13 protein-coding genes are annotated in these 52,132 nt (G+C 70.5%); 8 read left to right on the top strand and 5 right to left on the bottom strand.

Annotated elements, in window-relative coordinates; genetic code table 11:
- The 6 genes from HG543_RS12850 to HG543_RS12825 all read left to right on the top strand — a co-directional run.
- On the top strand, positions 1 to 1,757 hold a 1,757-nt coding region (locus HG543_RS12850), incomplete at its 5' end, for a DEAD/DEAH box helicase (protein ID WP_343073340.1).
- A 130-nt stretch (positions 1,758 to 1,887) separates the two neighbouring features.
- The gene (locus HG543_RS12845) at positions 1,888 to 14,163 is read left to right on the top strand and encodes a tetratricopeptide repeat protein (RefSeq protein ID WP_169345025.1); all 12,276 of its coding nucleotides are present in this window, start codon (positions 1,888 to 1,890) and stop codon (positions 14,161 to 14,163) included.
- Between the two features lie 134 nt (positions 14,164 to 14,297).
- A complete protein-coding gene (gene gltJ / locus HG543_RS12840) occupies positions 14,298 to 16,355 on the top strand; it encodes an adventurous gliding motility protein GltJ (RefSeq protein ID WP_169345024.1) in 2,058 nt (685 codons plus the stop codon).
- 246 nt (positions 16,356 to 16,601) lie between these two features.
- On the top strand, positions 16,602 to 17,504 hold the full coding sequence (locus HG543_RS12835) for a hypothetical protein (RefSeq protein ID WP_169345023.1): 903 nt from the start codon (positions 16,602 to 16,604) through the stop codon (positions 17,502 to 17,504).
- A gap of 198 nt (positions 17,505 to 17,702) precedes the next feature.
- Positions 17,703 to 18,200 carry a toxin-antitoxin system YwqK family antitoxin gene (locus tag HG543_RS12830; protein ID WP_169345022.1) on the top strand — a complete coding sequence of 166 codons (498 nt, stop codon included), beginning with the start codon at positions 17,703 to 17,705 and terminating at the stop codon, positions 18,198 to 18,200.
- A 136-nt stretch (positions 18,201 to 18,336) separates the two neighbouring features.
- The gene (locus HG543_RS12825) at positions 18,337 to 19,434 is read left to right on the top strand and encodes a TIGR04552 family protein (RefSeq protein ID WP_169345021.1); all 1,098 of its coding nucleotides are present in this window, start codon (positions 18,337 to 18,339) and stop codon (positions 19,432 to 19,434) included.
- A gap of 65 nt (positions 19,435 to 19,499) precedes the next feature.
- On the opposite strand, the gene HG543_RS12820 is transcribed toward HG543_RS12825, so the two are convergent.
- Together HG543_RS12820 and ffh are read right to left on the bottom strand one after the other, a co-directional pair.
- Positions 19,500 to 21,473 (bottom strand): Ig-like domain-containing protein, encoded by a 1,974-nt coding sequence (locus HG543_RS12820; RefSeq protein ID WP_169345020.1) that lies wholly within the window; start codon positions 21,471 to 21,473, stop codon positions 19,500 to 19,502.
- 452 nt (positions 21,474 to 21,925) lie between these two features.
- Positions 21,926 to 23,572, bottom strand: a complete 1,647-nt coding sequence (ffh, locus tag HG543_RS12815) for a signal recognition particle protein (RefSeq protein WP_169345019.1) — start codon at positions 23,570 to 23,572, stop codon at positions 21,926 to 21,928.
- Between the two features lie 632 nt (positions 23,573 to 24,204).
- Between ffh and HG543_RS12810 the strand changes: the two genes are divergently transcribed.
- Both HG543_RS12810 and HG543_RS12805 read left to right on the top strand, forming a co-directional pair.
- Positions 24,205 to 27,303 (top strand): hypothetical protein, encoded by a 3,099-nt coding sequence (locus tag HG543_RS12810; RefSeq protein ID WP_169345018.1) that lies wholly within the window; start codon positions 24,205 to 24,207, stop codon positions 27,301 to 27,303.
- Entirely contained in the window at positions 27,300 to 29,135 is a 1,836-nt protein-coding gene (locus HG543_RS12805) for an ABC transporter ATP-binding protein (RefSeq protein WP_169345017.1), read from the top strand. The genes HG543_RS12810 and HG543_RS12805 overlap by 4 nt, the downstream gene beginning before the upstream one ends.
- Here HG543_RS12805 and HG543_RS12800 read toward each other — a convergent pair.
- The 3 genes from HG543_RS12800 to HG543_RS12790 form a co-directional block, all read right to left on the bottom strand.
- Entirely contained in the window at positions 29,132 to 30,418 is a 1,287-nt protein-coding gene (locus HG543_RS12800; protein WP_169345016.1) for a glycosyltransferase family 87 protein, read from the bottom strand. The genes HG543_RS12805 and HG543_RS12800 overlap by 4 nt on opposite strands.
- A gap of 92 nt (positions 30,419 to 30,510) precedes the next feature.
- The gene (locus tag HG543_RS12795) at positions 30,511 to 32,109 is read right to left on the bottom strand and encodes an MBL fold metallo-hydrolase (protein WP_169345015.1); all 1,599 of its coding nucleotides are present in this window, start codon (positions 32,107 to 32,109) and stop codon (positions 30,511 to 30,513) included.
- A gap of 32 nt (positions 32,110 to 32,141) precedes the next feature.
- The coding region (locus tag HG543_RS12790) for a non-ribosomal peptide synthase/polyketide synthase (RefSeq protein WP_169345014.1) at positions 32,142 to 52,132 on the bottom strand (19,991 nt) is incomplete at its 5' end.

Here is a 52,132-nt window from a genome sequence, read left to right as displayed (position 1 = left end):
GGGGTGGGCCGGGTGGAAGAGACGGCGGCCGTGGCCGCGGCGAAGGCCGCGGTCGGAGAGACCGTGACGAAGGGCCCGTCGGCCCCGGTCAGCGCGTCATCGCCGAGTTGAGCACGCTGGAGAAGGCCCTCTCCAAGACGGACTTCGTGGCCGAAAAGGCCCCCCTGCAGGCCATCGTCCGCTCGCTGCGGCCCATGCGCCTGAAGTCCCTGGAGGACCTGGACCTCAACACGCGTGGCCGCCTCATCACCACGCTGCTGCGCGTGCAGCGCCAGCCCAAGCCGCCGGCGCCCGAGGCTCCGGCCGCTCCGGCGGAAGGCGCCGCTCCGGCGGAGGCTGCTCCGGCCGAGGCCGCCGCTCCCGCCGAGGGGGCGCCGGCCGAGGGGGCGGCTCCAGCCGAGGGTGCTGCCCCGGCCGAGGCCGCCGCGCCCGCGGCTCCCGCCGCGGATCCGGCGAAGGAGAAGTTCGACGCCTGGACGGACGTGATGTTCCTCGTGGGCCAGGCCTGGCGCGCGGCGGGTGACCGCGAGCGCGCCGAGTCGGCGTTCACCGCGAGCGGCCGCCAGCCGGGCCCGGAGACCGAGGAGCCCGCCGCTCCTCCAGTCGAGGCCCGCCGTGAGCGCGGTGAGCGTCCCGAGCGGGGCGAGCGCCGTGAGCGCGGAGAGCGGGGCCCCCGTCCCGAGCGCGGGGAGCGCCGCGAGCGTGGGGAGCGTCCCGAGCGGGGCCCGCGTCCGGAGCGCGCCGAGCGCGGTCCTCGTCCCGAACGGGGCGAGCGCCCGCTGCCCGAGCTGACGGGCACGTGGGAGGAGCAGGCGAAGCAGCTCGAGGGCATGGGCCGCACGCGTGACGCGGCCCGGCTGTACGAGCGCAACAACAACTTCGCGGAGGCCACGCGCCTGTTCGAGGCGGGCGGGGACCTCAAGAGCGCCCTGCGCAACGCCCTGGCCGCCGGCAACAATGACGCGGCGCGCCGGCTGGTGGGCACGTTGCCCCCGGACCAGCTTGCTCCCACGCTGGAGAAGGCCGGCGCCTATGAGCTCCTCATGGAGCACTACGTGGGCAAGGGCGACTTCGAGAACGTGGCCCGGCTGTACGAGCGCGCCCGCCAGTTCGACCAGGCGGCGCTCGCCTACGAGCGCGCCAACAAGCTCACCCTGGCGCGCAAGTCGTACGAGCGCGCCCGGGACATGGCCAGCGCCAACCGCATCCGCGGGCTGGAGGTGAAGAGCCTGGTGGAGCGCGGCGACCGGTTGGGCGCCGCCACCCTGCTGGTGGCGGTGGGCCAGCGCCGCGAGGCGGTGGAGGTGCTCAGCCCCCTGCCGCCGCCCAAGGCCTTCCACTTCATGCAGCGGCTGAAGCTGGACGACGAGGCGAAGGAGCTGGCCCAGCGCGAGCTGGCCCGCGCCGAGGCGGAGCAGAAGCCGGCGGGCCGTGCCCGGTGGCTGGAGCTGCTCGGTGAGACCGCCGCCGCCGCCGAGGCCTGGGAGGGCGCTGGCCGCAAGGACAAGGCGCTCCCGCTGCACGAGAAGCTCGGCAACGTGGCGCGCGCCGCCCAGCTCGCCGAAGAGCTGCAGCAGCGCGACAAGGCCATCGCCCTGTACACCCAGCTCGGCGACAACGCCGGTCTGGAGCGGGCGAAGACCCTGCCCGAGGCCCCCGCCACTCCGCCTCCCGCCGCCGACGCGGCCGAGGGTGGAGAGGGCGGCGAGGGGAGCGAGGGCGGCGAGACGCCCCCCGACGCTCCCTCGGCTGGGTAGCAAGAAAGCCAATAAATCCCGCCGTTTGGCGGGTTTTGCATGATTGCTCGGGGGCGCTGGCGACCGGTAGAGTTCCGGCCGCTGGCGCCCCTGCTGCGTTCTATTCCCATTTCAAGGCCCGCCACTCCCCATGCAACAGCCCACGCCCCCGCGTCCCACGCTGCGCGTGTCCGATGACCGGACCTTCGTCGAAGCCGAAGCCGCCCTCGAAAAGGCCGGCCGAGTGGAGGAGCTGATCCGCCTCTACGAGGGGCGCGCCCGCGACGTGCCCGCCGACGAGGCGGTGCGCGTACTGTGCCGTGCCGCGGAGCTGGCGCATGACCGCCAGCGCAACGCGCCTCGCGCCGAGGAGCTGCTCAAGCGCGCGCTGCTGGTGGGCAAGGACCCGCTGCCGGCGCTGCGCGGCCTGAAGCGGCTGCACGAGTCGCGGCAGGACGCGGCCGCCCTGGCCGACGTGCTGGAGCGGCTGGGCGCGTCCACGCAGGGCGAGGAGGGCGCGGGCCACTACCTCAAGGCGGCGGACCTCTACGAGCAGAAGCTCTTCCGCCGCGACCGGGCCGTGCTGTGCCTGCAGCGCGCGGCGCGGGCGAAGCCGGACCGGGCCCTCTTCCGGCGCGTGCGGCAGATCCTGCTGTCCGAGCAGCTCTTCCAGCCGGCCTTCGAGGCGCTGGAGCGCGAGCGCGAGGCGCTGGGCGACGCGGGCATGGCCGAGGAGTACTCGGCGCTCGCCGAGCGGCTGGTGGATGACCCCACCGAGCACGCCCTGGCGCAGAAGGTGTTGGAGGTGGCGCGCGCCATCGAGCCGCAGAACGCGCGCGTCGAGAAGGCCACGCGGGCGCTGCAGCGCTTCGAGCAGACGTGGCGCGACCGCGTGCGGATGCTGCGCAGCATGTCGCTGGAGGAGCGCGACCGGAAGAGCGCGGCCCGGCTGTCGCTGCTCGTGGCGAAGCTGTTCGCCTGGTACGACCCGGGTGCCACCGGCAAGGTGAAGGAGGCGCTGGACCGCTGCTTCCTCCTGTGGCCGGGCATGCCCGAGGGCCTGGCGCTCATCGAGAAGCTGGCCGAGCGCGCCGGCGGCGACTTCGCCCCGGCCATCGCGCAGATTGAGGCCATGGCGGGCGAGGTGAAGGACCGCGCCGCGCAGGTGGACCTGTGGCTGCGCGTGGGCACGCTGCGGCTGGGCAAGCTGAACGACGGCGACGGGGCGCTGGCCGCCTTCGAGAAGGCCGTGGCGGCGGACGCCTCGCGCGCGGACGCGGCGAGCCTCACCGCGGAGCTGCTGCTGGAGAAGGGCCGCGCCGCGGACGCGGTGGCGGTGCTGGAGCGCTACCTCGGCACGATGAAGGACAAGGCGGGGCAGGCCGCCATGCGGCTGCGCCTGGCGGAGCTGTGCCTGACGCAGCTCAAGGACGCGGCGGCGGCGCGCGCGCACCTGGAGGCGGCGCTGAAGCTGGACTCCACCCAGGCGATGGCGGCGTTCCAGCTGGCGCGGCTCCTGGCGGAGGACGATGAGCTCGAGGCGGTGGTGCCGCTGCTGGACCTGGCGCTGCTGGCCCCGCGGCCGCGCGCGGAGCGGGTGGCCTTCTGCGAGGCGCTCGCGCTGATGTTCGAGGAGAAGGACGACGCGCGCGGCGCCTTCGAGGTGCTGGCGCGGGCGCTGGAGCTGGACCCGGGCCGGCCGCTGTTGCTCGGCACGGTGGTGGAGCACGCGGAGAAGGCCCAGGCGCAGCCCGCGCTGGCCCTGGCGCTGCAGCGCGCGGCGCAGGCGGCTCCGGTGGCGGAAGTGGCGGCGACGCTGTGGCGGCAGCTCGCGCAGCTGCTCCAGGGCCCCCTGGCGGACCCCGCGCGCGCCGAGGCGGCGTGGCGCGAGGTGCTGGCGCGCGTGCCGGGTGACGCGGCGGCGACGGAGGCGGTGAAGTCGCTCCAGGCCGCGGCGGCGCTCGCGGACGACCCGAAGACCAAGGTCGAGGCGGAGCTGGCCCGGCGCGAGGCGGCGGGCGCGTCTCCCGAGGAGCTGGAGTCGCTGATGCGCCAGTGGGTGCTGCTCGCGCCGGAGGACCCGGTGGCGGTGCAGCGGCTGCAGGCGCTGTGCGTGGCGCTGTCGAAGTTCGACGAGGCGGCGGCGCTGGCCGGCCGGCTGGCGGGGCTCGCGGAGACGCAGCTCGAGCGCAACGAGTGGACGGGGCGTCAGGCCAAGCTGTACGCGGAGCGCCTGGGCCGCCAGGAGGACGCGGCGGACCTGTTCCTCGGCCTGCTGTCCGAGGGCGTCTCCACCGGCGTGGTGGTGGGCGGCCTGGAGCGGCTGGCGACGGCGGGCGTGCGCACGGTGGAGATCGCCGAGGCGCTGGCCACGCACTACGGCCGCACGGGTGACCACCAGCGCCAGGTGGCGGCGCTCCAGCAGCAGCTCGACGCCACGACGGACGCGGCCGCGCGCAAGCGCCTCTTCGCGCTGCTGGCCAGCATCCACGAGAAGCAGCTCGCCGACAGCCGCGCCGCCTTCGACGTGCGGATGCGCGCGCTGCGCGAGGACCCGAAGGACGAGGCCAGCCGCGCCGAGGCCCTGCGCCTGGCGCGCGACTTGTCCGCGCACGCCGAGCTGGGCCGCGTGCTGCGCACGCTCGCGTCCGAGCTGGAAGACCCGGCGCTGGCGGTGTCGCTGCTCACCGAGGCGGCGGGGCTGGCGGAGGAGGGCGGGCTGGCGGCGGAGGCCATCGCCTCGCTGGAGGCGGCGGTGGGCCGCGCGCCGGAGTCCAGCGCGGTGCTGCAGCGGCTCGTGAAGCTGTACGGGCGCGCGGGCCGCGCGGCGGACGCGGAGGGCCTCTTGCGCAAGCGCATCCAGGGCTCGCGCGGGCAGGAGAAGCTGGAGCTGCTGCTGCAGCTCGTGGACCTCGACACGCAGCTGGGCCGCCCGGACAAGGCCGCCGAGGCGCTGCAGTCCGCGCTGTCGCACGGCGCCGAGGAGGGCCGGCACCTGCCGCGCCTGGCGGAGCTGTACGAGAAGGCCGGCCGCACGCGCGAGCTGGGCGACACGCTGGCGCGGATGATTGCCCTGGCCGAGTCGGCCGGGGAGACGGACAAGCTGGCGCGCCTGAAGCTGCGCCGCGCGCAGCTGCTGCAGGGCTCGCAGGACGGCGGCGTGGAGGCGGTGAGCAGCTACGCGGACATCCTCACCCAGCGCCCCACGGACCCGGACGCGCTGGCCGCGCTGGAGGCCATGCTCGCCTCCGGTCCGGCGCGCGAGGCGGCGGCGCGCGTGCTGGTGCCCGCCTTCGAGCGCACCAAGGAGCACCGCAAGCTGGTGGCCACGCTGGACGTGCTGGCCGAGGTGGCGAAGGACGACGCGGCCCGGGTGCAGGCGCTGCGGCATGCGGCCCAGGTGCACCTGGCGCACCTGCGGCAGCCGGAGCTGGCCTTCGCGTCCCTGGCGCGCGCGCTGCGGCTCGCCCCCGGTGACGCGGGCCTGCGCTCCACGGCGCGGCAGGCGGCGGAGGACGCGGACGCGCTGGACAGCTACGCGGAAATCCTCGCCGAGCTGGCGGAGGAGGGCGACGTGGGCCCGGCGCGGCTGGCGCTGCTGCGCGAGCTGGCCGAGGTGCAGGAGAAGAAGCTGGACGACAAGGCCGGCGCGGTGAAGGCCCTGCGCGACCTGCTGGCCCTGGAGCCGGGCAACCTGGACAGCCTGCGCGCCCTGCAGCGTCTGCACCGCGCGGGCGAGGAGTGGGCGGCGCTGGCCGAGGTGCTGGAGAAGCTGGCCGCCGTGACGCCGGAGCCGGCCGAGCAGCTCGTCTTCCTGCGCGAGGCCGCGCTGCTGCACGAGACGCGCCTCACCGACCGCGAGAGCGCCGCCGCCGCGTGGCGCGCCATCGCCGAGCGCGACCCCGCCAACCGCGAGGCCGCCGCCGCGCTGGACCGCCTCTACACGGAGCTGGGCCGCAACGAGGACCTGGCCTGGGCGCTGGGCCTGCGCCGCAACCAGGAGGGGCAGAGCCCGCAGGGGCGCGAGGTGTCCTTCCGCCTGGCGGAGCTCAAGCGCACGGAGCTGGACGACGCGAACGCGGCGCTCGGCCTCTACAAGAAGATCCTCTCCGAGGACCCCGGCCACCCCGGCGCCCGCGCGGCGCTGGAGGAGTGGGTGAAGGCCGCCGTGCCCACGAGCGGCGCGGCGCTGGACGTGCTGGACCCGGTGCTGGCGCAGGTGGGTGACCATGCCCGCCGCGTGGCGCTGCGCGAGGCGCGGATGGAGTCCGCCCTCACCGTGGAGAAGATCCTCCTCGCGGGCGAGGTGCGCCGCATCTACGAGCGCGAGATGAACCAGGCGCCGCTCGCCTTCATGTCGGCGGTGAAGTCCTTCGCCCAGAACCTGGACCGGGACGGTGTGCGGCCGGAGCTGGAGCGGCTGGCGCGCGAGACGGGCTCGTACGAGGTGCTGGCGGAGATCTACGAGACGGCGGCGCTGGAGCTGACGTCCGGCGACCCGGCGGCGCTGGAGCTGCTGCGGCGCGCCGCGGAGCTGCGCGAGTCGCTGGACCAGCCGGAGGAGGCCGCGCGCCTCTGGAAGAACCTGCTGGCGGACGCGCCGCAGGACCGGCAGGCGCTGGAGGCCCTCTCGCGTCTGTACGAGAAGGGGCAGAACGCCAAGAGCCTGTCCGAGGTGTACACGCGCCAGGCGCAGCTCTCCACGGACCCCGTGGAGCGCGTGGGCCTGCTGCTCAAGGCGGGCGAGGCGTACGCCAACGCGGGCGAGGACGCGAAGGCCATCGAGACGTACCGCTCGGCGCTGGCGCTGCGGAAGGTGCCCGAGGGGCTGCTCGCGCTGGAGAAGCTGTACGCCAAGGCGCGGCGCTTCGTGGAGCAGGCGGACGTGCTGGACCAGCTCGCGGACGGCGCGGCGGACGACAACGCGCGCCGCGGCTGGCTGCTGAAGCGCGCGCAGCTGCTCGAGAAGGAAGTGGGCCCCGCCGAGTCGCTGCCGGTGTACCGCCGGCTGCTGGAGCTGGCGCCCGGGGACGGCCAGGTGGTGGCCGGCCTGGAGCGGCTGATGGCGCACGACGGCCCGCGCGTGGAGGCGGCGCGCCTCTTGGAGCCCGTCTACCGCGGCATCAACGACACGCGGAAGCTGGTGGAGGTGCTGGAGGTGCTGCTGCCCGGCGTGGCGCCGGAGCGGCGGCTGGAGCACCTGCAGGAAATCGCCATGCTGCGCGAGGCACTGGGGCAGACGTCGCTCGCCTTCGTCGCGCGCCTGCGCGCCTTCAACGAGTTCCCCCACGAGGCCGCCGTCCGGGACGAGCTGGAGCGGCTCGCGGCGGACTCCGGCTCCTTCGAGGAGGTGGCCGGGGCCTACGAGGATCAGCTCGAGCGCGACCCGCAGGAGCCGCTCGCGGGTGATTTGTGGCGGCGTCTGGCCGGCATCTACGACAACCGCCTCAAGCGCTACGACCTCGCGGTCCGCGCGCTGGAGGAGGTGAGCCGGAGGGATCCGAAGAACAAGACGGTGCTGGAGTCCATCGCCCGCGTGCACCGCCGCACCGGCGCGAACCGCGAGCTGGCGCTCGTCATGCGCCGGCAGGTGGCGGCGGAGGCCAACGCGTCCTCGCAGGTGAACCTGCTCTTCGAGCTGGCCCACCTCGCCGAGGAGACGCTGGCGGACAAGTCGCTGGCGGCGCAGGCGTACCGTGAAATCCTCGCGCTGCGTCCGGAGAACGGCAACGCGCTGAAGCTCCTGGGCCGCGTGCTGGCGGACACGGAGCGCTGGCCGGAGCTGGCGCAGCACATCGAGCGGGAAATCCAGCTCGCGGACGCGCGCGGCGCGCAGGAGGAGGCGTCCGACCTGCGGGTGCGCCTGGGCCGCCTCAAGGTGTCGCGCCTGGAGGACCCGCGCGGCGCGCTGGAGCTGTATCAGGCGGTGCTGGCGCGCCGGGCCGGGCACGCGGGCGCGGTGGGCGCGCTGGAGGAGATGGCGCGCTCGGACAGTCCGCTGCGCGGCGCCGCCGCCAGCGCCCTGGAGCCCATCTTCGCCTCGGTGGGCAACCACCTGAAGCAGGTGGAGATGCTGGAGTCGCGCGCCTCGGCGGAGGCGGTGCCGCAGGAGCGCGCCGCGCTGCTGCGCCGCATCGCGGAAATCTACTCCGGCCCGCTGGAGAACCCGGAGATGGGCTTCGTGTCCGCCACCCGCGCGCTGCGCGAGCTGCCGGACGACCTGCGCTCGCTGGAGATGTGCGTGGCGCTGGTGGACAAGGCCGAGGCGCCCGAGGAGCTCTCCGCGGTGCTGTCCGAGGTGGCGTCCAAGGCGGGTGACTCGTCCCGCGCCGAGCTGTACCGCGCGCTGGCCCGCATCCAGACGGACCTGGGCGAGCCGGCCGAGGCGCTGGCGTCGTGGAAGCGCGTGCTGGAGCTGCGCCCCACCGACACCGAGGCGCTGGACGGCACGGTGCGGCTGGTGGCCTCGCAGGGCAAGCCCACGGAGCTCTTGGAGGTGCTGCGCCGGCAGCTCGCCGTGGCGGAGGAGCCGGCGCGCCGCGCGGCGGTGCTCTTCCAGATGGGCACGCTGCAGGAAGAGCAGCTCAAGGACTCGTTGAGCGCGCTGGCGACGTTCCGGCGCCTGCTGGAGCTCAAGCCGGACGACGTGGCGGCGCTGGAGCGCATGGAGGCGCTCTGCCAGAAGCAGGAGCGCTGGCCCGAGCTGGCCGACGTGCTGTCGAAGCGCATCGCCCTGCTGCCGCCCGAGGAGGGCGTGGAGCTGAAGTTCCGCCTGGCCACCGTGCGCGAGTCGCGCCTGCTGGACAAGACGGGCGCGCTCGCGCTGTACGGCGAGGTGCTGGCGGTGCAGCCCAACCATGCGGGCACGGTGGGCCGGCTGGAGGCGCTCGTCACCCGCGAGCCGCAGAACCTGCTGGCGGTGGAGACGCTGCTGCGCGCCCTGCGCGCCGCGGGTGACGTGCCGCGCCTGGCGCAGGTCATCGAGACGCGCGTGGGCGTGTCCACCGACGCCTTCGAGCGCAAGGCGCTCCTGGGCGAGCTGGCCACGCTGCGCGAGGCGCAGGGCGAGGCGGAGCTGGCCTTCCTGGCCCTCTTCCGCGCCTTCAAGGAGGACCCCAACGACGGCGAGGTGCGCCGCCGGCTGGAGAACGCCACGGACGCGGCCAACAGCTACGACGAGCTGGTGTCGGCGTACGAGGAGGCGCTGCCGCGCGTGGCCGAGGCCGCGGACGCCGCGCAGGTGTGCCTCAAGCTGGGGCAGATTCTCGAGACGAAGCTGCGCGACTCCGACCGCGCCGTCACCTACTACGAGCGCGCGCGCACGCTGCACCCGGACGTGCAGGACAAGGCGCTCGTCGCGCTGGACCGGCTGTACATGCACCTGGAGGCCTGGCCGGAGCTGGCCGGCATCCTCGAGGCGCTCGTCACCGGCGCCACCGAGTCCGCGGAGAAGGTGGGCTACCTCTTCCGCCTCGGGCAGCTCTACCAGGAGCGGCTGGACAGCCCGGACCGGGCGGCCGGCGCGTACGAGGCCATCCTCAAGCTGGAGCCGGCGCACCTGGCGTCCGCGCGCCTCTTGGAGGGCATCTACGAGAGCGCCAACGCGTCCGAGAAGCTCTACGCCATCCTGAAGCTCCAGGCCGACAAGGTCTCCGGCGCCGAGCGCGACCGCGTGCTCGCGAAGATGGCGCAGGTGTCCGCCGAGGGGCTGTCGGACCTGGACCGCTCCATCGACCTGTACCGCGAGCTGCTGGCGAAGAACTCGCGCAACGAGCAGGCCTTCTCCGCGCTGGAGTCGCTGTACGAGCGCGCGAACCGTCCGGGCGACCTGCGTGAGTTGCTGGAGGGCCGGCTGGCGGTGACGCTGGACCCGCGCGAGGTGGTGCGCCTCAACGAGCGGCTGGGCCGCGTGGTGTACCGCCTGCTGAAGCAGCCGGAAGCCGCGGTGCCGTACTTCAAGGCGGCGCTGGACCGCGACCCGCGCCACCGCGGCGTGCTGGACAGCCTGCGCGACCTGTACGACGAGACCGGTCAGCGCGAGGAGCTGGTGGGCGTGCTGCGCCGGCTCATCCCGCTGCAGGAGAGCAGCGAGGGCGTGAAGGCGCTGCGCCTGCGGCTGGCGGAAGTGCTGGCCGGCATGGGCCGCCGCGAGGAGGCGCTCGACGCCGCCCGCCGCGCGCTGGAGGTGGAGCCGCACCTGGTGCCGGACCTGGAGCGCGTGTACTCGCTCTTCGAGTCCCTGCGCGCCTGGAACGACGCCGTGCGCGCGCTGGAGCTGAAGGTGCAGGTGCACCTGACGGCCGAGGAGCGCGAGCTGGCGGTGGCCACGCACTTCGCGGTGGCGGACCTGTGGGTGGGGCAGGGCGGCAAGCCCGAGCTGGCCACGGGCGCGCTGGAGAAGGTGCTGGAGCTGGACCCGTCCAACCGCACCGCCTACGAGCGCGCGTGCGCGCTGTACAAGACGCACAACGACTGGCGCGCGTACGCCACGGTGGTGGACCGCTACATGCCCCACCTCGTGACGAACGAGGAGAAGCTGGCCTCGCTGCGCGAGCTGGCCCGGGTGCAGGAGGGGCGGCTGGGGCAGAAGGACGTGGCCTTCCTCGCGCTGTGCCGCGCGCTGCAGCTGGACGCGTCGGACGACACGTTGCGCGAGGAGGTGGAGCGGCTGGCGGACGAGACGGGCAGCCACGAGGAGCTGGCCGCCGTCTACGAGGAGGTCGCCGACGAGCTGCCGCGCGGCTCGCTCGCCGAGCGCCTCTACGCCACGCTGGCCCGCGTGCACGACACGCGGCTGGATGACCCGCAGGCCGCGGAGGGCTCGTTCCGGAAGATTCTCGAGTTCGACCCGACCAACGCCACCGCGCTGGACGGCCTCGCCGCCATGTTCCAGCGGCGCGGGCGCGACAAGGACTACGTCGTCGCCCTCGAGCAGAAGCTGGAGGCCGCCGGCTCGATTGAGCAGCGCAAGGGCATCCTCCGCGAGATTGCCCGCATCTGGGACGAGAAGCTGGACGACCCGACGGAGGCCGCCAGCGCGCTGCTTCGCGCGCTGGAGCTGGAGCCGGACGCGGAGACGCTGGGCGTGCTCACCGCGCTGTACCGGCGGCAGCGCTCCTGGCCGGACGTGGCGGCCACGCTGCTGCGCGCGAGGGACCTCGCGGACACCATCGAGGAGCGGGCCCGCATCCAGGTGGAGGTGGCCGGCGTCTACGAGCGCGACCTCAACGACGACGAGTCCGCGGTGGCCGCCTACCGGCAGGCGCTGGAGCTGGACCCCGTCAACCGCACGGCGCTGGAGGCCCTGGAGCGGCTGCACACGCGGCTGGACCAGCCGGCGGACCTGCTCGCCATCTACGAGCGGATGCTGGAGCTGAGCGAGGACTGGCGCGAGAAGGTCCGCGTCCTCTTCCGCAGCGCCACCATCTGGGAGGACAAGTACCAGAACCCGGCCAACGCCGACGTCTGCGTGGAGGGCGTGCTCTCCATCGACCCGCAGAACGTCCAGGCCATCAAGTCGCTCATCCGCCTGCGGCGCATGCAGGGCCGCTGGGAGGACCTCATCTCCGCGTACGAGCGGCAGCTGTCGCTGGCCGTCAGCCCGCAGGAGCAGGCCGAGCTGTACGTGGACATCGGCAACGTCCAATACCAGCAGCTCAAGGCGCTGGACAAGGCGGTGAACAGCTACCACGCGGCGCTCGCGGCGGACCCCGCGTGCCGGCCGGCGCTGCACGCGCTGGGCAACCTCTACGAGCGCAGCGGCAACTGGCCCTTCGCGCTGGAGATGCTGGCCAAGGAGGCGGAGCTCGCCGGCCAGACGCCGGACGCGGTGGAGCTGTACTACCGCCTCGGGAAGATCAACGAGGACATGCTGATGGACTCCGGCAGCGCGCGGAGCGCCTACCAGCAGGCCCTCGCCATCGACCCGGGCCACCTGCCCAGCATCCGCGCCCTCAAGGGCATCCAGGAGCAGGAGAAGGACTGGGCGGGCTACGAGCAGACGCTCATCCAGGAGGCCGAGCAGACCGAGGACCCGGTCGCCAAGGGCCGCGCGCTGCTGGACGTGGCGCGCTACCACGCGGAGACGCGCGAGGACCGCGAGACGGCCACCGGCTACTGGGAGCAGGCCCTCAAGCACATCCCGGACAGCCTCGAGGCCGCGCGGCCCCTGTCGGACGTCTACATCGCCCGCGAGGACTGGGCGTCCGGCGAGCGGATGCTGGACATCGTCACGCGGAAGATGGCGGAGAAGGCGATGGTGGAGAAGGAGTCCGTCAGCGCCGCGGACCTCTGCCGTCAGCTGTACCGCCTGGGCTACGTGGCGGAGAAGCTGGGCCGGCGCGACAAGGCCCTCGGCTGCTACGAGAAGGCCTACGAGCTGGACGCCACCTACCTGCCCGCGCTGGAGGGCTACGGCAACCTGCTGGTGCAGACGCGCCGCTACGAGGGCGCGCTCAAGGTCTTCCAGACCATCCTCATCCACCACCGCGAGGAGCTGACCGACCTGGAGGTGGTGGAGGTCTACTGGCAGATCGGCGACATCCACGCCGCGCTCGGCCAGACGGACCGCGCGCAGAACCACTTCGAGAAGGCGCTGGCCATCGACCCCGGCCACGAGCCGACGCTGCGCGCGCTGGTGGCGCTGATGGACAAGGCCGCCCAGTACGAGAAGTCCACCGAGCTGCGCCAGCAGCTGGTGGGCGTGCTGGAGGGCGAGGCGAAGGCGAAGGTGGCGCTGGAGCTGGGCCGCATCGCGCGCGACCACCTGCACGACCCGTACATGGCCATCGACGCCTTCACCACGGCGCTCAAGGCGCAGCCTGACGCGCCCGAGGTGATGGACCAGCTCTACGTGCTGCTGCGCGAGACGCGGCAGGGCCAGAAGGCCGCGGACGTGCTGGGGCGGATGCTGGCGCTGCCCGCGCTGGCCATGGAGCCGCACAAGGCCAAGCGCGTCTGGTTCGCCCTGGGCGAGCTGCGTCGCGATGACTTGAAGGACGTGGAGGGCGCCACCCAGGCCTTCAACGCCGCACTGGATTTGGACCCGCGCTTCGTGGAGGCCTTCAGCGCGCTGGAGGCGATGCTCGGCTCGGCGCGCCAGTGGAAGGTGCTGGAGGAGAACTACACGAAGATGCTGGGCCGGCTGCCCAAGACGCCGGAGACGCACGTGGCGCGCATGGCGCTGTGGCGCGCGCTCGGCGACCTGTACCTCCAGGTGCTCAAGCACCCTGAGGGCGCGGTGGCCGCCTACGGTGTCGCCGCCAAGGGCCTGCCGGACGACGCGACGGTGCAGGAGACGTTCGCGGAAGTGGCCGGGCAGATGCCGGGCAAGGAGGAGGAGGCCATCGCCGCGCTCCGCCGCGCGCTGCCCAACACGACGGACCCGCGCAAGGTGTGCGGTCAGCTCGTGCGCCTGGCCGCGCTGCGCAAGGACTACGACGGCGCGTGGCTCGCGGCGCAGGCGTCCGCGGGCCTGCTGGGCGAGGCGGGTGAGGACGAGCAGGAAATCCTCACCAAGCTGGGGCCCTACGCGAAGAAGAAGGAAGTGGCGCAGCGGCCGCTGACGGACCAGCTGTGGCACAACCACCTCTTCCACCCGAAGGCGCGCGGCCCGCTGGCCGAGCTCCTGGGGCTGCTCTTCGAGAAGGCGGGCCACCTGTACGCGGTGCCCTTCCCGCAGTACCAGCTGGTGCCGAAGAAGCACCGCATCGACGTGGCCAGCGCGCAGGAGTACCACGTGCACCACTACCGGTACGTGGCGCGCCTGTTGGGCATGGAGGCGGTGGAGCTGTACTCGCCCTTCCTCGTGGCCACGCGCGAGCGCATGGCGAAGCGCTCCAACGAGCCGGCTCCCGAGCCGCTCGTCAACGCGGAGCTGCTGCAGACGCACCCGGCCTGCGTGCGCGTGGGCGGCAAGTACTTCGCGGAGCAGGGCCAGAAGGAGGTGTACTACCTCCTGGGCCGCACCCTGGCGCTGGCGCGTCCGGAGCTGGCCTTCAGCCAGCGCGTGGCCGTGGAGCGCCTGGAGGCCATCCTCCAGGCGGCGCTGAGCCTCGTGGTGGGCAACGTGCGCATCGCCGAGGCGCAGCACCTGGTGGAGCCGGAGCGGCGGCTGTTGGAGAAGAGCCTCAGCGAGCCGGACCGCGCGGCGCTGGCCAAGGCCGCTCGCGCCTGGCTGCCGGGCGCCACGCCCCAGGCCGTGCGCCAGTACCTGGAGGGCGCGGAGCTGACCGCCGCGCGCGCGGGCCTGTTCGCCGCGGGCGAAATGGAGCCGGTGCGCCGCCTCGTCCAGGGCGAGACGGGCTCCGCCTTCCGCGTCCCCGTGCGCAACAAGCTCCGGGAGTTGCTCGTGTTCGCCACCTCCGAGGACCTGCACGCCCTGCGCGTCGCCGTGGGCACCCACGTGGAGGTACAGGTGCGCAAGTAGCGACAGACCCCGGTAACGGGGTCATGCGTTGATGAGTAGCCGGGCGGGCGTGGTTCGCGTCCTTGACCCCTCCGGATGTCACTTCTACGATTCGGGCGGGATTTCTCCCGTCATTTCCGAGGCTTACGGAAAAGATGCGTTTCGTCTGTGAGAGCTGCCGCGCGCAGTACATGATCAGCGACGACAAGGTTGGCCCCAAGGGGGTCAAGGTTCGCTGCAAGAAGTGCGGCCACACCATCACCGTGCGCCCCGCGGGCGCGCCGGCCGCGAAGGAGTCGGCGCCGGAAGCCGCTCCCGCGTCCTCCGCCGCGGATTCGTCCGCCGCGTCCATGCCGGCGTCGCTCGGCACTCCGCCCGAGGGCGGCCTCTTCACGGACGTGGAAGAGGACGAGATTGGCGCGGTCTTCGACCAGGTCCTCAGCTCCGGCACGCACAAGGTTCCGGCGGGCGAGGCGGCCGAGGCCGCGGCGCGTGAGGCCAGCGCGGAGAACGTGCGCAAGCTGGCCGAGGCCGAGGCCGAGCCCGCGAAGGAGGACGCGAAGTCCAACGCCGCCGCGCACGAGTGGTACGTGGCCATCGACGAGAAGCAGGTGGGCCCGTTCACCGTGGAGAAGGTGAAGGACCTGTGGGACCGCGGTGAGGTGGGCCCGGACAGCCTCTGCTGGCGCTCGGGCTTCAGCGACTGGATTCCGCTGTCGGAGACCGCGGAGCTGGCCTCGGTGCTGGCGCCGCGGCCGTCCAAGCCCGTCATCGTCGCGCCCGAGCCGGTGTCCACCTCGACGCCGACGGTGCAGGCCGGTCCGGTGCAGTCCGCGTTCAGCGCGGGCAAGGGCGCTCGGGGTGACAGCGCGCCGGCCTCCTCCTCCGAGGAGCCGATGGGCTGGAAGCCGTCCGCCGCCAGCGTGCTGGCCTCGCTGGTGAAGGAGGAGAACGACGCGCTCTCCAAGCCGCCGCCGACGCCCGCGCCCGCGCTGGGCCGCGAGCCCGTCTCGCAGTCGCGCCTCCTGGACGTGCCCATGCCGCCGCCGGAGCCGGTGTCCTCGCCGTCCCTGCCCGGTGCGGGTCCGATGATGGGCGCGCCCATGGCGCCCGCGGCGCAGATGCCCTATGGCGCGCAGCCCGGCGCGCCGTACCCGACGCCGCCCGTGCAGCAGGCGCCGTACGTGGCGCCCCCGCAGCAGTACGCGCAGCCCATGGCGGCGCCGTACCCGCAGCCGGGCTATCCGCCCGCGTACCCGCCCCCGGGCGGCGCGCAGGGTGGGGGCAAGAGCAAGACGGGCATGCTGGTGGGCGCGGCCGCGGCGTTCCTCTTCGTCGCGGGTGGCGCGGTGGTGTTCTTCGTCAGTGGCAACAACAACCGCTCCGACACGCCCGCGGTGACTCCGCCGGCGGCGGCCCAGCCGGCCGCCACGAACATGCCGCCCATGCCTCCGCCGCCGTCCGGTGTGGCGCAGAACACGCAGCCGGCGGCCCCCGCGGCGGCTCCCGGGACTCCGGCGACGGCGCCCGCGGCGGCCCCTGGGACGGCTCCGGGCGCGGCGGTGGCCGCGGCGCCGGGGACGACTCCGGCGGCGGCTCCGGGGACGGCTCCCGCGGCTCCGGCGACGCCTCCGGCCGCGGTGGCCGCGGCGCCCACGACGCCCCCGGCGACGGCGCCCGCGAAGCCGGCGGAGCCTCCGGCGGTGGCGAAGGTGGACCGCTCCGGGACGACGCGTCGTCCCGCGTCGGGGTCCTCGCGTCGCGAGGAGCCCGAGGAGCGTCCGCAGGTGGCGCGCGCGGAGCGTCCGTCCTCGAGCGACGGCGACGACTTCGACGAGCTGTTCGGCACGAAGAAGCCGAAGCAGGAGACGAAGCAGCCGGAGGCGCGGCCCACCGCGTACGTCCCGCCGGAGCCCGGCGGCGCCACGCCCGAGCGGCTGCAGCAGTCGGACATCATGGCGGTGGTGCTGGCCAACAAGCCGGCCATCGTGAAGTGCGTGAACGAGCAGAAGAAGAAGGACCCGGCGCTCAGCGGCAAGCTGGTGATGCGGTGGACCATCCAGACGAGCGGGAAGACCACGGCCGTCTCGTGCCGCACGGATGAGTTCCGCACCACCTACATGGCCACCTGCATCAGCGGGCTCATCAAGAGCTGGTCCTTCCCGAAGCACAAGAAGCAGGGCGAGCCCATCGACTTCCCGTTCACCTTCTGAGCGGGTGTGGGTGGTGTGTGGAGGGCAGGCGTGACGTGCGAGTCATGCCTGCCTTTTTTGCGTCAATTGTCTGCTTCTGTGAGCGCTGAATTTCCTCCGAAGCGGGGACGTCGAGTGGGGCGTCGACACTCGTTGACACGTCCGGACGAGCAGGACTAAAGCCGTGCCCGCTTCCAAGGACGTCGGGGTCTATGTGTAGAGGCCGGAGATCCCGCGCGACGTTCCCACTCAGGAGGAAGATTCCAAATGCAGCTTCGCAAGATGATGCTGGTGCTCACGGCGCTGGGCGCGATGAGCGGTTTCATGGCTGGTTGCGGCGACGACAACGAGGGCGGCGCCACCTGCACCACCAACGACGATTGCAACACCGAGACGGAGATCTGTCACCCCACTGCGGGCGTGTGCGTGCAGACGTGTACTGACGTCTCCGAGTGCCCGGAGTCCGCGCGCGGGTCGTGCGCCGCGGTGGGTGGCACGGGCCCCGATGCGGCCACGCGCGTCTGCAAGTGCTCCACGGATGAGCTCTGCAACGGTGGCTCGGACGCGGAGACCTCCGACCTGGTCTGCTCCGACCTCGATACCGTGTGCGTGCCGAAGTGCGGCTCCGACGCTGACTGCGGCAGCGGCCGCGTGTGCGACGTGGCCAGCGGCCAGTGCGAGGAGGAGGACACCGGCCCGGCGACCTGCTCCGGCGAGGCCCAGTCCACCTGCGCCTACGGCGAGTTCTGCAGCTCTGGCTCCTGCGCCGAGGTTCCGGCTCCGACTTGCCCGAACCTGTCGGGCAAGCCGGCCGCCAACTTTGACCCGGCCACCGGTACCGGCAACATCATCTACAACGTGACGAAGGAGATCTTCGGTGGCGCCTGCGGCTCGGACACGACCGCCCAGACCGTCAAGGCCCGCGTCTCGTTCTACTCGAAGAGCGGCACCCTGCCGACCACCAAGGAGGGCCTCAACGGCTTCTTCTACGTGCGCACCAACGGTAGCGAGCTGAACGGCGTGCCGCTCAGCAACGGCTACCAGCGCTCGTCGGATGGTCGCAGCGCGTCCCTCTCCGTCAATCTCTGCACGAGCGCCTCCGACAGCCAGATCGTCCTCGGCTTCTACTTCACGGGTGGCAACGGCTACTGCGCCACCCTGACGAAGTAACCGAGCAGGCGTGCGGCCCCCTGGGGCCGTTTCAGGCCCCACTCCCAGTTATTGGGCGTGGGGCCTCGTCATTTGGCCCGCCCCGGGCCGGAGGCCTCCGGTAGGGGTGTCCTGAGCAGCATTGAATTAAATTGGGCTCCTGGCGTTCGTATGCTTGGCGTATCGAGGCGCCGTTGAGTTCCTGAAGGAAGGAAGACCATGTTCAAGAACGTGTCGTTCCACGTCGTTGCTCTCTCTCTCGCGCTTGGCATTCCGGCCGTTGGGGCCGCCGCAGACCAGAACGGGGAGATCCAGCTTTCCTGCCCGGCGGGAACCAAGCAGTTCGGCGGCCGAGCGACCATGACGGACCGGGGCGTCTTCTGCGTGAAGCAGAAGACCGAGCAGCACCTGCCCGTCGCCCACGGCCCCTACGTCAGCTACCACGCCAACGGCCAGAAGAAGGCCGTCGGCCAGCACGCCAACGGCGCGCAGTCCGGCGTGTGGTCCTTCTTCGACGAGAACGGGGTGAAGACCGAGGAGATCGAGTTCTCGGGTGGCAATTACCACGGTCGCCGGACGCAGTTCTTCGTCACTGGCCAGAAGAAGCTCGTGGATCAGTGGGTCAGCGGCAAGCGTGAGGGCACTGCGGTGGCCTTCGCCGAGAACGGCCAGAAGGTGAGCGAGGTCACCTACAAGGCGGGTCACCCCGTCAAGTAGCACGACGGGTCCCAGGCGACCGGGTCATCCCCTGGCCGCTCGGCAGTACAGAAGGCCCTCTCCCCAACGTGGGGTGAGGGCCTTCGTACGTTCCGGGGCCTTTCCCCTGGAGTTGGGCTCGGCTAGGAAGCCCAGTGTGAAGGCGCCTTCCCTCACTCCCGTCCTGCCCGACATCCCCATCCCCACGGTGGAGAGGATGGGGCTGCGCGAACTGGAGCGCATCCGGCTCATCCTCCGCGGCGGCTCGGTCATCGACTGGCGCCGGATGCACTTCCAGAAGCGCGACGAGGTGGACAACTTCCTGCGCCTCTACGGTCTCGACGTCTCCCGGCCCTACGACGAGGCCTGGGCGCGCGGAGTGCTGGCCGAGGCGGTGGAGTACCTGCGCAAGACGTTCAACTACCGTGTCGCGGACGCGGTGGCGCAGCCGGAGGAGATTCACGACCTGTTCCTCTTCGCCTCGGGCGCGAAGGGCTCTCCGCGCCACCGCCGCATCGCCTGCGTCGTGCTGAAGGTGATGCACGTCATCCAGCACATCGAGGGGCGGGACCTCCTCTTCCGCCTCCCGGTGTCGGAGGCGGAGCTGGCGGAGCTGGTGATGGAGAAGGTGCTCAACGTCGCGCAGGAGATGCAGGCCAAGGGGCTGCCGGTGGTGGAGTTCGCGCACTCCATCAAGACGCGCGACTCGCTCATCACCAAGCTGCTGGCGAAGAAGGAGACGGTGGCGGCGCAGGTGTATGACCGGACGCGCTTCCGTGTGGTGACACGGAAGCGGGAGGACCTGCTGCCGGTGCTGTACTACCTCACGCAACGGCTCTTCCCCTTCCACCTGGTGGTGCCGGGCCAGACGGAAAACACCCTCATCCCGTTCAAGTCGGTGCTGGCGGAGAACCCCCACTTCGAGGCGCATACCTCGCAGCTCCACCTGGACCGCGATTACGAAGACCGGGAGGACCGGGGCGGCAACGCCTTCTCTGGGAACACCTACCGGGCGCTCAACTTCGTGGTGGACATCCCGGTGCGCATGGACGCGTACCTGCCGCCCCCGGAGCAGGACACGCGGCAGCGCAAGGGCCGCATCGTCATCTCCCTCGTGGAGTTCCAGATGGTCGATGAGGAGACGGCCCGCATCAACGAGCTGGGGGAGAACGCGCACGAGGCATACAAGCGCCGCCAGAAGCAGCGCGTGCTCAAGCGGCTCAGCCAAGGACTGGTCGTGCCGCGCAAGGAGTGACGACTCGGCAAAATCACGAGTACCTGACACGGCTCCCGACGCCAGGTACTCGCTCGTCCCCTACGCTACTCGTTGAGCTGGCTGACAAAGATGCTTGGAGCCGTGCCGTCAGTTTCGGTCCAGGCCACGATGGGACGACCGTCTCGGCCAATAGCCAGAGAAGGGCTATGCCCAGGCGTACTTGCCCCTGTACGAGCACTCAGTGGTGCGCCAATGGACTCCCAGACGTCACCAGTGCGCCGGTGAACCAGGATGACCTGCTCCGGTGAAACGAAGCCGCTCCACGCAAGCACGGGTCGCCCATCCTCTCCCATTGCGAGCGCCGGCCGAGTATTGGATGTCGATCCGGAACTCACGAGGACTGGAGATGCCCAACTACTCCAAAGCCATTGGGTGAAGTAAATCTTGGATTGGGTGACATTCGAGGCAGGCACCTCATTCCATGCTACCAGCGGTGCGCCTTCTCCGTTGATCGCGATTGAGGCATGATCCGCCGATGAGTTTTCCGAGCCAGCGAGGAGCCTGACTCCCAATTGCTCGGCGTGATTCTTCAGCACGACGACAGCCCGCCTCTCGATGGAGCCGAAGTAGGAATTGACGGCTGTGAACGAGTTGGCGCCATGACTGGAAACCGCGGTTGGGCGTCTGCTGAACTGTTCCGCAGTTGTATGGACGTTGAGCGCGGTCCAACTGGAGGCACCAGGTGCCAGGTCGAAAGCTCGCACCTCGAGGTTTGACCCGTTGAAGTACTCAGCAGAGAGCTGGATGGCCCCACTCTGGAGTGCGGTCAGTCTTGGGGCGCTGACATATGTCTCACTGCCTCCTCTTAGCGGGAGCGTCGGAAGCGGTTCCCAGGCTCCATTCTTGAAGGCGCGAACATAGATGTTTTTTTCAACGCCCGTATTGGTGCTCTCGCTCCAGGCGGCGATAATTTGACCGAGCGGAGTGACCAAAATATCTGGCTGGCTAGCGTCCGTCCCCGTCGCAGGCAATGCGCTCAGGGGGGACCCCATGGGAGTCCAAGTGGCTCCATTCCATTGCGATACATGGACGTTCTTCGTGGTGCCATCCGACTCTGTCCAGACCATGATGGGGCGGCCAGTGGAGTCGAGTTTCATCACGACGTCCTCGGTCGGCGTTGCTCCTGGATGCGCATGGATGGCACTTCCCAGCGAGAGCCATGCCGGAACTGTGAAGGTCCAGATGTCATTGACCTCCAAGGGGTTGCCAGCCAGATCCGTGATGGGCTGCCCATTGGTGCCCAGCCTCACGATCATGGTGCTCGGCGCTGGCAGGGGCGCCGCTGGGGTAAGCGTCAAACGCCGTCCATCTTCCGAAAGAGACACGAACCGGGCGATCTCCACACCTCCACCTGCTGTCAGTGTGACAGAAGAGGAAGTCACTGTCGTGGACATGAGCGGCTCGCTGAACGTCACGCCCAGGATGGCTCGAACGCTCACATTGCCATCGTGTTGAACGGGCACCCGGGCTTCGACTTTGGGCGCGGTGCGGTCAACAATCACAGTACGTTCGAACGACGAGAAGACCTGAGTACCTCGAATTGCGTGGGCAGAGATGTGGTACTCACCTTCGGTGACCTGTGTCGTGTCCCATGAGTAGGTAAACGGGGGGGCCGTCAGGCGTACCAAGACTTCCTCGTCGCTTCTCAACTCCACGGCCTCGGCTGTGCCGCCTTCCACCGTGACTTCGAGTTCCATGGCGCCTTTCACATGGCGTATTGCCTCACCGGGCGCGGTCCAGCGCACCAGGAGGTCTCCGGGCTTGGCGACACTGAGTCCAATGGAGGCATCATGATGCAAGCTGCCTGAGACAGCTCTTACGGTCAGCGTTCTGCTGCCAGGTTCAGCGTTGGTCGAAACAGCAACCCTGAGCGTCGCTGTCGTAGTTCCTGCTGCGATGCTCACAGGTTGGGCGGTCACACCCGCTGGTGCAGCTAGAAGGCTGATGTTCACGCTCTCGGCGAATCCTCCCGTGCGCACGATGGACAGCTGGAAATCCTTCGTCTCACCTTGGAACATGGACTCCTGGTGTGGCGAGACAACGAGCGTAAAGCTGGGATTCGGAGCAGCCCCACCATCCGGGGGAGGCCCCGCGTCTGGTGGGAATTGGGCGCCTGCATCCGCCCCAACATCAGGAGGATCCACCACTTCCGGAACATCGATACACGCCGACGTCACGAACAGCAGCGTCAGTGAAACGAGGAGTAGGAGTCTGGGCATACCGGCACGCATCGCAAAAGGCGTTCCACGCCGCCTCTCCTGAAGCGTTGGGGCGTCTCTCGCCCCGGGGCCCTCGCGACCTGCCGGCCCTCTCTCATGGGCCGGGCCTCCTCGTCATCTCCCATCGCCCATCCAAGCCACGGGACGGGGGGTCCATCCCAAGAGACCACTCTCCGGAAACACGAACGCCCGCGGCCCCGGTAGACACCGGGACAGCGGGCGTGGGCACCACAGGGGCGTGAAGCCGCCAGCTACTTCTTCTTGCGGTTCTTCTTCTTGTTTTCCTTCTCCCGCTTGCGGCGCTCCTTGATGGCGTCGCGGTCCTCGGGCTTGGTGCCGGCGGAGGGAGGCGCGTAGCCCATGAGGCGGGCCTTGGCCATGGCGGCCTGGCCCATGGGCGGGGTGTAGCCGGGGGCCACCTGGGGCATCTGCATGGGCATGCCCATGCCGGGCATCCCGCCACCCATCATCTTCTCCATCATCTTCGGGTCTCCGCCGAACATGCTGGAGAGGTCCATGTTCTTCATCTGCGACAGCTGCCCCAGTTGCTTGAAGCCGGGGATGCGGCCCAGCAGGCCCGGGTTCTGGCCGATGGTGCCCATCACCTGCTGCATCATCCCGAACTTCTGCAGCAGCTCGCGCACGTCCTCCACCTTGCGGCCGGAGCCCTTGGCGATGCGCTGGATGCGGCTGTTGTTGATGAGGTCCGGGCGCAGGCGCTCCTTGGCCGTCATCGAGTCGTACATCGCCTCGATCTTGGTGAGCTCCTTCTCGTCCGGGTTGAGGTGCTCGGTGAGGTCGCCGAAGAGGGGGAACTTCTCCAGCAGGTCCTTGAGCGGCCCCATCTTCCGGACCATGCGGATCTGCTCGACGAAGTCCTTCATCGAGAACTGGCCGGACAGGAGCTTCTTGGCATCCTCCTCGGCCTTCTTCTCGTCGACGACCTTCTCGAAGTCCTTCATCAGGCCGACGATGTCGCCGAACCCGAGGATGCGGCCCGCGAGGCCATCCGGGCGGAACTCCTCCAGCTTGTCCATCGACTCGCCCATGCCGAGGAACTTGATGGGCTTGCCGGTGACTTCCTTGATGGAGAGCGCCGCGCCGCCGCGGGCGTCACCGTCCAGCTTGGTGAGGATGAAGCCGTCGAGCCCCAGGCGCCGGTCGAACTCGGCGGCGGTGCGCACGGAGTCCTGGCCAATCATCGCGTCGCACACCAGGAGGATCGTGTCCGGGTGGACGTTGGACTTGATGGACTCCAGCTCCGTCATCAGCGCCTCGTCGATGGCGAGGCGGCCGGCGGTGTCGATGAGCACCACGTCGCACTTCTGCTCACGGGCGGCGGCGTAGCCGCGCTTCGCGAGCTCGGGCGGCTGGAGGCCGGGCTCGTGGTAGACGGGGACCTTGAGCCGCTCGCCGAGCACCTTGAGCTGGTCGACGGCGGCCGGACGGTAGATGTCCGCGGCGACGAGCAGCGGCTTGCGCCCCTCCTTGAGGAGCCGGTTGGCGAGCTTGCCCGTGGTGGTCGTCTTACCGGAGCCCTGGAGGCCCACCATCATGATGCCGGACAGCTGGCCCTTGGGCTTGAGCGCGAGGCTCGTGTCCACGGGGCCCATGAGGGCCTCCAGCTCGTCGTGGCAGATCTTGATGAAGTGGTCCATCGCGCTGACCTTGCGCTTCTGGCCAGCCTTGTCGGTGAGGGTCGTCTGGACCACCTCACCGACGGCCTTCTCGCGGACGCGGGCGACGAACTTCTTCACCACGTCGAAGGCGACGTCGGCCTCGAGGAGGGACACGCGGATGTCGCGGAGCGACTCGTCGACCAGCTCCGGGGTGAGCTCACTCTTGCCGGCGAGGCGGTTCTTGGCGGAACGGAAGCCCTTGGTGACGGTCTCAAGCATGGGGGGCGCTTTATAACAGGGTAGGGCGAGATGCGACGGCGGAGCGCATCCGGGCCGTCGAACAGTGGAGAGATGGGCCCGAGGACCCCCGCAACGGAGCGGAACAAGCCTCGGGGCCTGGAAACATCAACACTCCTGCGGGGTTGGGGCATCCCCGGTCCCCCTGCGCCCGGGCACCGGGCACCGGCCGCGAGCGCGTCCTCCTTGACGCCCGCCGCCCTGGCGAAAGAGAGCAAGCCGGCGACCCACCGGAGACCTCTCCCCTCTGGCCACCCGAGCACCCGCCAGCCGCCCCCCCTGCTCTGAGACTCTCCGTGCGCTGACATGGCGCGGCATCGGGTGCGGGCCTCCGCGCGGACGTCGTCCGGCCTCGCGAAGGGAAGTCCCAGAGTCCCCTGCTCGGCCACTCTGATGGCCTGGCGTTGCTTGCATTCAAAACATGTTTTGGGGAGCATCCCGCCCTCCTCGGATTGTCGAGGTTCGAGAAATTCTCGGACCCCGGAGAGGCTCGTGGTGCGCAACGGTCTTGAGCAGGTGGTCCTCGCGCCGGGGTTCCGGCACGTCCAGGGGCAGGCATGGGCGCCGGGGGCGCTCCACCCGCTGACGGCGGTTTTCCCGTGCAGGTGCGCCTCATGCCGGTGAGTCCGCCGGTGGACGAGGCGCTCGATGCCATCCTCGAAGGTGATCCAGCGGGGGTCTACGCCCGCATGGATGGGGCCACGCGCGAGCGGTACCGCGCGGCCTGTGCGGAGCTGGCGGCCCGCTCGGGGCGCACGCCCTCCCAGGTGGCTCACGAAGCGGTCCGGTGGAGCGCGGAACGTGACGTCGCGGCCCCCCACGAGCGGCATGTGGGCATGGCGCTGCTCGCGGAGGGTCGGCCGGGGTTCGAGGCCCGCCTCGGCTGTCGTATTCCGGTGACCACCCACCTCGTCCGGGCGCTGCGGCGGCATTCCGCGGGGGCCTACGTGGGCTCGCTCGTCGTGCTCACGGCATCGGTGCTCCTGGGGGTGGAGCGGCTCCTCGCGGCCCGGGACGTCGACCTGTCGCACCGGCTGATCCTGGTGGCCCTCCTGGTGCTGCCCGCGCTGGAGTTGCTCCAGGACATCGTCGACTCCGTGCTCGAGCGCATGGTGGAGGGCGCCCCGGGGTTGCCCAGGCTGGACCCCGGGCGGGTCTTCGCTCCGGAGACGCGGACCCTGGTCGTCACGCCGCTGCTGGTGGCGAGCGCGGAGGACATCGATGCGCAGCTCCGCCGCGTCGAGATCAATGCCCAGGGCAACGACTCGCCGGAGCTGTTCTTCGCACTGCTGACGGACTTTCCCGATGCGGCGGAGCAGGTGCTCCCGGGAGAGTCCGAGCTGCTGGAGCAGCTCGAGCGAGGCATCCGCGAGCTCAACGCACGGCATGGACACCTCCAGCAGCCGCGCTTTCTCTGGCTCCATCGCGAGCGGCGGTGGAACCCGGTGGCCCGCCGCTGGATGGGGTGGGAGCGCAAACGCGGCAAGCTGGAGGAGTTCAACCGGCTCGTGCTGGGGGCGGACGACACGAGCTACACCGGCCCCGTTCCGGAGCTCGTCCGCACCATCCGGTACGTCATCACCCTGGATGCCGACACGCACCTCATCCCCGGAAGCGCGGCCCAGCTGGTCGCCACGCTCCACCATCCGCTGAACCAGGCACGGTTCGACGCGAGTGGCCGCCGGGTCATCGCCGGCTACTCCATGCTCCAGCCCTCGCTGGAGAACGGGCCCTCCAGGGCCGTCTGGCTGTCGACGGGGGGCTGGCCGGTGTCACTCGTCCGGCAGCGGGGGCGCATCCAGCCCAGCCTGACCCAGGCCGCCTTCGGCGTTGGCGAGTTCCTGGGCAAGGGCGCCTATGACGTGGCCGCCTTCTCCCGCGCCCTCGAAGGACGTATCCCCGAGAACGCCATTCTCAGCCACGACAAGCTGGAGGGGATGTTCGCGCGCGTCGCGTTCGTCCACGACATCCGGCTGTTCGAGGGCTTCACTCCGGACCTCGCGGGCGCCGGCCGCATCTGGCACCGCTGGATTCGTGGCGACTGGCAACTGCTGCCCTGGCTGCTGCCGTGGGTGCCGACCCGCGACGGACGATGGGAACGCACCTCGCTGTCGGTCCTGGACCGCTGGAGGCTGCTGGCCGACCTGCGCAGGAGCCTCACCTTCCCAGCCCCCCTGCTCGTGCTCACCTATGGCTGGCTGTGGAGCCCCGGGGGCAGCAGCGCGTTGGACTGGACGCTCGGCACGATACTGTGGCTCTGCCGCCGCCCGCTCTGGCAGGGCGTCCGCCACATGTTGTGGAGGGTGTCTGGAAGCTCCTCGCTCAAGGAGGCCCTGCGCATCGTGGTATTCGGGGCCATCGGCACCTTGCGCGGCTCGCTGATGACGCTGGCGATCCTGCTTCCGTTCACCGGCATCGTGATGGACGCCATCATCCGCGCGCTCTACCGGCTCGGCGTGGACCGCACGCGCATCCTCGATTGGACGACGCACGCGCAGACGAGCCGCAAGGTGCGGACCGTGTCTTCGCTGAGGCTCCCGGAGGTGTGGGGGACCGCGGTGCTGACCCTGGTCCTCGCGGGCTCGCTGGCATGGAAGAACCCGGGCGCGCTCGTCTGGGCCGCCCCGATGCTCATCGCGTGGGCGCCCCTGGTGTTGTTCTCCCGCCGGGAGCGGCCCTCGCTTCCACCGGCGGCCCCGTCCGTGGAGGGACTCCGGGCGCTGGGGCACAGGTGCTGGGAGCGTTACGAGCAGGCGCCTCGGGAGGCGGCCGTCCCGCCCGCCCCGACGGATGCCGCTCTGTGGCTCCTGGCACCGCTGAGCGCATACCACCTGGGGGCTCTGTCGCTCGGTGCGCTCGTCGACCGGCTCGAGTCGGCGCTGACCTCCGTCGAGGCTCTGGAGCGCCATCGCGGGCACCTCCTCGTCACCACCGCCGGCGAGCGTGGCGCGGCGCACACCGGGCGCGTCTCCACGGCGGAGAGCGGGATGTGGGTTTCCGCGCTCATCGTCATCGAGAGCGCCCTTCGTGCCGCACGGGGCGCCTCGAGACCCGGCGGCGCGGCGGTGGCGAAGAGCCAGGGCGGGGAAGCGCTGCTGAACCCGCGCCTCGAAGCCCTCGAAGCCAGGGCCCGGACCCTGCGGGAAGAGGTGGACTTCCGGCTGCTCCACGACGAGAGCACGGGGCTGCTGCGCGTGGGGTACGACGCCAGCGACCTGTCGCGGGACGAGGCGTGTCACGAGCGACTGGCCTCGCCGTCGCTGCTCGCCAGCTTCGTGGCCATCGCGCGGAAGCAGGTTCCGCTCCAGCACTGGACGGAGCTCCTCTCCAGGGATGGGAAGGTCCGGCAGGCTGGGGCGCCTCCCTCGACTTCCGCCGCCGCGGCCGAGCAGCTCCTGCCCACCCTGTTCATCTGGTTCCCTCCGTCGACGTTGCTGGGCGAGGCGGCGCTGGCCGCGGCCGGCGCGGCGCTCGAGCCCGAGGCGCCGCCACATCTCCTGGCGCTCGCGCTCCGGCGCGTGCCGGGGCTCACCTCCGAGGCGCTCCAGCGCAAGGTCGAGGCGGTGTCCATGGGGACGCCCCGGGAGTGGGGGCTGGCCCTCCTGGCCGTGACCAACCTGGCGTGTGACGAGGTCCTCATCCATCACTTCCACCACCACTGGCAGCTCGCCTGGGTCGAGGCCTTGATCTACGAAACGAAGGACATGCCATGAGCGCGCGGGAGCCGGCGGCGAAGCCGGAGAGCGAGGTCCTGCGGGAAGGCCGGCTGGCCGCGCTCAAGAACATCGGGCCGGTGTTGCGCATGGTGTGGGAGTCGGGCCCCCGCACCGTGGTCGCGCACCTCGTGCTGCGCACGCTCTCGGCGCTGACGCCCCTGGCCATCCTGGTCGTGGCGCGGTGGATCATCGACGACGTCGTGGCCACCGCGGCGTCGGGGAAGGTGATGACGCAGCGGCTGTGGGGACTGGTCGCGCTGGAGTTCGGGCTCGCCGTGCTGGCCGCGCTCCTCAACCGGGGTATCGACTACCTGAGCGTCGTGCTCCGGGAGAACTACACGCGGTACGTGAGCCTCCGGCTGATGGAGCAGGCCTCGAGGCTGGACCTCGCGACCTATGAGGACCCGGCCTTCTACGACAAGTTGGACCGGGCGCGGGTCCAGGCCACCGACCGGCTGGTGATGGTCTCCGCCATCGCTCGCTTCCTCCAGCTCGCCGTGACGGCGGTGAGCCTCTGCCTGGGCATCCTGGTCTTCTCCCCGTGGATCCTCCTCAACATCGTCGTGTGCGTGGTGCCAGCGGCGCTGGGCGAGGCGTACTTCGGAGCCCGCGTCTACGCGCTGAACTTCCTCCACACTCCCAAGCGGCGTGAGCTGGACTATCTGCGGCACCTCGGAGCGAGCAAGGAGAGCGCGAAGGAGCTGAAGATCTTCGGGCTGAGCACGTTCCTGATGCGCCGGTACGAGACGCTCTCCCGGGAGATTCTGGACGACGTCGTCTCACTGTCCGCCCGGGCGCTCACCGGCCTGTCACTGCTCTCGGTGGTGGCTTCGCTCGGCTACTACGGCTCCTACGCGTTCGTGATCTACCTGGCCGCGCGCGGGGAGCTGAGCGTGGGCGAGCTGACGTTCCTCGCGGCGGCCATCGCGGGCGCGAATCGGACGTTCCAGGAGCTCTCCGTGACGGCCGCCGGCATCGCGGACCAGTCGCTGTACACCCGGGACATGCTGTCGTTCTTCGCGCTCCAGCCGGGCATCCGCTCCGGTCCCCGCGCCCTGCGGGTTCCGCGGCCCATCCGCCAGGGGCTCGAGTTCCGGGACGTCACCTTCTGCTACCCGGGCCGCTCCGAGCCCATCCTCCAGGGCGTCAGCTTCCATCTCGCGCCGGGGGAGCGCATCGCGCTCATCGGAGAGAATGGCCAGGGCAAGACCACCATCGTGAAGCTGATGATGCGGCTCTATGACCCGACGGCCGGGCAGATCCTCCTGGATGGGGTCGACCTGCGAGAGTACGACCTGGACGATTTGTGGCACGAGGTGGGCGTCATCTTCCAGGACTTCGCCCGCTACGAGATGACGGCCACCCACAACATCGCCGTGGGCCGCATCGAGCGGCGTGACGACCAGGCGCTCATCATGAACGCGGCGCACAAGAGCCTGGCGAACACGGTCATCGAGCGGCTGCCGCTCGGCTACGAGCAGATGCTCGGGCGCCGCTTCGACGGCGGGCTCGACCTGTCCGGCGGCGAGTGGCAGAAGATCGCGCTCGCGCGGGCCTACCTGCGGGACTCGCAGATTCTCGTGCTGGACGAGCCGACCGCGGCGCTCGACGCCCGGGCGGAGCTGGACGTCTTCAACCGCTTCGGCGAGCTGTCGGCCGGGAAGATGGCGGTGCTCATCTCCCACCGCTTCTCGACGGTGCGGATGGCCGACCGCATTCTCGTCCTGGAGGGAGGGAAGATCGTCGAGGAGGGGCCGCACGACCGGCTCGTCGCCTCGGGCGGCCGCTATGCGGCGATGTACGAGCTGCAGGCGGCCCGCTACCGCTAGGCCCCCGCGGGCAGGGCGTCCACCGCCTGCGCGCGGGCGGGTGAATGCGCGCGCATGCACAGCTCGCACAGCACGACCACGCCCAGCAGCTTGCCCACGGAGATCCACGGGAGGACCGAGGCGACGAGGTGCTGATTCAGCGCCGGCGCCACGGCCATGAACAGCCCCAGCGGGAACACCATGCACGCGTAGGGCACGCCGAACCCCCACCGCGAGGTGCCGCCGTGGGCCGCGAGGACCGCCGCGGGGAGCACCAGCACCAGGTGGTGCTCCCAGGAATAGGTGGTGACGATGGAGGCGATTCCGAGCAGCGCGGCCAGCGCCGCGTGGGGCGCACAGCCCCTGCGCACCCAGCGGCCCCAGCCGAGCAGCAGCAATGCCGTCACGGCCAGCGAGCCGAGCTTCGCGATGCCCGCGGGACGAAAGCCGTCCGGCCCCGGCCAGATGTGGCTGAGGATGCAGACCACGGAGTGGTTGTACTCGGAGGTGATGGGCACCCACAGCCCCAGCCCCTTCAGGTCACCCGCCGCGAGGCCCAGCAGCTTCTGTGCGTAGTAGGCGAACTGCACGTCCAGGCCGACCAGCGGTAGCGTCAGCACCGACAGGCCCACCGCGGCGAAGGCGGCCGCGACCAGGGGGCGCCAGTTGCGCATGACCACCCAGTAGAGCAGGAGCAGGGCGGGAACCACCTTGATGACGGCGGCCACGCCGAGGAGCGCGCCGGCCCATTGGGGACGCCGCTCCGCCACCACCATGGCGCCGAGCGCTGGCAGCAGGAGCAGCAGGTTCGCCTGTCCCCAGATGAGGTTGTCCCAGAGGGGGAAGAAGGTGGCCACCACCAGCGCCGCCAGCTTCCAGTCCACGCCCCACGACCGCCGCATCAGGAACAAGGCCCCCAGCAGCAGCAGCGCGTTGAGGGCGAACATGGCGAAGTAGCCCGCCTCCATGGGCAGCGCCAGGCTCCACACCAGCGTCAGCAGGAAGGGCGGCGGGTAGAAGAACGGAGGAAGGGGCAGGCCGCTGAACTGCCGCAGCTGCTCCAGCTCGTAGGGGTTGCCACCCTCCAGCGCCAGTCGCAGGGCGTAGTAGTACGCGCCGAAGTCACCGCGGGCCTCGGCCATGGGCGGCGGCATGAGGAACAGGCTGAACAGGAGCGGTGGCAGCAGGTGAAGGGCGGCCGCCAGCGCCAGGACGCCCCATGGCAGGGTGGCTGTCCTCCCCGAGGGCTTGGGGCTTCCAGTGAGCGGAGCGGCGGCCGGGGGCGCGTGCGGAGGAGGCGTCATCCCGCCGGAACATAGCCGCCCCACCTGGGCCGGAACAGCGGCCCCGCCGCGAGGTACGGCGGGGCCGGGCGTCTACTCGAAGCAGGCGGAGCTCAGGCTCCTGGCAGGAGGTCGGTGGGCCCCATGAGCCGCTCCGCGGTGAGGCCTCGGGCCCGGGCCTCGGTGAGCAGCCGGTCCGACTCCTTCATGCGCGGGGCGTCCGGGGGGCTGGGCGGGCCGATGATGTGCTCCAGCCAGGGCTCCAGCCCCATGGCGTAGTTGTACAGCCGCGAGGCGCCCACCAGCTCGAGGATGCGCAGTCCCTCGTTCGCGTTGCTGCCGCGGCAGCGCCGGTTCTTCTCCATCTTGCGGTCGCGCTTCTTGGGGAAGAGCGCCTCGAGCGTCCAGGTGTGCGGGGCGCCTTCCGTCTCGGTGTTCATGAAGACCGTCTGGATGGGGCCGAGGTTCTGGCGCATGTCCCGGTAGACGGCGTCATCCACGCACATGGAGTCGGCGGCGAAGAGGAGCTGCTGCTTGCCGGTGCGCACCACGTACGAGGACTTCGCGTGGCCGACGTCGCCGTGCTCGCCGAGGAAGGGAACCGCGATGAGCTCACCGTCGGGCAGGGGGACGGACTCGTAGCTCTCCAGCTCCAGCACGTTCTGGAACCCCATCGAACGGGCCAGCAGCTTGGGGGAGTAGTCACCCACCAGGAAGCCGTTGGAGCGCGGCACCACCAGATGACCGATGCGGTGACGCAGCCGCAGCAGCGTGTCGATGGCGAGGTGGTCCGGATGGCTGTGGGTGATGAGGGCGTAGTCGATGCGCGGCGGCAGCTCGTGGAACGTGAGCCGCGGCATGCCGCCCTCGCTCGGGCGCGCGCTGATGACAGGGTCCACGAGAAGGGTGATGCCCTTCCACTCCACCAGCGCGCAGGCATGTCCCAGGTAGCGCACGCGCGGCCCCGGACCCTCCCACGGCGTGTACTTCGCGGGCGGCGCGTCGGTGAGCAGCGGCAGCAACTGCTCGTCACGGGTGACGGCGGGGCCCAGCACATCGCGCAGGTAGCCGAGCGGACGGGGCGACAGGTCCGTCTCGAAGAGGCGGCTGATGCGCTCCTCGGCGAAGGGAATGGCCCAGTCGATCTGCCCGGGCTCCATCAGGTAGGGCGTCGTGAAGAGGTGGGGGCGGCTGGCGTCCGACGCCAGCGGGAGCAGGCGCAGCGACTGGAGCTGCGGCTTGTGGTGGTTGCCACGGTACAGCGCGCCCTCCATCACCCGGACGAAGGGACGGTTGATGTAGTCGTACGACAGCTCGACCATGCCCCGCAGCGGCTCGGGCAGCTTCTCGTAGAGGGGTTCGAGTGACTGGCCCTTCGCCTCATCCACCAGCCAGCCCTGGAACTCCTCGAGCGCCTCGGCCAGCCGCACCCGGTCGGCCTGGGCCTCCTGCATCTGCTGCAGCAGGGCCTTCACCTCGCCGGCCCGCTCGGAAGCGACGCCGACGAAGGTGCCACCGCTCAGGGCCGGATCCTTCGCGGCCCGCGCGTGGAAGTCGGGATTCTGGAGATAGCCCTTGAGCAGCGGCAGCTGCGACTTGTGCACGTGCAGGCTGGCCGGAATCGGGGCCACGGTCATCCACCACGCGGCCCAGCTCTGGACGAGCGGGGCAACGCAGGTGGGGTCTGCCAATCGGTAGAGGGTCTCGGACATGACGGGTCAGTGGGGAAGTGAGATGGGAAGGCTCAGGTGGCGTCGACGAGTGCGGCGAGCTGGGCGTAGAGGTCCTCGGCCAACGCGCGGATGGTCGCCTCCTGGTGGATGGCTCCACTGTACACCCAGGTCATCTGCATCGCGGGGCCGGCTCCGTCGCACTCGATCATCAAGTCGTAGGAGACGGGGTACTCCCGCCCTTCGCTGTCGGGGAAGGCGAGGGACTCGACTCCGCCGGGCATCGCGGACGATGGAGGCCGCGAGTTCAACGTCGCTCCGCGGTTGTTGAAGAAGACCTGGGGCGCTCCCAGTGCGGCCAGCCGCTGACGGACGGTCTCATCCGGGCCGTAGCGGAGCAGTCCGTAGTCCAGCGCATGCGCCACGGTGTCGCGCACCGTGCGCTTGAGCGAGGCGAAGGAGGCCCGGACCTCCTCCGAGGCCTTCGCCTCCAGGAGCATCGGGAACTTGAGCGTGGTGGCTCCGAGGGTGCGCACCAGGTCCACGCCCGCCACCACGCCCGCCCGGCCATTGTGTTCCACATCCAGGCGCAGCGGCGCGTCGCCCGTCCAGCGGGCCCAGGCCCGCGCCAGGGCGAAGAGCAGCAGGTCATTGAGGGACACATCCTTGTGTCCTTGGACGTAATCGGCCAGGCGGCTCGTGAGCTCCGGGGGGCACGGCATGGGGAGGCGCCGCGAGTTGCGATCCGTGTGCCTGCCGCCCTCCAGGTCCACCGGCAGCCTCGCGCCCGGCCGCAGGCGGTGCTCGCCGAGCCAGAAGGCGCGGGCCTCCTTCATCATCGACTCGGAGCGGCCATGGGCCGCGACGGTCCGCATGTAGTGACGGTAGGAGCTGCTCACCGCGAGCGGCCCTGGCGGCTGCCCGGTGGCGAGTCGCAGGTAGGTGGCCTGCAGGTCCTCCATCAACAGGGGCAATGAGTACCCGTCGTAGAGGGTGTGGTGGATGCTGAGGATGAGCTTGTCGGGCCCGGAACCGCCGTAGCGGCACAAGGCCAGCGCCAGCGCCGGCCCGCGGGCGATGCTCAAGCGGGCCTGGAGCTGACGGCCCGTGAGCAGCAGCGCCTCGCGCTGGGCCTCGGGCGTGCGTCCGGAGAGGTCGTGCTCCTCGACGTGAGGCTCGCCCGCCGACGCCAGCATCCACGACGTCCAGCCCTCGGGCGTGCGCCGCAGCCGCAGGCGGATGACGTCATGCTGCTCGCTCAGGAACGCCAGGCTGGCCTTGAGCAGCTCCGCGCGCGTCTCTCCGGGCACGTCCCAGACCATGGTGCTGGCCCAGGGCTCGGTTTCCAGGTCGAAAGTCTCCACGAGCCACTGATGGTGGGGCAGGAGCGGGAGGCGCTCATCGACGCGGGGAGCGCTCGCCTCTGGACTCTCCGGGGGCTGCGCCGGGGCGGCGGTGCCGACCACCGGGGCCAGCTCCGCCACCGTCTGGTGCTGGAACATCTGCTGCACCTGGAACGCGAGGCCCGCCTGCGCGGCCATGGCCACCAGCCGCACGCACATCAGCGAGTCGCCGCCCAGCTCGAAGAAGTTGTCGTGGATGCCCACCTGCTCCAGGCACAGCACCTGGGCCCAGAGCCGGGTGAGCAGTTCCTCCGTGGGCGTGCTCGGCGGGGCGTAGGGCTTCTTCCCGCGGCGCTCCTCGAGCGTGGGCGCCGGCAGGGCCTTCTTGTCCACCTTGCCACTGGAGGTGAGGGGGAGCGCCGGGAGCACCACGAAGGCCGCGGGCACCATGTACTCGGGCAGCCGCTCCCGGGCGAAGGAGCGCAGGGTGTCCGTGTCGGCCTGGCCCTCCTCTCCGGGCACCACGTAGGCCACCAGCTTTCCGCCACTTCCGTCCTCGCGCAGCGTGACGACGGCCTCGCGCACGGAGGCGTGGGAGGAGAGCACGGACTCGATTTCGCCTGGCTCGATGCGGAAGCCGCGCAGCTTCACCTGCGAGTCGATGCGGCCGAGGTACTCGAGCTGGCCGTTACCGAGCCAGCGCGCCTTGTCGCCGGTGCGGTAGAGGCGCTCTCCGGGCTCGGAGGTGAAGGGGTTGGGGATGAAGCGCTCGGCGGTCAGCTCCGGCCGGCCGAGGTAGCCCCGGGCCAGGCCGACGCCGCCGATGCAGAGCTCTCCCGGCACGCCCACCGGCACCGGCCGCAGCTGCGAGTCGAGGACGTAGGCTTGAACGTTGTGGAAGGGCCGACCGATGCTGATGCGTCCCGCGTCCAGCTCCGCATCGAGCGTGGCGCAGATGGTGGTCTCGGTGGGGCCGTAGGCGTTGATGAAGCGCCGCCCCGGCTTCCACCGCGCCGCCAGCTCCGGGGTGCACGCCTCGCCGGCGGAGGTGAGCGTCTCCAGCGCTTCGAGTCCCTGGGGCTCGAGCTGGGCGAGCACGGAGGGGGTGAGCGTGGCGGCGGTGATGGAGCGTTGCTGGAGCAGCTGGTGCAGGGGCGCGCCGGGCATCAGCTCGTCACGCGAGGCGAGGTGGAGCTGAGCGCCAGCCATCAGCGTGGGGAGCGTCTCCCAGACGGACGCATCGAAGCCGATGGAGGCGAACTGGAGGACCCGGTTCTCGGGCCCCAGGTGCATGGCGCTGATGGTGCGGCGAGCGGTGTTGCACAAGCCGCGGTGGCGCAGCAGGGTGCCCTTGGGCCTGCCGGTGGAGCCGGAGGTGTAGATGACGTAGGCGAGGTTGTCGGGCAGCACGTGCACGTCGGGGGCGTGAGTGGGCTGACGGGAGATGAGCGAGTCCCACTCGGAGTCGAGCAGGACGAGCAACTCGTTCTGCACGGGCAGCTCGTCGGCGAGCTTCTCCTGGGTGAGAAGGACGGGAGGCCGCGCATCGCGCAGCATGAAGGACAGGCGCTCGGTGGGGTAGGAGGGGTCGAGCGGCAGCCAGGCACCGCCGGCCTTGAGGACGGCGAGGATGGAGACGACGAGCTCCGGGGAGCGCTCGACGCACAGGCCGACGAGGACCTCGGGGCCGACGCCCAGGGAGCGCAGGTGGTGAGCCAGTTGGTTGGCGCGCTCGTCGAGCTGGCGGTACGTCAACGAGAGTTCCCCCATCCGCACGGCGGGGGCGTCCGGAGTGCGCTGCACCTGGGCCTCGAAGAGGTGGTGGGCGCACGTGTCCGGCAGCTGGGCACGCGTGTCATTCCACTCCACGAGCACGCGCTGACGCTCGGCCTCGGTGAGCAGGGACAGGGAGGACAGCCGTGTGTCAGGGGAAGTGACAGCGGCCTCCAGCAACACCTGCAGGTGCTCCAGCATCCGAGCCATGGTGTCGGCGTCGAACAGGTCGGTGCTGTAGTTGCTGGTGCAGGCCAGGCCCTCGGGCATCTCCTGGATGGAGAGCGTCAGGTCGAACTTCGACGAGCCGGTATCGTTCTCGGCGCCGCGGAAGGTGAGCCCCGGCACGCGCAGCTCCGTGGTGGGCGCGTTCTGCAGAACCAGCTTCACCTGGAAGATGGGAGCGTGGGCAAGGTTGCGCTCGGGGTTGAGAGCGCGCACCAGCTCCTCGAAGGGCACGTCCTGGTGGGCGTAGGCGCCCAACGTCGCCTGGCGCGTGCGGCCCAGCAGCTCGCGGAAGGTGGGGTCTCCGGAGAGGTCGCCGCGCATGACGAGCTGGTTGACGAAGAAGCCGATGAGCCCCTCGGTGTCGGCATGGGTGCGGCCGGCGATGTCGGTGCCCACGACGATGTCGGTCTGCCCGGAGTAGCGGGCCAGCAGGGCCTGGAAGCCAGCCAGCAGGGCCATGAATGAGGTGACACCTTCCCGCTGGCAGAGGGCCTGGAGCGCCTTGGCCAGGGTGGCGGGCATGAGCCGCGAGAGGTTGGCGCCGCGATAGGACTGGGAGGCGGGACGAGGCCTGTCAGTGGGCAGCTCCAGCAACTGGGGCGCGCCGGTGAGCTGCTGACGCCAGTAGGAAAGCTGGCTCTCCAGGGCCTCTCCCTGGAGCCACTGGCGCTGCCAGGAAGCGAAGTCAGCGTACTGCACGGACAGCTCGGGCAGGGGCGAGGGCCGGCCCTGTGAGAGGGCCTCGTAGAGGGCCACCACCTCGCGCGCCAGCACGCCCATGGACCAACCATCGGAGATGATGTGGTGCATGTTGAGCAGCAGCACGTGCTCGGTGTCGGCCAGCTTCAGCAGCAGGGCACGCAGCAGCGGGCCGCGAGAGAGAGGAAAGGGCTTGCGGCACTCGGCCTCGACGAGCCGGCGGGCCTCTGCCTCGCGCTCCTCGGCGGGCAGGGCGCTGAGGTCCACGCGCTCCAGGGGCAGCGGCGCGGGCGGCGAGATGACCTGCAGGGGCTGGCCGGCCTCGGCGGGGAAGCAGGTGCGCAGCACCTCGTGACGGCGCACCAGCTCGGAGAGGCTTTGCTCCAGGGCGGCCACGTCCAGCGAGCCTTCCAGGCGCAGCGGCGCGGGCATGTTGTAGAGCGCGCTGTCGGGGACGAGCTGGTCGAGGAACCACAGCCGCTGCTGTGCGAAGGACAGCGGCAGCGCGCCCGTCCTCTCCACGGGCCGCAGTGGCGGCAGGGCAAGCGCACGAGCCGAGCGCAGGGAGGTCTCCACGGCCCGGGCGAGGGCTTCGAGCGTCGGAGCCTCGAAGAGCGTACGCAGGGGCAGTTCCACACCGAAGACGGCGCGGATTCGAGAGACGATTCGCGTGGCCAGCAGCGAGTGACCGCCCAGGACGAAGAAGTTGTCGTGGAGGCCAACGCGCTCGACGCGCAGCACCTCGCACCAGAGGGCGGCGAGCCGGCGCTCCGTCTCGTCGCGAGGAGCGATGTACGCGGAAGCAGAAGCGAAGACACCGTCGGGAACGGGCAGGGCCTTCCTGTCCACCTTGCCATTGGCGGTGAGGGGCAGGGCCTCCAGTGCGACGAAGGCCGAGGGCACCATGAACTCAGGCACCCGCTGCTGGAGGAAGGAGCGCAGCGAGCCCACATCGAGGGACTGGTCCGCCTGAGCGACGACATAGGCCACCAGGCGCTTGTCGCCGGGCACGTCCTCGCGCACGAGGGCAACGGCCTCGCGCACGGCGGAGTGCGCCAGCAGGGCGGTCTCCACCTCGGCGAGCTCGATGCGGTAGCCACGCACCTTCACCTGGTTGTCGCGGCGGCCGAGGAACTCCAGCACGCCCTCGGCGCTCCACCGGGCCAGGTCCCCGGTGCGATAGAGCCGGGCGCCGGCAGACGAAGCGAAGGGGTTGGGGACGAAGCGCTCGGCGGTGAGGTCCGGACGGGAGAGGTAGCCGCGCGCCAGGCCATCGCCGCCGATGAACAGCTCTCCGGGGACACCCGGGGGCACGGGCTGCAGGGAGCCGTCCAGCAGGTACACCTGGGTGTTGGCGATGGGGGTGCCGATGGGGACGGAGGCCCCCACGTGGGCCACGTCCGTCATGCGATACGTGGAGGTGAAGAGAGTGGACTCAGTGGGGCCGTAGCAGGCCGTCACCGGAATCCCCAGCTCCTCCACCACGCGCCGCACGTGCGGAGCGGAGACGACGTCGCCACCGGTGAGAAGCTGCCGCACGCCGCGCAGCGCCTCGGGCTTGTGCTCCACCACCTGGGAGAACAGGCCCGCCGTCAGGTGCAGCGTGGTGACGCGGTGGCGCTGGAGGACGGTGCTCAGCAGCTCCAAATCGCTGGGCGACTGGGGCGGGAAGACGACGAGGCGGCCGCCGAACAGCAGCGGGCCCCAGACTTCGAGGGTGGAGGCATCGAAGGAGATGGGGGCGATGAGGAGGAAGGTCTCCTCGGGCCCCAGGTGGGCGTACTTCGCGCCGTGCAGCAGGCGCATGACGCCGCGGTGCTCGATGGCGACGCCCTTGGGCCGGCCGGTGGTGCCGGAGGTGAAGTCAACATAGGCCAGGTGGCGGGAGGAGACGCCAGAGGCCGGAGGGGACGTCGGCAGCGCGTCGAGGCTCAGCTCCTCGAGGCAGAGCGAGGGGAGGAGCTCGGAGACGGGCAGCTTCGAGAGCAGGGCGCGCGAGGTGAGCAGGAGGCGAGCGGGAGCGTCCTCCAGCATGAAGGCCAGACGCTGGGCGGGGTAGGAGGCGTCGAGAGGGAGGTAGGCGCCGCCGGCCTTGAGGATGGCCAGCAGCGAGACGATGAGCTCCAGCGAGCGCTCCAGGCACAGGGCGACGAGGCAATCGGGGCCGACGCCCAGGGAGCGCAGGTGGTGGGCCAGTTGATTGGCGCGAGCATCGAGCTGTCGGTAGGTGAGGAGGGAGTCACCGAACTCGACGGCGATGGCATCGGGACGCAGGGCCACCTGCTGCTCGAAGAGGTGGTGGATGCAGGAGGTGGCCGGGAAGTCGGCGGCCGTGTCGTTCCACTCCACCAGCACGCGCTGCCGCTCGGCCTCGGAGAGCAGGGTGACGTCGCTCAGCCGGGTGCCCGACGTCAGGGAGAGCAGGGCCTGGCGCCAGTGTTCGAGCAGCCGCTGGATGGACACGGGCTCGAAGCGGGGCGAGTCGTAGACAGCCCGCAGGCGCAGGGACTGGCCGGGGAGAACGGAGAGGGTGAGCGGGTAGTTGGTGTGCTCGTAGCCCTGGACGTCCTTCACCTGGAGCGACGAGGTCGAACCCGACAGCGAGGCGTCGACAGGGTAGTTCTCGAAGACGAGCAGCGAGTCGAAGATCGAGGCACCCCGAGGCACCTGGCTGAACGATTGGACCTGGACGAGTGGGGAGTACTCGTATTGGCGCAGCTCGAGCTGCTGGGCCTGGAGCGCCTGGAGCCAGGGCCCCAGTGCCGAGGAGGCCGAGGGCAGACGGACGCGCGCGGGCAGCGTGTTGATGAAGATGCCCACCAGGGTGTCGGAGCCGGGCAGCTCGGGAGGACGACCCGCGACGGTGTTGCCGAAGACGACGTCCTGCTCGCCTGAGTAATGAGCGAGGACAAGCCCCCACGACGCGAGGGCCAACGTGTGCATCGTCACCTGGTGCTGACGAGCGAAGGCTTGCAGGGCGGCTGTGTCCTCGGCGGAGAGGGTCACTCCCAGCGTGGGATGGGTGGCCTGCTGGCCCCGAGGCGGCGCGGCGTGGGTGTCCGCAGGGAGCGGCGTGGGCGAAGTGAAGCCCTCCAGGTACGAGCGCCAGAAGGCTTCATTGGCGGAGGCGTCTCGGCGCTGCAACCAGGCGATGTAGTCCCTGAAGGGAGCCCTGGGAGCAAGCTGCGGCGTGAGGCCAGAACGGAAGGCCTCATAGAGGGAGAACACCTCGCTGATGAGCAAGCCGAGGCTCCAGCCATCCACCAGCAGGTGGTGGTGGCTCCAGAGGAAGCGCACGGAGCTCTCCCCCAGGCGCACGGCCGTCAGCCGCACCAGCGGCGCGCGGCGCAGCTCGATGCCGCGCTTCTGGTCATCGAGGAGGAGCTGCTCGAAGCGGGCCTGCTGCTCATCGGCCGGCAGGGTGCTCCAGTCGAGCATCTCGAAGGGCAGCTCCACCTGGGAGTGGACCACCTGGAGCGGCGTATCGAGCCCCTCCCAGTGGAAGGAGGAACGCAGGATGGTGTGGCGCTGGAGGCAGGCCTTCCACGCGCGCAGGAACGCGGGCAGGTCCAGCGCCGAGGTGACGGTCCAGGAGATCTGCTCGAAGTAGGTGGAGGACTCCGGAGACAGCAGGGAGTGGAAGAGGATGCCCTCCTGCGTGGGGGAGAGCGGGTAGAGGTCCTCGACGTCGGAGCCGGCCTGCCGCAGCACGGTGTCGAGCGCCTGCTGGGACAGGGTCGCGAGAGAGAAGTCGCCGGGAGAGAAGCGGCGGGCGTCCTCGGAGGCGCGCAGGGAGATGAGCGCGCGCAGGTGGTGCAGGAAGCGGTCGGCCAGCGACTCGATGGTGGCCGCGTGGTGCAGGTGGGCGCTGTAGCCGAAGGCGAACTGGAGCCGGCCCTGGAAGACGGAGCCGTTGATCTCCAATGCATGCAGGCGCATCCCCGACGGGGAGATCGCCGGGCCCGAGGAATCGGGGGCCAGGGAGAAGAGGCGGCTGGAGGCGGCCGCGGCATCGAACTGGCCGAGGTAGTTGAAGGCGACCTGCGGCGCGGGGAGGGCCTGGAGCCGCTGGGCCACGTCGTCCGGCCCGAGCCACTTCAGCAAGCCGAAGCCGATGCCCCGGTGGGACAGGCGGCGCAGCGAGTCGCGCACGGCGCGCAAGCACTCTCCGGTGGACCCGCCCGTGGGCACGGGGAGCAGCACGGGCGTGAGGGAGGTGAACCACCCCACGGTGCGCGAGACATCCACGTCGTCGAAGAGTTCCTCGCGGCCGTGGCCTTCCAGGTCGACGAGCACTCCGGCCTGTCCCGTCCACTCGGAGACAGCTTGGGCCAGGGCCGTGAGCAGCACATCGTTGATGTGGGCGCGCCAGGCGGTGGGCACCTCCTGGAGCAGCAGCCGCGTCTCCTCGGCATCGAGGCCGGCGGATACGAAGCGTGCGGAGGCGTAGGTGTTGGGACCGGAGGTGTCGGTAGGCAGCGGAGCCACCCGAGCGCGGGCCTCGTCCAGCCAGGAGGGCGCCTCGGCCAGCAGGGACTCGGAGTGGGCGTGGGCCTGAAGGCGGCGAGCCCAGGCCTGGAACGAGGTCGTCTTCGCCGGCAACGAGGCGGCAGGGCCTTGCTGGAGCTGCTGGTAGGCGGACTCGAGGTCCTCCAGCATGACGCGCCAGGAGACGGTGTCGACGACGAGGTGATGGGCGACGAGCAGCAGGCGTTGCTGACCGTGACCGAGCTGGAAGAGCGCGGCGCGCAGCAGCGGCGGCTGCGCCAGCACGAAGCTGGTCTGCAGGCGTGTGGCCTCGGCTTCGAGCGCGGCGGACTGCTCGGAGGCAGGTGTGGAGGAGAGATCCACCTGGAGCAGGTGGATGGGGGCCTCATCGGGGCTGGCGTTGTCCTGCCGCCAGGCATTTTCGGCCTCGTGGAAGCGCAGGCGGAGGGCATCGTGGTGGGCCACCACGTGCGCCAGGGCCTTCTCCAGACGCGAGGGCTCCAGCGGCGCGCGCGAGGCCAGGAGCACGGCCTGATTGTAGTGGTAGGCGTGCTCCGCGTCGTGCACCAGCAGGTGGTGCTGGATGGGCGTGAGCGGCAACGGACCGGTGACGGGGCCCTGCTCGCCCATCGGCTCGGAGGCGGACTCCGCCACCAGGGCGAGCTGCGCCACCGTCTGGTGTTGGAAGAGCTGACGGGTGGCGAGCACGAGGCCCGCCCGCCGCGCCCGCGCGACGATCTGGATGCTGATGATGGAGTCGCCACCCAGCTCGAAGAAGTTGTCGTGGATGCCCACATGCTTCTGGCCAAGGACCAGGGCCCAGATGTCACACAGGCGCTGCTCCACGTCGTTGCGAGGCGCGACGTACGCCGGCTTCGACCCGGAACGGGCGAGGTCCGGAGAAGGCAGGGCCTTCCTGTCCACCTTGCCGCTGGAGTTGAGGGGCAGGGCCTCCAGAGTGACGAAGGCCGAGGGCACCATGTACTCGGGCAGCTTCTGCTTGAGGGCCTCGCGCAGGGTATTGGCGTCGGGAGCCGGCGCTTCCGAGGACGGCACGACGTAGGCCACCAGGCGCTTGTGGCCCGGAGTGTCCTCGCGCAGCGCGACGACGACCTCGCGCACGGAGGGATGGGAGGAGAGCGCGGACTCGATTTCGCCTGGCTCGATGCGGAAGCCGCGCAGCTTCACCTGCGAGTCGATGCGGCCGAGGTACTCGAGCTGGCCATTGTCGAGCCAGCGCGCCTTGTCGCCGGTGCGGTAGAGACGCTCTCCGGGCTCGGAGGCGAAGGGGTTGGGGATGAAGCGCTCGGCGGTCAGCTCCGGCCGGCCGAGGTAGCCCCGTGCCAGGCCAACGCCGCCGATGAAGAGCTCTCCCGGTACGCCCACCGGCACCGGCCGCAGCAAGGCGTCCAGCACGTACGTGCGCACGTTGTGGAAGGGCTTGCCGATGGAGACGCGCTGGGAGTCGACGTCGGTATTGACGGTGGCGCAGACGGTGGCCTCGGTGGGGCCGTAGGCGTTGACGAAGCGGCGGCCGGGCTGGAAGCGCGCCACCAACTCCGGCGGGCACGCCTCTCCGGCGGTGATGAGCGTGCGCACCCCTTGCAGCCGCTCGGGCTCCAATTGCGCGAGCACGGAGGGAGTGAGCTTGAGCGTGGTGATGGAGTGCCGTGAGACGAGCTCGAGCAGGGGCTCGCCAGGCATCAGCTCGTCGCGAGAGGCGAGCACGAGGCAGGCGCCGGAGAGCAGGGCGGGGAAGATTTCGGAGACAGAGGCGTCGAAGGCCGAGGAGAAGAACTGGAGCAGGCGGCGGCCGGGCCCCAGGTCCATGAAGGTGAGGGTTTCTCGAGCCGTGTTGCACAGGCCGCGATGGCGCAGCAGGGTGCCCTTGGGCCTGCCGGTGGAGCCAGAGGTGTAGATGACGTAGGCGAGGTTGTCGGGCAGCACGCGCACATCGGGGGCGTGCGTGGGCTGACGGGAGATGAGCGAGTCCCACTCGGAGTCGAGCAGGACGAGCAGCTCGTTCTGCACGGGCAGCTCGTCGGCGAGCTTGTCCTGGGTGAGAAGGACGGGAGGCCGCGCATCGCGCAGCATGAAGGACAGGCGCTCGGTGGGGTAGGAGGGGTCGAGCGGCAGCCAGGCACCGCCGGCCTTGAGGACGGCGAGGATGGAGACGACGAGCTCCGGGGAGCGCTCGACGCACAGGCCGACGAGGACCTCGGGCCCGACGCCCAGGGAGCGCAGGTGCCATGCAAGCTGGTTGGCGCGCTCGTCGAGCTGACGGTACGTCAACGAGAGTTCCCCCATCTGCACGGCGGGGGCGTCCGGAGTGCGCTGCACCTGGGCCTCGAAGAGGTGGTGGGCGCACGTGTCCGGCAGCTGGGCGCGCGTGTCATTCCACTCCACGAGCACACGCTGGTGCTCGGCGGTGGTGAGCAGAGGCAGGGAGGACAGGCGCGTGTCGGGCTGGGCGACAGCGGCCTCCAGCAGCACCTGCAGATGCTCCAGCATCCGAGCCATGGTGCCGGCGTCGAACAGGTCGGTGCTGTAGTCGGCGATGCAGGCCATGCCTTCGGGCGCCTCCTGGATGGAGAGCGTCAGGTCGAACTTCGCCGAGCCCGTGCCACTGTCGGCACTGCGGAAGGTGAGCCCCGGCACGCGCAGCTCGATGTCCGGGGTGTTCTGCAGAACCAGCTTCACCTGGAACAGCGGCGCGTGAGCGAGGCTGCGCTCGGGGTTGAGAGCGCGCACCAGCTCCTCGAAGGGCACGTCCTGGTGCGCATAGGCGCCCAGCGCCACCTGACGCGTGCGGCTCAGCAGCTCACGGAAGGTGGGGTCTCCCGAGAGGTCGCCGCGCATGACGAGCTGGTTGATGAAGAAGCCGATGAGGCCCTCGGTATCCGCGTGAGTACGGCCGGCGATGTCGGTACCGACGACGACGTCCGTCTGCCCGGAGTAGCGGGCCAGCAGGACCTGGAAGCCGGCCAGCAGGGCCATGAAGGAGGTGACCCCCTCGCGCTGGCAGAGCTTCTGAAGCGCCTGGGAGAGCGCCCGGGGCATGAGCCGCGAGAGGGTAGCGCCGCGGTAGGACTGGGTGGCGGGACGAGGTCTGTCGGTGGGCAGCTCCAGCAGCTGGGGCGCACCGGTGAGCTGCTGGCGCCAGTAGGAGAACTGCGCTTCGAGGGCTTCACCCTGGAGCCACTGGCGCTGCCAGGAAGCGAAGTCGGCGTACTGCACGGGCAGCTCGGGCAGGGGCGAGGGCCGGCTCTGCGAGAAGGCCTCGTAGAGCGCCACCACCTCGCGCGCCAGCACGCCCATGGACCAGCCATCGGAGATGATGTGGTGCAGGCTGAGCACCAACACGTGCTGCTGTTCTTCGAGCTTCAGCAGCAGGGCACGCAGCAGCGGGCCGCGAGCGAGCGAGAAGGGCTTGCGGCACTCGGCCTCGATGAGTCGGCGGGCCTCGGCTTCACGCTCCTCGGTGGGCAGGGCGCTCAGGTCCACGCGCTCCAGGGGCAGGGGCGCGGGCGGCGAGATGACCTGTATGGGCTGGTCTCCTTCGGCGGGGAAGGAGGTACGCAGCACCTCGTGACGACGCACCAGCTCGGAGAGGCTGCGCTCCAGGGCAGCCACGTCCAGCGAGCCCTCCAGGCGCAGCGGCACGGGCATGTTGTAGAGCGCGCTGTCGGGGACGAGCTGATCGAGGAACCACAGCCGCTGCTGAGCGAAGGACAGCGGCAGCGCGCCCGTCCTCTCCACGGGCCGCAGGGGAGGCAGCTTCGCCCCAAGCGCCTCACGCGCGAGAGCGTCGATGGAGGCGGCAAGGGTTTCGAGGGTAGGAGCCTCGAAAAGGGTGGGAAGAGGCAGGTCCACGCCGAAGGTGGCGCGGATGCGCGAGGCGACCTGGGTGGCCAGCAGCGAGTGGCCGCCGAGTTCGAAGAAGTTGTCGTGGACGCCCACCTTCTCGACGCGCAACACCTCGCTCCAGAGGGAGGCGAGGCGCTGCTCCGTCTCGCCGCGAGGCGCGAGGTACTCGGCGCGGGTGGAGAGCGCGGCGTCCGGCGCGGGCAGGGCCTTCCTGTCGAGCTTGCCGCTGGAGTTGAGGGGCAGGGCCTCCAGGGTGACGAAGGCCGAGGGCACCATGTACTCGGGCAGCTTCGCCTTCAGGAAGTCGCGCACCTCCGGGGTGGACGGAGGCTGTGCGCCCGAGGGCGGCACCACGTAGGCCACCAGCCGCTTGTCGCCCGAGGCGTCTTCACGCACCACCACCACGGCCTGACGCACCTGCGGGTGCTGCTCCAGGGCCGCTTCGATTTCACCCAGCTCGATGCGCAGGCCGCGCACCTTCACCTGGAAGTCGAGCCGGCCCAGGTACTCGATATGGCCGTCGGCCAGCCAGCGCGCCTTGTCGCCGGTGCGGTAGAGGCGGGCCCCTGACTCGGAAGAGAAGGGGTCGGGGATGAAGCGCTCGGCGGTGAGCTCGGGCCGGGCGAGGTAGCCGCGGCCCACCTGGACGCCGCCGATGAAGAGCTCGCCGGGCACGCCCACCGGCACCGGACGCAGGTGCGCGTCGAGGATGCGGATGGAGGTATTGGCGATGGGGCGGCCGATGGGCACCGTGCGGTGGGAGTCCTCGAGCACGCACGGGTAGGCGGTGACGTCGACGGCGGCCTCGGTGGGGCCGTAGAGGTTATGCAGGCCCACGCCGGGCAGTCGCTGCAGGCAGCGCTGAGCCAACTCGGCGGAGAGAGCCTCGCCACTGCACACCACGCGCCGCAGCGACGCGCACCGCTCCAGTTCCGGCTCCTCCAGGAAGACTTGGAGCATGGAGGGCACGAAGTGCAGCGTGGTGACGTGCTGCTCGGCGATGAGGCGCACCAGGTAGTCGGGCTCCTGGTGGCCGCCAGGGCGCGCGAGCACCAGGCGTGCGCCCGTCATCAACGGCCAGAAGAACTCCCAGACGGAGACGTCGAAGCTATAGGGCGTCTTCTGCAGCACGACGTCCTGGGCTGAGAGGCCATGGGCCTGCTGCATCCAGAGCAGGCGGTTGACGACGGCGCGGTGGGCATTCATGGCGCCCTTGGGGCGGCCGGTGGAGCCCGAGGTGAAGATGACGTAGGCCAGCGAGTCCGGGGTGGCCAGCGGCGCGGGCGCGTGCGTGGGCAGAGCGCGCAGCGCCTCGTCATTCAGGGCCACCACGGTGGCCTCCGGCGTCTGCGGCAAGCGAGTCAGCAGGGCGGGCTGCGCCAGAAGCACGGCGGGACGCGCGTCCTCCAGCATCCATTCCAAGCGCTGACGGGGGTAGGACGGGTCGAGCGGGACGTAGGCGCCGCCAGCCTTGAGGATGGCGAACAGGCCCACCACCAACTCCAGGGAGCGCTCGGCGCACAATCCAACGCGCACCTCGGGGCCAACACCCAGCGAGCGCAGGTGCCAGGCGAGCTGGTTGGAGCGTTGCTCCAGCTCCCGGTAGGAGAGCCACGCGCCCTCGAAGCCGAGGGCAGGCGCATCGGGAGTGCGAGCCACCTGGGCCTCGAAGAGGTGGTGGATGCAGGTGTCCACCGCCAGGGGCGCGCGGGTGTCATTCCACTCGACGAGCACCTGCTGACGCTCGGCCTCGGAGAGCAGGGAGATGTCGCTCAGCCGGACGGCCGATGCGAGGGAGATCAGGGCCTGGCGCCAATGTTCGAGCAGTCGCTGCATGGACGCGGGCTCGAAGCGAGGCGAGTCATACGAGGCCCGCAGCCGTAGGGGCTGGCCGGGGAGGACGGAAAGCGTGAGCGGGTAGTTGGTGCGCTCGTAGCCGTGGACGTCCTTCACCTGGAGCGAGGAGGTCGAACCCGACAGCGAGGCGTCGAGAGGATAGTTCTCGAAGACGAGCAGCGAGTCGAAGAGCGAGGCGCCCCGAGGCACCTGGCTGAACGATTGAATCTGGACGAGCGGAGAGTGCTCGAACTGGCGCAGCTCGAGCTGCTGGGCCTGGAGCGACTGGAGCCAGGGACCGAGGGCCGAGGAAGCCGACGGCACGCGGATGCGCGTGGGCAGGGTGTTGATGAAGATGCCGACCAGGGTGTCGGAACCGGGCAGCTCGGGAGGACGGCCCGCTACGGTGTTGCCGAAGACGACGTCCTGCTCACCCGAGTAATGGGAGAGGACGAGCCCCCACGACGCGAGGGCCAACGTGTGCAACGTCACCTGGTGCTGGCGGGCCAGGGCCTGCAGGGAGGCCGTGGCTTCCGCCGAGAGGCCCAGCTCGAGGGAGAGGTGCTCGGCGGACTGGCCTCGCGGCGGTGTCGCACGGGTATCCGCGGGCAGAGGTGTCGGAGCGGAGAAGCCCTCCAGGTACGAGCGCCAGAAGGACGCATCGGTGGAGGCGTCGCGGCGCTGCAACCAGGCGATGTAGTCGCGGTAGGGGCGCGTGCCGGAGAGCCGGGGCGTGGAGCCGGAGCGGAAGGCCTCGTAGAAGGAGAAGACCTCGCTGATGAGCAGGCCAAGGCTCCAGCCATCCAGCAGCAGGTGGTGGTGGCTCCAGAGGAAGCGCACGGAGCTCTCCCCCAGGCGCACGGCCGTCAGCCGCACCAGCGGAGCGCGGCGCAGCTCGATGCCACGCTTCTGGTCATCGAGGAGGAGCTGCTCGAAGCGGGCCTGCTGCTCATCGGCGGGCAGGGTGCTCCAGTCGAGCATCTCGAAGGGCAGCTCCACCTGGGCGTGAACCACTTGGAGCGGCGTATCGAGTCCCTCCCAGTGGAAGGAAGAGCGCAGGACGGTGTGGCGCTGGAGGCAGACCTTCCACGCCCGCAGGAACGCGGGCAGGTCCAGCGAGGAGGTGACCGTCCAGGAGAGCTGCTCGAAGTAGGTAGAAGAGGAGGGAGCCAGCAGGGAGTGGAAGAGCAGACCCTGCTGGGTGGGAGAGAGCGGGTAGAGGTCCTCGACGGCGGAGCCGGCCTGCCGCAGCACGGTGTCGAGCGCCTGCGGGGAGAGGGACGCGAGGGGGAAGTCCCCCGGGGAGAAGCGGCGGGCGTCCTCGGAGGCGCGCAGGGAGATGAGCGCGCGCAGGTGATGCAGGAAGCGCTGGGCGAGCGACTCGATGGTGGCCGCGTGGTGCAGGTGGGTGCTGTAGCCGAAGGAGAGCTGGAGCTGTCCACCGAGCACCGAGCCGTTGACTTCCAGCACGTGCGAACGCGAGCTCGAGGGAGCGGAGGCAGGCCCCAGGGGCTCGTTGCTCAAGGTGAAGAGGCTGCTGGATGTCGCCGCGGCATCGAGCTGGCCGAGGTAGTTGAAGGCCACCTGCGGCACGGGCAGGGCCTGGAGCCGTTCGGCGATGTCCACCGGCCCGAGCCACTTCAGCAGGCCGAAGCCGAGACCCCGGTGGGGAAGGCGGCGCAGCGAGTCGCGCACGGCGCGCAGGCCGTCGCCGACGGAAGCGCCCTCGGGCACGGGGAGCAGCACGGGCGTGAGGGAGGTGAACCACCCCACGGTGCGCGAGAGGTCCACATCCTCGAAGAGTTCCTCGCGGCCGTGGCCCTCCAGACTGACGAGCGCCTGGGACTGACCGGTCCACTCACAGAGGGCACGGGCCAACGCGGTAAGGAGCACATCGTTGATGTGGGCACGCCAGGCGGTGGGCACCTCCTGGAGCAGCACCCGCGTCTCCTCGGCCTCGAGGGAGACGGAGACGGAGCGCGCGGAGGCGTAGGTATTGGCCCCGGAGGCATCCGTGGGCAGCGGCGCCACCCGTGCACGGGCCTCGTCCAGCCAGAGAGGGGCCTCGTCCAGCAGGGACTCGGAGTGGGCATGGGCCTGAAGGCGGCGAGCCCAGGCCTGGAACGAGGTCGTCTTCGCCGGCAACGAGGCGGCAGGGCCTTGCTGGAGCTGCTGGTAGGCGGACTCGAGGTCCTCCAGCATGACGCGCCAGGAGACGGTATCGACGACGAGGTGGTGGACGACGAGAAGCAGGCGTTGCTGGCCGTCGCCGAGGTGGAAGAGGGCGGCGCGCAGCAGGGGAGGCTGGGAGAGGACGAAGCTGGCCTGCAGACGTGAGGCCTCGGCTTCGAGGGCAGCGGGCTGCTCGGAAGCGGGTGTGGAGGAGAGGTCCACCTGGAGCAGGTGGAAGAGCGTCTCGTCGGGGGTTGCGTTCTCCTGATGCCATTGCCCGTCGTGCTGTCGGAAGCGCAGACGGAGGGCATCGTGGTGAGCCACCACGTGCGCGAGGGCCTTCTCCAGACGCGAGGGCTCCAGCGGCACCCGGGAGGCGAGGAGCAGGGTCTGATTGAAGTGGTGGGCGTGCGCGGCGTCGAGCGTCAGCAGGTGGTGCTGGATGGGCGTGAGCGGCACCGGGCCGGTGACGGGGCCCTGCTCACCCAGCACCTCCGCCGCGGGCTTCACGACGAGGGCGAGCTCGGCCACGGTCTGGTGCTGAAAGAGCTGGCGAGTGGCGAGCACGAGGCCCGCCCGCCGCGCCCGCGCGACGACCTGGATGCTGATGATGGAGTCGCCACCCAGCTCGAAGAAGTTGTCGTGGATGCCCACCTGCTTCCGACCCAGGACGAGCGCCCAGATGTCGCACAGGCGCTGCTCCACGTCGTTGCGAGGCGCGACGTAGGCGGACTTCTGCTCGAAGCGGGAGAGGATGGGAGTGGGCAGGGCCTTCCTGTCCACCTTGCCATTGGCGGTGAGGGGCAGGGCCTCCAGGGCGACGAAGGCCGAGGGCACCATGAACTCAGGCACCCGCTGCTGGAGGAAGGAGCGCAGCGAGCCCACATCGAGGGACTGGCCCGCCTGGGGGACGACATACGCCACCAGGCGCTTGTCGCCGGGCACGTCCTCGCGCACGAGGGCCACGGCCTCGCGCACGGCGGAGTGCGCCAGCAGGGCGGCCTCCACCTCGGCGAGCTCGATGCGGTAGCCGCGCACCTTGACCTGGTTGTCGCGGCGGCCGAGGAACTCCAGCACGCCCTCGGCGCTCCAGCGGGCCAGGTCGCCGGTGCGATAGAGCCGGGCACCGGCAGACGAAGCGAAGGGGTTGGGGACGAAGCGCTCGGCGGTGAGGTCCGGGCGGGAGAGGTAGCCGCGCGCCAGGCCGTCGCCGCCGATGAACAGCTCTCCGGGGACACCCGGGGGCACGGGCTGCAGGGAGCCGTCCAGCAGGTACACCTGGGTGTTGGCGATGGGGGTGCCGATGGGGACGGCGGAGCCGACCTGCTCGGGCCGCGTCATGCGCCAGCAGGAGGTGAAGAGAGTGGACTCAGTGGGGCCGTAGCAGGCCGTTACCGGAATCCCCAGCTCCTCCACCACGCGCCGCACGTGCGGAGCGGAGACGACGTCGCCGCCGGTGAGCAACTGCCGCACGCCGCGCAGCGCCTCGGGCTTGTGCTCCACCACCTGGGAGAACAGGCCCGCCGTCAGGTGCAGCGTGGTGACGCGGTGGCGCTGGAGGACGGTGCTCAGCAGCTCCAAATCGCTGGGCGACTGGGGCGGGAAGACGACGAGGCGGCCACCGAACAGCAGCGGCCCCCAGACTTCGAGGGTGGACGCATCGAAGGAGATGGGGGCGATGAGGAGGAAGGTCTCCTCCGGGCCGAGGTGGGCGTACTTCGCGCCGTGCAGCAGGCGCATGACGCCGCGGTGCTCGATGGCGACGCCCTTGGGCCGGCCGGTGGTGCCGGAGGTGAAGTCGACATAGGCCAGGTGGCGGGAGGAGACGCCGGAGGCCGGAGGGGAGGTAGGCAGCGCGTCGAGGCTCAGCTCCTCGATGCAGAGTGAGGGGAGGAGCTCGGAGACGGGCAGCTTCGAGAGCAGGGCGCGCGAGGTGAGCAGGAGGCGAGCGGGAGCGTCCTCCAGCATGAAGGCCAGCCGCTGGGCGGGATAGGAGGCGTCGAGAGGGAGGTAGGCGCCGCCGGCCTTGAGGATGGCCAGCAGCGAGACGATGAGCTCCAGCGAGCGCTCCAGGCACAGGGCGACGAGGCAGTCGGGGCCGACGCCCAGGGAGCGCAGATGGTGGGCCAGTTGGTTGGCGCGAGCATCGAGCTGCCGGTAGGTGAGGAGGGAATCACCGAACTCGACGGCGATGGCATCGGGAGTACGGGCCACCTGCTGCTCGAAGAGGTGGTGGATGCAGGAGGTGGCCGGGAAGTCGGCGGCCGTGTCGTTCCACTCCACCAGCACCTGGCGGCGACCGGCCTCGGAGAGCAGGGGCAGGGCGGACAGGCGCGTGTCGGGCCTGGCGACAGCCGCCTCCAGCATCACCTGCAGGTGCTCGGCCATGCGGGAGATGGTGGCGGCGTCGAACAGGTCCGTGTTGTACGTGAAGCCGCCGAGCACTCCGTCCGGCGTCTCTCCCAGGACCAGCTCCAGCTCGAACTTGGAGACGTTCGTGTCCACGCCAATGGGGCTCAGTGAAAGCCCCGCAGGATTCAGCTCGGACGAGGGTGTGTTCTGGAATGCGAACAGCACCTGGAAGATGGGCGCGCGGCCCAGGTCGCGCTCGGGCTGGAGTTCCTCCACCAGCTTCTCGAAGGGCAGGTGCTGGTGGGCGAAGGAGCGAATGGCGCTCTCCTTCACCCGCCCCAGCAGCTCACGGAAGGTGGGGTTGCCCTCCAGCCGGGTGCGCAGCGCCAGCGTGTTGACGAAGAAGCCGATGAGTCCCTCGAGCTGAGCCTGATCGCGGCCGGCCATCGGAGTGCCGATGCAGAAGGCCTCCTGGCCCGAGTAGCGGTGCAGCACCACCTGGAAGGCGGCCAGCAGGAGCATGAAGGGGGTGACACCCTCCCGCTGGCACAGGGCCTTGAGGGCCTCGCTCAGCTCCCGTGGCAGCTTCACCGGCAGCGTCGCGCCGCGGAAGGTCTGCTCCGGAGGCCTCGGCCTGTCCGTCGGCAGCTCCAGCGCGAGCGCGGCTCCCGCGAGCTGCTCCTTCCAGAAGGACAGGTGGCGCTCCAACTCCTTGCCCTGGAGCCACTCGCGCTGCCACATCGCGTAGTCGGCGTACTGCACGGTCAGCGCGGGCAGCGGCGAGGGCTGGCCCTCACAGAACGCCGCGTAGAGCAGCCCCACCTCGCGCACCAGCACGCCCATGGACCAGCCGTCCGAGACGATGTGGTGCATGGTCAGCAGCAGCACATGCTCCTGCGCGTCGAGCTTCAACAGCGTGGCGCGCAGCAGCGGCCCCCGCTCCAGGTCGAAGGGACGCCGGGCCTCCGCGTTGGCCAGCCGCAGGGCCTCTTCTTCGCGGCGCGCCGCCGGTAGCACCGTCAGGTCCACCACCGCCAGCCTCAACCCGGCCGTACGGGCGATGACCTGGACCGAGTCCTCGGCCTCGAGCCGGAACGTCGTGCGCAGGGGCTCGTGACGGTGGAGCAGCTCGTTGAAGACGCGCTCGAGCACCGACACGTCGAGCGCTCCCCGAAGCCGGACGGCCACGGGCACGTTGTAGAGGGCGGTCCCCGGCTGGAGCTGCTCGAGGAACCACAGTCGCTGCTGGGCGAAGGACAGGGGCAGGGGCGCGTCGCCCCGAGGCCGCGGCTCGAGAGGCGGGAGGG

The organism is Pyxidicoccus fallax (assembly GCF_012933655.1).
Taxonomy (GTDB): Bacteria; Myxococcota; Myxococcia; order Myxococcales; family Myxococcaceae; genus Myxococcus; species Myxococcus fallax.
This window is presented reverse-complemented; position numbering and strand designations above follow the sequence as displayed.

Excerpts from the sequence above, each read along its gene's own strand:
- HG543_RS12845 (WP_169345025.1), top strand. The coding sequence starts at position 1,888 with ATGCAACAGCCCACGCCCCCGCGTCCCACGCTGCGCGTGTCCGATGAC.
- gltJ (WP_169345024.1), top strand. The coding sequence starts at position 14,298 with ATGCGTTTCGTCTGTGAGAGCTGCCGCGCGCAGTACATGATCAGCGAC.
- HG543_RS12835 (WP_169345023.1), top strand. The coding sequence starts at position 16,602 with ATGCAGCTTCGCAAGATGATGCTGGTGCTCACGGCGCTGGGCGCGATG.
- HG543_RS12830 (WP_169345022.1), top strand. The coding sequence starts at position 17,703 with ATGTTCAAGAACGTGTCGTTCCACGTCGTTGCTCTCTCTCTCGCGCTT.
- HG543_RS12820 (WP_169345020.1), bottom strand. The coding sequence starts at position 21,473 with ATGTTCCAAGGTGAGACGAAGGATTTCCAGCTGTCCATCGTGCGCACG.
- ffh (WP_169345019.1), bottom strand. The coding sequence starts at position 23,572 with ATGCTTGAGACCGTCACCAAGGGCTTCCGTTCCGCCAAGAACCGCCTC.
- HG543_RS12810 (WP_169345018.1), top strand. The coding sequence starts at position 24,205 with ATGCCGGTGAGTCCGCCGGTGGACGAGGCGCTCGATGCCATCCTCGAA.
- HG543_RS12805 (WP_169345017.1), top strand. The coding sequence starts at position 27,300 with ATGAGCGCGCGGGAGCCGGCGGCGAAGCCGGAGAGCGAGGTCCTGCGG.
- HG543_RS12800 (WP_169345016.1), bottom strand. The coding sequence starts at position 30,418 with ATGACGCCTCCTCCGCACGCGCCCCCGGCCGCCGCTCCGCTCACTGGA.
- HG543_RS12795 (WP_169345015.1), bottom strand. The coding sequence starts at position 32,109 with ATGTCCGAGACCCTCTACCGATTGGCAGACCCCACCTGCGTTGCCCCG.